Source organism: Janthinobacterium lividum (assembly GCF_011601275.1).
Classification (GTDB): Bacteria; Pseudomonadota; Gammaproteobacteria; order Burkholderiales; family Burkholderiaceae_D; genus Janthinobacterium; species Janthinobacterium lividum_E.
This window is the reverse complement of record NZ_JAAOLY010000022.1, coordinates 1-57,671: the sequence shown is the minus strand read 5'-3', so window position 1 is coordinate 57,671 and position 57,671 is coordinate 1. Positions and strand designations below refer to the sequence as shown.

Genomic DNA, 57,671 nt, shown 5'->3' with positions numbered 1-57,671 from the left:
TTGCCAGCAAGTGTTTCGCCGCCATGGTTTCGCGCCAATATTCTTGCGCGAAGCGCCCGACCACCATGTGCTGCTCGACGACGTGGCCGCCGGCAAGGGCATGGCCCTGCTGGCCGACTCGTTCCGCGCGCTGCGCCTGGCTGGCGTGGCCTACCGGCCATTGGCGGAGGGTGAAGAATTGGCGGCCGGCATCGGCCTGGCCTGGCAGCCTGATGCCGGCCATGCGGCCCTGCCCCTGCTACGCCAGCTGGCACAGCAACACCTGAAAAAGTGAGCGCCACACACGGATGACCTGAACACGCTACCATGTCGCCTTCCCCATTTTCAAGCGCCACCACGACCATGACGTTTACCATCAGCGACGCCGCCTACGGCACCGATACCCCCGCCGCCAAGCAAGCCATGTATGCGGACTTGCGCTCGCAGCTGCAAGGTCTGCTGTCGGGAGAGAGCGATTTCATCGCCAATACGGCCAACTTCAGTTCGCTGGTCTTCAACACCATGCCGGGCCTCAACTGGGCCGGCTTTTATTTCCTCAAGGGCGAGGAACTGGTGCTGGGACCGTTCCAGGGCAAGCCGGCCTGCATCCGCATCAAAAAGGGCCGCGGCGTGTGCGGCACCACGGTGGTCGAAGGCAAGTCCATCGTCGTGCACGATGTGCATGCGTTTCCCGGCCACATCGCCTGCGACGTCAATTCCCGTTCCGAGCTGGTGGTGCCCGTGTTTGCCAACGGCCAGATCATCGGCGTGTTCGACCTCGACAGCCCGTTGATCGGCCGTTTCGACGACGTCGACGCGCAAGGCGTGGAATCCTTGGTGCGCGTGCTGGAAGCGGCTATCGTTGCCGAATAATCAGTTGCCGGCCTTGACGGCGATGAATTCGCCTTTGCCGACAGTGGCCAGGCACGTCGTGTAGCGGCTGTCGGCGCGCACGGCCTCGATGAAGTCGGCCATGTCAGCGTAATGCGAACTGGCGTTGTCGACCACCAGCACGCCGCCGGCCGCCAGCGCGCGGTCCAGCTGTGGCCACCACTGCGCGTATTGCTGGCGGGCGGAATCGAGGAAGATGAAATCGTAGGCGCCGTCCGCCGCATCGCGCAGCACGTCGCCCGCGTCCGCCAGCAATTGCCCGATCACGCCCTGCAATTGCGCGCGCACGAAGTTGTCGTGCGCCATGTCGAACTTGTCCTGCGCCTTTTCCACCGTCACGACCTTGCCGCCCAGCGCCTGCACGGCGCGCGCCAGCCACAGAGTGGAATAACCATTCGAGGTGCCGATTTCCAGTACCCGCCGCGCGCCGCGCGCGTGCACCATCACGGCCAGCAATTCACCCGTGTCGCGCGTGATATTGAGCATGCGGCTGGCGCGCGCCGTGTGCGCCGCATCGTTGCTGTTACCAAATGCTTCCAGTTCACTCAACAGTGTATCGATGCTGGGCATGGCGCCTCCTTGTTCAAAACACCAGCATAGCAAAAAAACTAGATGCTGGCGCGGCGCAGCGGACGTTTCAGGTACTGCACCATCGCCACGCCCAGCAGCGTCACGCCGCCGCCGATCACATCGTAGCTGTGCAAGGTTTCACCGAGGAACAGCATGGCGATGATCACCGTGAACACAGGCAGCAAGTTCATCAAGGTCGTCGCGCGGCTGGGGCCCAGCTTGGCCAGGCCATGCATCCATAAAAACGGCGCGATGATGGAGGCGGGGATGCCGGCAAACAGCACCAGCGGCAGGCCGGCGCTGGTGACGGGCGGCGCGGACTGGCTCAGGTAATACACGAACAGCACGGGCACGGCGCACCACACCTGGATCAGCAGCGAATGCCAGTTATTCAGGGGAATCTTCCAGCGCTTGAGCAGCACGCCATAGCCCGCATACGACAGACACGCCAGCAGCATCAGGGCGTCGCCGACGGCCGCGCCATGGGCGATCAGGGCGGCGGGATCGCCATGGCTAAGCAAGTAAGCAAGTCCCAGCAGCGACACGACACCGCCAAACACGCCGCCCACGGTGGGCGTCTCGCCGAGCAGCAGCACGGACAGGCCCACGGCCAGCAGCGGCATCAGCGAGGCGAGGATGCCCATATTGGTCGCCGTCGTCGTTTGCGCGGCGATGTAGGCGAGGCACTGGTACATGACCATGCCCAGCATGCCCAGCACAAACAGCTTGCCCAGATACGGCCGCACCACGGCCCGCTGCTTCCACACGGCGCGGCCGAACACGAGCGCCAGCAGCACGCCAGCCAGCAGCCAGCGATAGAACGAGATGGCGGCCGGGTCAATCACGCCGACAGCCATCTTGCTGACGATGGTGTTGATGGCCCAGATCAGCACGGCGATCACGGGTAACAGATAGTGCTTGGCTTGCATGCGGCGGACTCCAGTATTCAAGACCGCCATTTTCGCATAGTCCGATTCCATGGATATAATGCATACCAGACAAACGATGCAAAGAACAGGACAAAAACACCATGGCCAGCAACCAGCATTTCCCCGCTGTCTCCGACGCCCTGCCCTATCCCGTGTATTTCCGCCTCGACGATTACCACGCGCACCAGCAATTCGATTACCAGAGCCATCCGTGGGGACAGCTCACGTATTGCTCCACGGGCGTGATGGAAATCATGGTGGCGGGCCAGCGCTACCTGTCGCCGCCCCAGTACGCCGTATGGATACCGCCCGAGACCTTGCACGACGGCTATATCCGCCAGGATGTCGTGTTTCACTCCGCCTACATCGATGCCAGCCTGTGCGCGCAACTGCCGGCGCAGCCGTGCGCGCTGGTATTGAGTCCCCTGCTCAAGGCCATACTCGGCGACTTTGCCGGGCGCAACGTCACCACGCCCGCCACGGAAGCCGACCAGCGCCTGGCGCAAGTGCTGGTCGACCAGCTGCAGCTGGCGCCGTGCAGCCGCAACTACCTGCCAGGCAGCGACGAGCCCGTCATCGCGGCACTGCTGGCCGCCTTGCAGGCGGAGCCGGGCAGTAACCGCTCACTGGCCGAGTGGGCCGCGCAACTGCACGTGACCGAGCGTACCCTGGCGCGCCGCTGCCAGCGCGAACTGGGCATGCCGTTCGGCGAATGGCGCCAGCGCCAGCGCTTCCTGGCCGCCCTGCCCCTGCTGGAACAGGGAGAAACCGTGCAGGCGATCGCGCTGGAACTGGGCTACAGCACGGCTTCCGCATTCATCGCCATGTTTCGCCGCCAGAGCGGCGGCACGCCCGACCAGTTCCGCCGCGGCCTGCGCTGAAAAAGCGGGTCCGCTTTGTCATGCTTTGTCATATTGGGATGCTAAAATTCAAACATCTTTCCAGAGAGAAAAAGGACGCGCATGAACCCCAGCACCGACACGGCCACCGATATCCAGGGCAGCGAGGACATGCCCCAGGCATCAGCAACGGCCGTGACGGCGCCAGCGCCCATCCAGCTCGACAAGGAAGAGATACCCACGGTGCTGGGCAAGCTGCGTACCCTGGTGCAGGACAAGACGCGTTTCGAACCGCAGGACATCACGCCGCTGGGCGAGGAAGACGTGCTGCAGGAGTTTTCGCTGCAGGCGAACTATGCGCTTGAGGCGCGCTTCGAGCAGCGCGTCATCAATGGCTATTTCACGCCAGCGGGCAATGACTGCCGCTGCGGCTCCCATGAAGTGGGAGCGCTCGCTCACGCGCAGGAGAAGGAAAGGCTGCGCCGCGCGGCGGGCAAGCTCGACAATGCCTTGCGCCAGGCAGGCCAGGCCTACAACGGCGTCGAGGCGGGCGTCTACCTGCCGCACGCCGTCAAGTACTGGCACCTGGACACCTGCGGCAACTGCCATGGAAAAGGCCGTATCGGCTGCCACACCTGCCACGGCCTGACGACGGAAACGTGCTGGAACTGCCACGGCGGGCGCACCGTCAGCTGCGACGCCTATGGCTGCTATGGCAGCGGCAAGGTGTCGTGCTCGTATTGCAGCGGCAGCGGCACCGTGTCCGAACAAGTCACCGACTACATCACGGTGCAAGTGCCCACTACCACCTACAGCAACGGCAGCTCGCACACCAGCTACCACAGCGAAACGCGGCCCCAGTACCGCACCGAATACCGCTCTTGCTACCATTGCAGCTACGGCAAGGTCAGCTGCAACACCTGCCACGGTTCCGGCAACATCAATTGCGGCACCTGCCGCGCCAGCGGCAGTGTCACTTGCCGCACCTGCAGCGGCGTGGGCGACTTGCGCTGCAACCCGTGCGACGGTTCCGGCAAGGTGGGCACGGCGGCCTGGATCGACGTGCACGTGGCGCCCGGCTACAGCGTCAGCCTGCCCAAGCAGGCGCCCGACGACGCGCGCCGCATCCGCGACAAGGAGAGCGTGCACTCACTGGCCGCCATTGCCAGCAGCCTGGGTCTGGCGAAAGTGAGCATTTACAATGAAGACCAGCCGCAGGAAGTCGACGCCCTGTATGCGGGCAAGCTGCGCATCGTGCGCCTGGACGCATCCTGCAACGGGGAAAAGCACCACCTGGTGGCGTACGGCACGGACTTGCGCTGGCTGACCCTGGACGACATCGTGGAAAAGCTGCTGCGCGGCGACCTCAAGGCGCTCAGCGATGCACTGGCCGGCAGCTTGGATGACGGCCTGTTCTCGGCCCACGTGCAAGGCTTGCTCACGCCGCTGCGCGACGTGGCCGCCTCGGAACTGAATGCGGACGTGATCGAATCGGTGCTCAGCGGCGACGCGGACCACGCGCACATCGACGTCGTCTCGGCCGACTATGCCAACAACGTGCGCACCTGCGTGCTCGGCGCCTTGCGCCAGGTCTACACGCGGCTGGCCAAGCAGTTCTGGTGGAAAAGCGCGCTGGCCGCACTGGCCGCCGCCATCGCCACGTGGTACTTCGCAGGGCGCGGTGCGGCCGCCGTCGCCGGCTTGCTCGTCACGTGCGCCGGCTACTGGCTGTTCAACCGCAAGGTGAAAGCCGTGCTGAGCGAGGCGCTGGGCGGCGAGCGGCAAGCCGAACGGGCCATGGGCATCGCCGGCAAGGGCCGCCGCAACCAGCTGGCGCAGGTGCTGATCCTCGCGCCCGCCAGCCTGGCCGTGCTGGCCGCCAGCTATGGCTTGCCCGTGCGCGTGCGCCCGGCTGCTCCACCGCCGCAAACGGCCATGGCCTCGGCGCTCGTCGCGCCCCATGCGCCAGCCCCCGTGCCGCAAGATGCGAGCAGCGCCAAGGCCGTCAAGCTGTACGAAAATGGCGACAAGGCGCAGGCGCTGGCCATGCTGGAAAGCCTGGTTGGCAAGGGCGACGCCGGTGCGTATGGCCTGTATGGCTGGATGCTGCTGATGGGCGAAGGCAAGCCCGGCCCCGTCACCGCGCCGACGGCGCAGCAACGCGAAGCGCGCCAGGTGGCCGCCAAGCCCCTGATCGGCAAGGGACTCGTGAAGAACGACAGCTATGCGCTGACGGCGAAAGGCGTGATGCTGGCCGAAGGCTGGCAGGAACCGCGCAACATGGCGCGCGGCCTCGATTTGCTGAAACAGGCCGCGAACAAGGGCAATGCGCAAGCCATGCACTTATTGGGCCTGTACCACGTGCGCGGCTACCAGATTCCCGTCAACCACAAGGAAGCGCGCAAATGGTTCACCCTCGCCGCCGACAAGGGCAGCGCGGGCGACATATACAACCTGGGACTGATGGACTGGGAAGGCGCGGGCTTGAAACGCCCGGACCGCGCCAGCGCCATGCAGCGCTGGAAGATCGCCGCCGCCATGGGAGAAGAACGGGCCATCAAGGCGGTGGCGCAAGGCAAACCTTAAGCTGCCGCCGCCAGCGCCTGCAAGGCCATCGGATTCGGCGTCGGCTCGGCGATTTTCGTCAGCAGGTTGCGGTCAGTGTGATGGAACGGTTCGTCCTTGCCGCGGATCAGCATGACCGTGTCTTCATCGTAGCCCCACGTGCCATCGGCGTGGATATCGACCTTGATGCGGTATTCGACGGTGGTGAACGCGTGTTCGAGGAAGGGATTCGAGCAGATGCCGTACGCCGTCGAATCGCGCTTGGCTACCAGTTCGAAACTGGTGGCGTCCGCCGTCGTCGTGCCGGACGCCATGGCGATCTGGCCGCGCGGGATGGCCAGGGTCTGGATCACGGCGCCCGTGGCCGGCTCCCACAGCCAGTAGCCCACCTGCTCATGATACGTCTTGACTTGATCCGGCTTGGTGATGTGGATGTAGTAGCGCAAACCATAGAACAGTTGCGGACCGTTGGTGACGGGGTCGATCGGCTGCAGTTCAATGCGCTCGACGAAGGCCTGCTTGCGCGGGCCGTCCGCCTTCGGCTTGACGTCCAGGCCCCGCGTGCCCGTCCAGATGCCGGCCATGCCCGTCAAGGGGCCCAGGTTGTTCAGGGTGTGCACGTCGGCGGACGGCTCGGTGTAGATATCTTCGGGAAAATCGCTCATGCGTAAGTCTTCAAAATGGGGCAACAGTGCTTGCCGCCATTGTAAGACGTGCGCTGCTATCTGGGAAAGAGCGCGATGTGGCGTTCGATGAACAGCAGGGCCGCGGCGGCCAGCGCGGGGCGCTGCGTGTCAAACACGACTGCATCGCGCGCTTGCAGCAGATTGGCGGCCACCTCTGGCAGGTCCAGTACGCTAGCGATGAGCGCCGCCACCGCGCCGATATTGGCGTACAGGGCGCTGTCAAAACCTTCCCAATCCACATAGGCCAGCCACTCGGCCAGCATCACCACCTTGGACACGGGCGGCGCCAGGGCCGCGATACGTTCTGTGCGCAGCACGCTGTCGTCGCGAATGCCTTCCTGCTGCAGCACGGCCAGCGCCACGTGCTGCAGCGCGTCTTCGGCGTCGTGCCGGTGACGCTCCAGCAGGCGCTGCGTCAGGCTGGCGCTATCCATCGTCAGACCAGGGGATCGGTCAAACCGGTCAGGGTAAAGATTTCAAAACCCGTTTCCGTCACGGCCAGCGAATGCTCGAACTGCGCCGACAGCGAACGGTCTTTCGTCACCGTCGTCCATTTGTCGGGCAAGACCTTGACCTGGTAGCTGCCCACGTTGAGCATCGGTTCGATGGTAAAGATCATGCCCGGTTCCAGCACGATGCCCGTGCCGGCGCGGCCGTAATGCAGCACTTGCGGCGTGTCGTGGAAGACCTGGCCCACGCCATGGCCGCAGAAGTCGCGCACCGAGGAAAAGCCCTGCGCCTTGGCCACCGCTTCGATGGCGGCGCCCACGTCGCCCAAAGTAGCGCCAGGGCGCACGGTGTGGATGCCGGCCATCATGGCTTCATACGCCGTGTTGACGAGGCGGTTGGCCAGGATGGAGACGGCGCCCACCTTGAAGGTGCGGCTGGTGTCGCCGAACCAGCCGTTGAACTTGGGCGTCACGTCGATGTTGAGGATGTCGCCCACTTTGAGGATCTTGGTATCCGACGGGATGCCGTGCGTGACCACGTGATTGACGGAGATGCAGCTGGCGTGCTTGTAGCCGTGGTAGTCGATGGTGCCGGGGATGGCGCCGGCGGCGCGCATGAACTCTTCGCACAGGGCGTCGAGCTTGGCCGTCGACACGCCCGGTTTCACGAAAGGCGTGATGTAGTCAAGCGTGTCGGCGGCGATGCGGCCGGCCGCGCGCATGCCGATGAAACCTTCTTCGTCGTGCAGGGGGATTTTCTTGCCGTGTTCAAGCTGGGTGGAATAGCGCATGGGGATTCTTTTCTTTGTTAGTGTGATGTGGTGTGGGCGGCCCAGCCGCGCACGGCGTCGTGCGAAGCGCGCAGCATGGCGTCGACGCTGGCCGGTATCGGCCGCTCCTGGGTCAGGTAAGGCTTGACGACGGCCACGGGCGCGTCGATCAGCACGAATTTGAGCAGCATGTGATCGAGGTCCAGTTCCGTCGTGGCGGGCATGGCTTCGGCGCAGCGGACAAAGCAGGCGTCGAGCGCGGCCTGCTCCTCTTCCACGGCGGCCAGCAATTCCTCGCTGAGGCCGTTGCTGAAATCGGGGCTGTCCGCGCATTGCAGCAGGAAGCGCGCATACACGGGCTTGCGCCGGCACCAGTCCAGCAAGCCATGCACGCCGGCCCACGTATCGCCGCCAAGCCAGCGGCTGGCCACTTCCTCGCGAAAGTCGCTTTTCACGCGCAGCCAGGCGCGCGCCAGGATGGCGTTGCGCGAATCGAAGCGGTGATATACGGAGCCGATGGGCGCACCGGCCTTGACGGCAATGGCGGCCATCGAGACGGCGCCCACGCCGCACTGGGCGGCGACGGCGATCGCGCTGTCGATGAAGTTGTTTTCGTTGAATTTGGCAAGTCTGACCATTCAAATAGAATACAGATTCTATTTGAATCCGTCAAGCGGCCCGGCTCACTGAGAAACACGTCCAACGCGACCGGCCTTGCTGCCTTACAATGGCATGCACGAACCGCCACAAGGAGAATCCGCTTGCTTACGCCCCCCTTCATCGCCTCCTCCCGCTTCGACGATCCACGCCTGGCGCTGGAACAAGTGCAAGCCATTTACCGCAGCAGCATCGAACACTTGCGCGACGCGCTGCAGCGTTTTGTCGCCGGCGAAGACATGCACGAAAGAGTGCGCGCCTGCTACCCCTTCGTGCGCATCCAGACGGATACCGTGGCGCGCGCCGACTCGCCGCTGGCCTACGGTTTTGTCGCCGGCCCCGGCGTGTTTGAAACCACCTTGACCCGCCCCGACCTGTTTGGCGATTACTACCTGGACCAGTTCACCCTGCTGCTGAAAAACCATAACAGCGGCCAGAAGGTGCACCTGGAAGTGGGCGTCAGCGCCCAGCCCATCCCCGTGCATTTCTCGTTCGCCGAACATGACCATATTGAAGGCAATATGGACGCGGGCCGCCGCCTGGCCATGCGCGACCTGTTCGATCTGCCCGACCTGTCGGCCATGGACGACGGCATCGCCAACGGCACGCATGAACCGGCGCACGGCGAAGCGCAGCCGCTGTCGCTATTCACGGGCCCGCGCGTCGATTACTCGCTGCAGCGCCTGCGCCACTACAGCGGCACCTCACCGCAGCACTTCCAGAACTTCGTCCTGTTTACCAATTACCAGTTCTACATCGACGAATTCATCCGCCTGGGCCACGCCATGATGGACCGCGCACCCGATGCGGCCGCGCCATCGGACGACGACGGCTATGTCGCCTTTGTCGAACCGGGCAACGTCGTCACGCGCCGGGTCGGCCAGACGGTCGAGAGCGAGGATGCGCTGGGCGCCGCCCCGCCGCGCCTGCCGCAGATGCCCGCCTACCATTTGCTGCGCGCCGATGGCAGCGGCATCACCATGGTCAATATCGGCGTGGGACCGGCCAACGCGAAGACCATCACCGACCATATCGCCGTGCTGCGCCCGCACGCCTGGCTGATGCTGGGCCACTGCGCCGGCCTGCGCACCACGCAAAGCCTGGGCGACTACGTGCTGGCGCATGCGTACGTGCGCGAAGACCACGTGCTCGACGAAGATTTGCCGCTGTGGGTACCGATCCCGCCGCTGGCGGAAATCCAGCAGGCGCTGCAAACGGCCGTGGCGGAAATCACCCAGCTGACGGGCCATGACTTGAAACACATCATGCGCACGGGGACGGTGGCCAGCACGGACAACCGTAACTGGGAACTGCTGCCGCAGCGCACGCCGGAGCGCCGTTTCAGCCAGAGCCGCGCTATCGCGCTGGACATGGAAAGCGCGACCATCGCCGCCAACGGCTTCCGTTTTCGCGTGCCCTACGGCACTTTGCTGTGCGTCAGCGACAAGCCGCTGCACGGCGAAATCAAGCTGCCAGGCATGGCCAACCACTTCTACCGCGAAAGGGTCGACCAGCACCTGCGCATCGGCATCCGCGCCGTGGAACTGCTGCGCCGCCAAGGTGTGGACCGGCTGCACAGCCGCAAATTGCGCAGCTTTGCGGAAGTGGCGTTTCAGTAACAGCCGCCTTTGCCAATGCCAGCCGCCCTCTCCGGGCGGCTTTTTTTTGCCCGGCCCCCTACCTTACACGGCGTAAATGTCGTCACAAAAAAACAACAGCTGTCTAGACAGGCAAGGGGCAAACACCAAACTTTCAACGATCATTTTGCCTAATTACAAATTTAATTTATTTAACAATTGAATTTTGGTACTTTCCTGCCTGACACAAATAAAATTCATCCACCTTCATTCTCGTTTGTGCCATGCGCATGCGCAAATATCCGGCATTTCTTGACAGTCAAGATCAAAAAATGGTCTGATGAATTGCAAATTTAAAATACTAAATTTGTAAACATGGTCATTTTGAAAATAATTTCAAATAGCTAAATAAAACCCTAGGGAAACTTAAGTTTCCTAGTTGGAGGATAGACAATGATTGAAAAGAAATTAAGCAAATCCTTGCGCATGATGTTTGCCGGCACCTTGATGATGGGCGCAGGCTTCATGCACCAAGCCGTCCAGGCGCAGGAAGCCAAGGCTGACGAGAAATTGCAGCGCGTGGTCGTCACAGGTTCCGCCATCAAGCGCGTGGATGCGGAAACCGCCGCACCGGTGGAAATCTACAGCAAGAAAGATATCGAGCGCACGGGCGCCACCAGCGTCGCTGAGCTGGTGCGCAACCTGGCATCCATCGACATCAATGACCAGGGCGAACTGAGCGCCAGCTCCCCATCGGGTTCGGGCACCACCAACATCAAGATGCGCGGCTTGAGCGAACGCAACGTGCTGATCCTGCTGAACGGCCGCCGCCTGCCGACCAATGCGCTGGCTGACGGTTCCGGCGCAGGCGCCGCGGTCGACGTCAACGCCATTCCGCTCAGTGCACTGGAACGCATTGAAATCCTGAAGGATGGCGGTTCGGCCATTTATGGCGCCGATGCCGTTGCCGGCGTGATGAACTTCATCACCAAAAAGAATTACCAGGGCCTGGAAGCGAAAACCAGCTATGGCCAAAGCTCGCGCTCGGATGCCAAGGAAAAGACGGCCAACCTCGTCTACGGTTTTGGCGACTATGACACCCAGGGCTTCAACGTGCTGGCCACGGTCGACGTGTTCAAGCGCGACCCGATCTACCGCAAGGACCGCGACCTGACCAGTTCCGCCGACTTCCGCCGCTTTGGCGGTCCGGATGGCCGCAGTGGCTACCATCCTAGCGGCAATATCAGCGGTGGCGGCACCCTGGTGCCTTGCCCGGCAGGCGATATGAGCCCGGACGGCTGCCGTTTTGACGTCAACAAGACCTTGCTGACCTCGACCAATGGCGCCGACCGCGTCAGCGGCATGCTGATCGGCAGCCTGAAGATCAGTGACAGCATCCGCGCGTTCGCGGAATTTACCTATTCCGAAAGCAAGGACGACTTCTCGTCCCAGCCTGCGCCAGGCAACTTCAAGGTCGGCAACCAGACCGTTGCCGGCCGCTTCATGCAAATGGGCCCGCGCCAGACCAACCGCAAGGGCACGATGACCCAGTTCTCGACGGGCCTGGAAGGCACGACGCGCGGCATCGACTGGGACGTGGCCATCGGCAAGGGCGTGAGCAAGGCCACCAACCGCGATTCGAACTATGCACACTACGACCTGTTCAACGAAGCGATCGAGAATGGTTCGATCAACCCGACCCGCACCGACAATCCGCAGGCAGCCGTCGACAAGATCCGCCTGACGCCTACGCGCGCCGGAAAGTCGGAACTGACCTTCTTCAACGCCAAGGCGTCGGCGCCGATCATGGACCTCGCAGGCGGCGCGATGGCTTACGCCGTCGGCGTGTCGTACAACAAGGAAACGCTGAGCGACCAACCGGACCAGAACCAGATCGATGGCGTGGTCTTCGGCAGCATCCAGCAGGCTGCCGTGAAGGCGGACCGCAATTCCAAGGGCATCTTCGGCGAACTGTCGATTCCTTTCCTGAAAAACGTCGAAGCGCAAGTGGCGCTGCGCTATGACGACATCTCGAATGTCGGCAGCAAGACCAGCCCGAAACTGGCCTTGCGCTACCAGCCGCTGAACAACCTGATGTTCCGCGGTTCGTATGCGGGCAGCTATTTGGCGCCATCGCTGAAACAGATGTACGGCGGCGTCGATGCGGGTGCCTACACGACCAGCGATGCGGATATCTGCAAAGCCTTCCCATCGATTGCCGGCAATTGCAAAAACTTCGCCTACTACCAGGTCTCCGGCTCCAACAAGGACTTGAAACCTGAAACGGGCAAGACCTATAACCTGGGTGTGGTGTTCTCGCCAGTGAACTCGCTGACAGCCAGCATCGACTTCTTCAAGATTAACAAAAAGAACGAGATCGGTACCCTGACGGAAACCAAGGCGATCGAACTGGGTAATGTGGAAATCAAGAATGGCGACGCGCGCATCCTGCTGAACAACCAGAACCTGGCCACGACAGAAGTGCGCGGTTTCGATACGGACCTGCGTTATACCTCGCCGCAAACGATGTTCGGCAAGTTTACGCTGCGCAATGCGTCCACCATCTACACCCGCATGGACACCCAGGACACGGCGACGGATCCAGAACAAAGCACGATGAAGACGTTCATGAATCCGAAGTACCGCAACACCTTCACGGCCAGTCTGGAAAAGGACAATATGTCGGGTACCCTGGTCATCCGCACGACGGGCGACATGATCGACTCGGACTTGCGCCGCGACGAAATCAAGCCGGGCACCCGCACGATTCCTTCGCACACGGAAGTGGATCTGACGGGCCAGTACGTGGCGATGCAAAACCTGACCTTCACGGCCGGCATCAAGAACCTGTTCGACAAGATGCCACCGTTTAGCGCGATGGGCGCCGGCAACCAGTACGGCACCCTGGGCTTTGCCCAGCTGTACAACGTACGCGGCCGTTACTTCTACATCGGCGCAGGCTACAAGTTCATGTAATGCAGCGCCATCCCCGGCGGCCTGAAACGGGCTGCCGGTACTGCCTTCGAAAGCCGCACTCTTGTGCGGCTTTTTTCATGCCCGCAGACGAAAAAAAACCGCTGCAGGCAGCGGTTTTCAAGACAGGGTCACGCTTACAGGAAGCGGTCGAGTATCTTGCGCGTCGTCTTGTCGATGTTGAACATGTCGCGTATCAGAAAGTGGATGCCGTGGTTATCGGCGATCAGGAGCGACGCGGCGCCGATGCGGCGGATGTCTTCCTCGCCTTTCAGCACGAACTGCGTCTCGCCGCGGTCCGTGTCGACATGCCAGGTGCATGGCGTGGCGAAGCTGGAGACGCTTTTCACGCGCGCGATTTCGGGCATGAATTCGCGCCCTTCCAGTTCTTCCTTCACCAGCGTGCGGGCCGGTTCCGGCAAGGTGTCGACATGGTCGATCCACGCCACTTCCTTGCCATTGCCCAGCACCAGCGAAATGCCTTCGTCGGGCGACTGGATGGGGAAGGCGCGCACGGGCGCCACGCCCTCAAAGACCTGGCCGTCCGCATCCGTCATCACCAGCTTGCCAAAGGTGTCGCGGCTTAATGTAAAAGTTGTACTGGCCATGCTTATTCCTTGTCATCCAGGGCGAGTTCGTTGTTGCGCGCCTGTGCTTCGTAGAGGCGGAAATAGGCGCCCTCTTTCGCCATCAATTCATCGTGGCTGCCCACTTCGACGACCTGGCCGCGGTCCAGCACCACCAGGCGGTCGGCACGGTGCAGGGTCGACAGCCTGTGCGCGATGGCGATCGTCGTGCGGCCCTGCACCAGGTTGTCCAGCGCCTTCTGGATTTCTTTTTCCGTTTCCGAGTCGACCGACGATGTCGCTTCATCCATGATCAGGATGCGCGGGTCGATCAGCAGGGCGCGGGCGATCGAGATGCGCTGGCGTTCGCCGCCCGACAAGCCCTGGCCGCGCTCGCCCACCATCGAATCGTAGCCTTGCGGCAGGCGCAGGATGAATTCATGCGCATGCGCGGCGCGCGCGGCGGCGATGATTTCCTGGCGCGTCGCGTGCGGCTTGCCGTAGGCGATATTTTCCGCGATGGTGCCGAAGAACAGGAACGGCTCCTGCAGCACCAGGCCGATGTTGCGGCGGTAGTCGGACACGGCGAACGAGCGGATGTCTACGCCGTCGAGCAAGATCGCGCCTTCCGACACGTCGTAGAAACGGCAGATCAGGTTGACCAGGGTGCTCTTGCCCGAACCGCTGTGGCCCACCAGGCCGATCATCTCGCCCGCCTTGATGTTCAAGGTGATGCCGCGGTTGACGGCCCGGTTGCCGTAGCGGAAACCGACTTCGCGCAGGTCGATGCGGCCTTCAATCTTGTCCAGTTTCACGGGTTGCGCAGGTTCCGGCACGCTCGACACGTGATCGAGGATGTCGAAGATGCGCTTGGCGGCGGACGCCGATTTCTGCGTCACGGAGACGATGCGGCTCATCGAGTCGAGGCGGCCATAGAAGCGCGTGCTGTAGGCGATGAAGGCGGTCAGCACGCCGACGGTGATTTCGCCGCGCGACAGCTGCCAGATGCCGAAGCACCAGATGACCAGCAAACCCATCTCCGTCAGGAACGACACGGTGGGCGAGAACAGCGACCAGACTTTATTGAGCTTGTCGTTGACGGCCAGGTTGTGCGCGTTGGCGTCGCGGAAGCGGGCCGCTTCGCGTTTTTCCTGCGCAAACGCCTTCACCACGCGGATGCCGGGAATCGTATCGGCCAGCACGTTGGTCACTTCGCTCCACACGCGGTCGATCTTTTCAAAGCCCGTGCGCAAGCGGTCGCGCACCAGGTGGATCATCCAGGCGATGAAGGGCAATGGCGCCAGGGTCATGATGGCCAGCCACGGGTTCATCGACCACAAAATGACGCCCGTCATGATGATCATCAGCACGTCGGAAGCGAAATCGAGCAAATGCAGCGAGAGGAAGACGCAGATGCGGTCGCTGCCGCTGCCGATACGCGCCATCAGGTCGCCCGTGCGCTTGCCGCCGAAAAATTCCAGCGACAGCTTCATCAGGTGTTCATACGTGGCCGAGCGCAAGTCGGCGCCCATGCGTTCGGACACCAGGGCCAGCACATAGGTCTTGCCCCAGCCCAGCAGCCAGGCCAGCAGGGCCGAACCAAGCAAGCCGCTCATGTAGTACACCACCAGCCACGGGTCGATGTGCTTGCCGTTCTGATACGGAATCAGCACATTGTCCATCAGCGGCGCCGTCAGGTACGGTGGAATCATGTGCGCGGCGGTGCTCAGCAGCATCAGCATGAAGCCCAGGGCCAGCTGGCCACGGTAGGGGTGAGCGAAGCGCCACAGGCGGAACAGGGTCCAGGTCGATGGCGGCGTGTGCAGCACCTTGGCGCAGATCGGGCATTCTTCCTGCTCCGGCTCCAAAGGCGCCTTGCAGCTGGGGCAGACTTCCTGCTCCGCTTCCAGCACGGGCTGGCCCGTCAGGTGGCTGTCGAGGCGCTCGACGAACTGTTCCAGCACGCGTATCGCATGCAGGTTCTGGCCCAGGGTAAAACGCCACGACGCCAGGCGGCCGTGGTCATCGAACAGTTCCAGGTGGCCGACGCCGGCGTGGTCATGGTGCGTCAGGCGCAATCCGTGGCGGAAAGACCAACTTTTCCAGGTGGTATCGCCCGGCGAACGGGCCAGCAAACGCTTCTCGGTGACAACTATTATGCCTTTTGTGAAACGTAATCGCGCATCGAGGTCAACCTCAACGCTACTTAAAACGTTCTCCCCTGGAGAAAGGTTGCTCTCCACTTCCGCCAGCCAGTGTTCCGGCAGCGAGGTGAGGGGAATAGTTGTTGCAGGAACACTCAGTTCAGTTGTCATCGTAAAGCATACTCCGGCTCGAGGCCAAGCCCTTCAGGGCGGGATTTGGGGGATGGGGCAGACGCCCGATCAATGTTTGTGTACTGCGCGATGGCGAGGTAGATGCACCAGTGGCAATTTCCTGTATTGTATCGAATGGATGCCTGCCGGTAAGGAATGATGGCAAAACGGCGCAAAAAAACCAGCGTCCGTCGTACAGGAGCAAGTATACAACAGCCCGCTGTTGCGCAAATGCTCCAGCTTTAAGCAGAGTCGGTATCTTTATAACAAGTATGGCAACAATTAGTAACAATTAGAATGACAACACCAGCAGAATAAGGGCAGCAAACGCGACAAGAGGCCGCTAAAAGTGGCACACTGCGCATACCCGGGATAAAGAACCAAGCACGAGCCTGAAAAGACTCTGTAGAGCCAACATAAAGTATCTGGCGCCCAGACGCCTGGCTTGTTATCAAGAAACCACTTACATGATCAAGAAGAAGAACATCGAATTTGCCCGCGTCACCCACTTGCGCGGCCCCAACATCTGGACTTACCGCCCGGTGATTGAAGCCTGGGTCGACATCGGCGAACTGGAAGACTATCCATCCAATACCCTGCCTGGCCTGTACGAACGCCTGGTGGCGTGGCTGCCCGGCATGATCGAGCACCGCTGCGGCGTGGGCGAACGGGGCGGCTTTTTCGAGCGCCTGCGCGAAGGTACGTGGTCGGCCCACATCCTCGAGCACGTGGTGCTGGAGCTGCAAAACCTGGCAGGCATGCGCACGGGCTTCGGCCAGACGCGCTCGACCAGCCAGCGCGGCGTCTACAAGATGGCCTTCCGCACGCGCGAAGAGCACGTGGGCCGCGCCGCCCTGGCAGCCGCGCGCGACCTGCTAATGGCCGCCATCAACGATGAAGCCTACGACCTGGAAGCGGCCCTGGCGCCGCTGCGCGACATGGTCGACTCGCGCTGCCTGGGCCCGAGCACGGCCAGCATCGTCGATGCGGCCACCGAGCGCGGCATCCCATCGCTGCGCCTGAACGACGGCAACCTGGTGCAGCTGGGCCATGGCGCCGCCCAGCGCCGCATCTGGACGGCCGAAACGGACCGCACCAGCGCGATTGCCGAAGGCATCGCCAGCGACAAGGATCTCACCAAATTCCTGCTCAAATCGTGCGGCGTGCGCGTCCCTGAAGGCAGCCTGGTGCGCAGCGCCGAAGCGGCCTGGGAAGAAGCGCAAGACATCGGCGTGCCCGTCGTCGTCAAGCCGTATGACGGCAACCATGGCCGCGGCGTGTCGCTGAACCTGATGACCGAAAGCGACGTGAAGGCGGCCTATGCACTGGCGGCGCGCAAGGGCGACAGCTCGGCCGTGCTGGTGGAAAGCTTCATCACGGGCGACGAACACCGTTTGCTCGTGGTCGGCAACAAGCTGATCGCGGCCGCCAAGGGCGAATCGCTGTGGGTCGACGGCGACGGCGTCTCGACCGTGCTGGAACTGGTCAACACGCAGATCAATACCGACCCGCGCCGCGGCGAAGGCGAGGACTTCCCATTGGGTACCGTCAAGCCGCACGAATCGGGCGAAATCGTGCTGGAACTGCAGCGCCAGGGCATGACCGCCCTGTCCGTGCCGCAGGCCGGCCAGAAGGTGCTGATCCAGCCGAATGGCAACGTGGCCATCGACGTCACGGACGACGTGCATCCTTCCGTCGTGCATGCGGCCCTGCTGGCCGCCAGAGTCGTTGGCCTGGATATCGCCGGCATCGACCTGGTCACCACCGACATCACGCGTCCTTTGGCAGAGCAGCGCGGCGCCATCATCGAAGTCAATGCCAGCCCTGGCCTGCTGGCGCACATCAAGCCGGGCGTGGGCCAGCCCCGCCCTGTTGGCGCGGCCATCGTCGACCACCTGTTCGCAGCCGAGGAAACGGGCCGCATTCCGCTGATCGGCGTGACGGGCACGCGCGGCGCCAGCCTGATCGTGCGCATGCTGTGCAAGCTGCTCAACCTGTCGGGCCTGCACACGGGCGCCGTCTGCAGCGAAGGCATGTACCTGGACCAGCGCCGTGTCGTCAGCAGCGATTGCGTGAACTGGGACGCGGGCCAGCGTTTGCTGCTCAACCGCACCGTGCAGACGGCCCTGTTCGAGAGCAATCCGCGCATGATCCTGGCCGAAGGCCTGGCCTACGACAAGTGCCAGATCGGCGTCGTCACGGACATGGGCAGCCTCGATAGCGTCAAGGATTTCGACGTGCTGGACGAAGCGGGCCTGTACAAGGCCGTGCGCAGCCAGGTCGACGTGGTGGTGCCGACAGGCGTGGCCGTGCTCAACGCCGCCAACGCGCACGTGCTGGAACTGGCCGAACTGTGCGACGGCACCGTGACCCTGTATGCGCAGGATGGCGGCTTGCCAGCCATCGCGGCGCAACTGGCCGCCGGCCAGCGCGCCGTATTCGTGCGCGGCAACCACATCGTGCTGGCCGAAGGCGGCATCGAAACGGTGCTGCTGTGCCTGGATCTGCTGAAACCGGCCACGGCCGGCAATGTCGACAGCGTGCTGGCCGTCGCGGCCGCCGCCTGGGCCCTGAACCTGCCCGTCGATTTGATTTGCGCAGGACTGCGCACCTTTGACGCGGCTCCCGGCTGCATCGGCAACTAAGGCAAAGCAGCACTCAAGCCCGGCCAGGACGGCCGGGCCCACAAGAACACAACAGGATTACGGTTTAATTATGGAAGTATCTCGCGTACGGGCCTTGCGTGGCCCTAACCTCTGGAGCCACGACACCGCCGTGGAAGCCATTGTTTCCTGCACCACGCAGGAACTCGACATCGCCCAGCTGCCCGGCTTCGAAGCCCGCCTGCGCGCACTCTTTCCGCAACTGAGCCCGCTGCAACCGCTGGGTAATTACAACGCCGCGCCGATGGCGCAGGTGCTGGAACTGGCGGCGCTGGGCCTGCAGGCGCAAGCCGGCTGCCCCGTCACCTTCAGCCGCACCACGCCGACCCTGGAAACGGGCATCTTCCAGGTCGTCGTCGAATACTCGGAAGAAGCCGTCGGCCGCCTGGCCCTGGAACTGGCGCAGCAGCTGTGCCGCGCCGCGCTCGACGATGCGCCGTTCGACCTGGCCGGCGCCCTGCACCAGTTGCAGGAACTCGATGAAGACGTGCGCCTCGGTCCATCGACGGGCGCCATCGTCAACGCCGCCGTGGCGCGCAACATCCCGTTCCGCCGCCTGACCGAAGGCAGCCTCGTGACGTTCGGCTGGGGCAGCAAGCAGCGCAAGATCCAGGCCGCCGAAATGGACGGCACCAGCGCCATCGCCGAAGCCATCGCGCAAGACAAGGAACTGACCAAGAAGTTGCTGGACTCGGCCGGCGTGCCCGTGCCGCAAGGCCGCGTCGCCATCGATGCGGACGACGCCTGGGCCGCCGCCTGCGAGATCGGCCTGCCCGTCGTCGTGAAACCAAAAGACGGCAACCAGGGCAAGGGCGTCACCGTCAATGTCACCACGCGCGAACAGCTGACGGCCGGCTTCATCGCGGCGCAGGAATTCCGCGACGATATCCTCGTCGAACGCTATCTGCCGGGCCACGATTTCCGTTTGCTCGTCATCGGCAACAAGATGGTGGCGGCGGCCCGCCGCGACCCGCCGCAAGTGGTGGGCGACGGCCAGCATACGGTGCGCGAACTGGTCGACCAGGTCAACCTGGATCCGCGCCGCGGCAGCGGCCACGCTACCTCGCTGACGAAAATCCGCTTCGACGACATCGCCCTGGCCAGCCTGGCCAAGCAGGGTTATGTGGCCGACTCCGTGCCGCCCGTGGGCCAGCGCGTGATCCTGCGCAATAACGCCAACCTGTCGACGGGCGGCTCGGCCACCGACGTCACCGTCGACGTGCATCCGGAAGTGGCGGCGCGCGCCGTCGCGGCCGCGCACATGGTGGGTCTCGATATCTGCGGCGTGGACGTGGTCTCCGACAGCATCCTGAAACCGCTGGAAGAGCAGAACGCCGGCATCGTGGAAGTGAACGCCGCACCGGGCCTGCGCATGCACCTGGCACCGTCGTTCGGCAAACCGCGCCCAGTCGGCGAAGCCATCATCGCAGCCATGTTCGCCGAGGGCGACGATGGCCGCATTCCCGTCGTTGCCGTCACGGGCACCAACGGCAAGACCACCACCGTGCGCCTGATCGCCCACCTGCTCACCACCTCGGGCCTGCGCACGGGCATGACCAATACGGATGGCGTGTACATCGAAGGACGCCAGATCGACAGCGGCGACTGCAGCGGCCCGCGCAGCGCGCGCAACGTGCTGCTGCACCCGGACGTGGACGCGGCCGTGTTCGAAACGGCGCGCGGCGGCATGCTGCGCGAAGGCCTGGCCTTCGATCGCTGCCAGGTCGCCGTCGTCACCAACATCGGCGCGGGCGACCACCTGGGCCTGAACTACATCACCACCGTGGAAGACCTCGCGGTCCTCAAGCGCGTGATCGTGCAGAACGTAGCCGACAGCGGTGTGGCCGTCCTGAACGCCACCGACCCGGCCGTGGCCCGCATGGCCAAGAATTGCAGCGGCACGGTGACCTTCTTCGCCGCCGACAAGACGCATCCCGTGATGGCCACGCACCGTGCGCAAGGCAACCGCGTCGTGTACGTGGAAGACGGCAAACTGGTCGCGGCGCAAGGCAAGGAACGCCACGAGATCGCCCTGTCGCAAGTGCCGATCACGCGCAACGGCGCCATCGGCTTCCAGGTCGACAACGTCATGGCCTCCTTGGCCGCCGCCTGGGCCGTGGGCCTGGACTGGAAAACCATCGCGCTGGGCCTGAAAACCTTTGCCAATGAAGCCGACAATGCGCCGGGCCGCTTCAACGTGTTCGATTACAAGGGCGCCACCCTGATTGCCGACTATGGCCACAATCCGGACGCCATCCTGGCGCTGGTGCAGGCCGTGGAAAGCATGCCCGCCAAGCGCCGCTCTGTGGTCATCAGCGGCGCCGGCGACCGCCGCGACGAAGACATCCGCCAGCAGACGGAAATCCTCGGCGCCGCCTTCGACGACGTGCTGCTGTACCAGGACCAATGCCAGCGCGGCCGCGCCGACGGCGAAGTCGTGGCATTGCTGCGCCAGGGCCTGGACGGCGCCAAGCGCACCAGCCATATCGATGAAATCAACGGCGAATTTGTCGCCATCGACAAGGCCCTGGCGCGTTTGAGCGAAGGCGATCTGTGCCTGATCCTGATCGATCAGGTGGAAGAAGCGCTGGCGCACATCGCCAAGCGCGTCGCCGAAGCGTAAGCGCAGCCTGACGGCATGCGAGGGCGGCCTGCGGGCCGCCCTTTTTCATCCCTGCTTCAGTCGGCGCCGGCTTTCTCGATCGCCTGCGCGGCAAGCGCGCCGGCCCGCATCTCGCTGGCAAACAGCGTCGCCGCATGCGCAATGGAGCGGGTGGCACGCGCGAGGAAATGCGTCCAGTGCTGCTGCTCGAGCAGCAGCATCTCGATGCAGAACCATACCTGACCGCGCTGCACATGGCCTTTCACCAGCTTGATGCGGCGGTTGACTTCATCGAGCGCGGCACGCACGCGCAGCAACTCTTCCGGCGTATCGATAGTCCACACATTCGGCAACAGCAGTTTCCCAAATTGCGCGTCATCGGCATCAAAGCACAGGACATAGCCCATGCCTTCGAAACGGAAGACGATATCGCCATCGCTGTCGATCTGCGCCTGATATCCGTCCGCTTGCAAGTGCCGCAACAACGGTTCGGTGATAGTGGATGCCAACATGGTGCTTCCTTTCATTGAGTGGGATGGCGACGCCCCATCTGGTGCCGCTGCATCGCTACCTCAACGCCGCCACCGGCAAAAATACAAAACTATTTTCGCCACGTGTGGAGAGCGGGCAAGGCCGGCAGGTGCATGAATGCGACAGGGATACCGGAATTGATATGGACATCGCAAAAGAAGTCATTTGTGGCGCAAAGTCATTCCCCCCTACCATGCTTCCTGAGCCAGTTCCTGCTCTGGCGGCGACTGCCGCAGCGTTCTCAACATAACTAAAATACAGGTGGAGACAAGATGATGCAATTGATGGCAACGGGCACCCGCACGCCCCGAAAAAACACGCGCTTGACCTTGAAGGCGACGGTGGCCGCCCTGGCCGGCGCAGGCCTGCTGAGCAGCGCTTCCGTCTGGGCGCAACAGGCGCCCGCCGTGGACACACCAGTGGAAGAAACGGCAGCAGCACCTGCGCCGACCGACAATGCCGGCATGGCCGTCGTCGCCGTCACGGGCGTGCGCAGGGCAGCGCAAAGCGCGCAGACGATCAAGAAAAACAGCGACCAGGTGGTCGACTCCATCGTCGCCGATGAAATCGGAAAATTCCCCGACAAGAACGTGGCCGAAATCCTCGGCCGCGTGACGGGCGTGCAGATCCGCCGCGAGGGCGGCGAAGCGGGCACCGTCATCATCCGCGGCTTGCCTGGCGTCGTGACCTTGCTCAACGGCCGCGAAATGTTCACCTCCGTGGGGCGCAGCCTGTACCTGGCAGACATTCCAACGGCCATGCTGCAGCGCGTGGACGTGTACAAATCGCAGGGCGCGGACATGGTCGAAGGCGGCACGGCCGGCGTGGTCGACGTGCGCACCAACCGACCGTTCGACTTCAAAGGTTTTACGGCATCGGGCAACGTGCGCGCCGAACACCGCGACAAGTCCGGCTCGACGGACCCGAACGTCGGCGGCATGGTCTCGAACCGCTGGAAAACCCAATACGGCGAATTCGGCGCCCTGCTCGGCCTGTCCTACCAGCGCGGCAGATACTATGACGAGACGATCTGGAACGCCGAACCCGTCAAGCGCCCCGACGCGGGCAACATCACGGGCCCCGATTCCGTCGGCATGATCCCGACCGTGGGCGACCGCAAGCGCTACGCGGCGAACGCCGCCTTCCAGTGGCGCCCGAATTCGCAGGTGGAAGTGTATGCGGAAGGCATGTCGACCCTGATCAAGCACGCGTTCGACAGCCAGTTCTTCGTCGGTTCGCTGCCGTGGGGCCAGAACCCGGACATCACCCTGATCCCCGGCACCAATCAGGCGGCCACGGTGGGCAAGATCGACGGCCCATGGTCGCCGTTCACGCTGGGCTCGACCCAGGCGCGGCGCGACCGCTCGATCGGTTCGCAAGGCGCCATCGGCGCGCGCTGGGACATCACGCCGCAGCTGCGCGCCACGACGGAGCTGGCGCGCACGGTCAGCAACTTCGAGCGCGAATTTCCCATCCTCGACTTCCTCGCCCATCCGACCAGCGTCATCGGCAGCACGAACGTGAACGGCGGCGCGCAGATCAGCTACCCCGGCTACAACATGCTGGACCCGAAGAACTACACCCTGCTCGGCTTCTACGACAATCACAACCACGACGAAGGCAGCTCGACCGACTGGCGCGGCGACGTCACCTACGACATGGACAGCACGGGCTTCTTCCGCGAATTCTCGGGCGGCGTGCGCCTGGCCAAGCGCAAGGCCGAATCGATCCGCGAAAAAAACGGCCAGGGCGGGCTCGCGTCGATCATGACTGCGGACGCGATTCCCGGCTTGGCGTGCGCCTCGCACGACAACACGGGCAACTTCGGCCTGCAAAGCTGGCTCACGCCGTGCCGCGACTTCATGCTCAACAACACGGCCGTGCTGCGCCAGCTGTTTACGGGCAGCAGCGAACGCAGTCCCGACGATCCGATGACCCATTACAAGGATGTGGAAAAAACCAATGCCGTCTACGGCAAGGCGCGCATCGGCTTTGACCTGGCGCAGGTACCGGTCGACGGCACCCTGGGCGTGCGCGTGGTACAGACCAAGCAGGACTTGCAAGGCAATTCCTCGCAAAACGGCATCGTCACGCCCGTGCGCGTAAAAACCTCGGACACGGACGTGTTGCCCAGCATGACCCTGAAAGCCATGCTGCGCCAGGACCTGATCGCCCGCATGACGGCCGGCAAGGCCGTGCAGCGCCCGAACTTCGCCGATTTCAACCCCGGCGTGAGCCTGGGCCAGAGCCTGGAAATGGTGCGCCCGACGGGCAACGGCGGCAACCCCGACCTCAAACCCGTGGAAGGCAAGAACCTCGACGTGGCGCTGGAATGGTATTTCGCGCAGACGGGTTCTGTCACGGCCACCGTGTTCCGCCACAACTTCAAGAACTACATCCTGTCCGGATCGGCCAAGGAAACGTATGGCGGCATCGAGTACGACATCACGCGTCCGCGCAACACCTCGAAGGGCCATCTGCAAGGCCTGGAAATGGCCTACCAGCAGTTCTACGACAAGCTGCCCGGCTGGATGAGCGGCCTGGGCCTGCAGGCGAACGCCACCTACATGACGGGCGAGCTGGAGGAATTGAATGGCAGCGCCCACCCGTTCACGGGCATGTCGAAGTGGTCGGCCAATATCGTCGGCCTGTACGAACAGGGACCGTGGTCGGCGCGCCTGGCCTACAGCTGGCGCGACAAGTACGTCGACGACTACAACTACCGCGGCAAGGGCATCCACCTGACCGTGGCGCCCACCAAGACCCTGGACGCGTCGGTCTCGTACAAGCTCAATCCGAACACCACGGTGACCCTGGACGCGAACAACCTGCTCGACTCGACCTACCGCGACTACCACGACACGCCGGACTATGTGCGCGACGTGCGGCGCTATGACAAGGTCGTAGGTTTATCCGTACGCTGGAGCTTGTGATGGACACCTGACCAAACCGGCTGCGCGGCGCGCTTTGCGGCCGGCGATGCTCACGGCACTACAGTGCCGCTGCGCTTCTCGGCCACAAATCACTGCCGCTCGCGATGGTTTTGTCAGGCGTCGAAACGTCGTTGGAATACATGTCTTCTTCCTTGAGGAGTTTCAGCGCCAGCCGGCAACGGTTGGCGTTTTTTTGCTTTGTGGAATCTATCCGACACAGGAATTGATTTAACGCAAAGTGGCGGCGCCGGGGCGCTTTTATGCTGGCAGCTTGACCATCAAACCCGGCGGGGACAGCATGCGCGATGCACGGCACGTCGACATACAGTTATTTCAACCCGACATTCCGGTGCGGCTCGACATGCGCACGGCGGCATTGGTCGAACATGCGCTGGCCTTGCAGGAAATGGCCGGCACGGGCGCCGCCGCCCTGTTTTTGCATTGCCACGACGTGCCGCTGCCCACCGCCTTGCGCGTGCTGACGACGGGACCGCACCGCAAACCGGCCGGGCCGCACCTGTTTGCCCGCCTGCATCCGCGCACGGCCGCCCTGGCGCAAGGTGCGCCGCTACCGGCGCGCTGACGAATCCTGTACCATCGCCGCAACCTATCCAATGAGGCACGGCGATGCAGGCAGCGACACCCCACGATTCCTATGCGGCACTGATGGACCTGATCAAGGCCCGCCATGCGGAACTAAGCCCGCAATTCCAGGCCGGCGCCCGCTACCTGGCCGACCATCCGGATGAAGTGGCCGTCTCGTCGATGCGCAGCATCGCCGCGCGCGCGCAGGTGCAATCGGCCGCCCTCGTGCGCCTGGCGCAGCAACTGGGCTTTGCCGGCTGGCCGGAACTGAAAGCCATCTTCGTCGAACGCCTGCGTGCGGGGCCAAGCGGCTACGCGGCAAAAGCCGGCGCGCTGGCCGGCAAGGTCGGCGACCTCGTCACCGAAGTGTTCACGGTGCAGCAGCGCAACCTGGCCGCCACGGAAAGCGCCAACCACGCCGCCCTGGAGGCGGCCGCCGCTCTGCTCCAGGCGGCACCCCGCGTGCACGTGGCCGGTTTTCGCGCCGCCCACCCGATCGCCTACACCCTGCACTACCTGTACCGCTTGCTGCGCCCCAGCGTGCAGCTGCTGAGCGGCCAGGGCGGCACCCTGGAAATGGACTTGCGCGCCCTGCAGGCGGGAGAAGCCGTCGTCGTCGCCAGCTTCGCGCCGTATTCGAGCGAAGCGCTGCTGGTGGCGCAAGCGGCGCGCCAGGCCGGCTGCCAGGTGGTCGCCATCAGCGACAGCGCCATGTCGCCGCTGGCCCTGCAGGCTGACGCCAGCATCGTCATCGCCGTCGACAGCCCCTCGTTCTTCCCTTCCATCGTGGCCGGCGTCGCGGCCGTGGAAAGCCTGGTCGAACTGCTGGTGGCGCGCGCGGGGCCCGATGCCGTCATGGCCATCGGCGCGGCGGAAACCCAGCTGCGGGCGCTGGGTGCTTATACAAAAACATCAAATGATGTAAATTAAAAACAAATACATCGATCGTTGCAATGCGGCGCAACGCCTCCTATAATCGGCCATCCTCTTGCCGATAAGAAAGCGATGCCATGAGCCATGTCTTCCACCGCAGCTTGACCGCCAGCTATCCAGTCGCCACGGGCGGCGATGGCCCTTACCTGATCGATGCCGATGGCAAGCGCTACCTGGACGCCTGCGGCGGCGCGGCCGTCTCCTGCCTCGGCCATTCGGATGCGGCAGTGATCGCCGCCGTGCAGCAGCAGATTGCCACGCTGGCGTACGCGCATAGCTCCTTCTTTACCAGCGAGCCGATGGAGCAGCTGGCCGATTTCCTCGTCGCCCGGGCGCCAGCCGGCATCGACAGCGTGTATTTCGTCTCGGGCGGTTCGGAAGCGGTGGAAAGCGCGCTCAAGCTGGCGCGCCAGTATTTCGTGGAACGGGGCCAGCCGCAGCGCCGCCGCGTCATCGCACGCCGCCAAAGTTATCACGGCAACACTCTGGGCGCGCTGGCCACGGGCGGCAACGCCTGGCGCCGCCAGCAGTTCGAACCGCTGCTGATTGGCGTGACCCACGTTTCCCCGTGCTACGCCTGGCGCGACCAGCAGGCGCATGAAACGGATGGCGACTACGTGGCGCGCCTGGGCCAGGAGCTGGAAGACAATATCGCCGCACTGGGCGCGGACAACGTCATGGCCTTCATCGCCGAACCCGTCGTCGGCGCCACGGCCGGCGCCCTGCCCGCCGTCGCCGGCTATTTTGCGCGCATGCGCGAGATCTGCCAGCGTCACGGCATCCTGCTGATCCTCGACGAAGTCATGTGCGGCATGGGACGCACGGGCAGCCTGTTCGCCTGCGAGCAGGAAGGCATCAGCGCCGACCTGATCTGCATCGCCAAGGGCCTCGGTGCCGGCTACCAGCCCATCGGCGCCGTCATGGTATCGACGGATATCCGCGACACCATCCGCGCCGGCACGGGCTTCTTCCAGCACGGCCACACGTATATCGGCCACGCCACGGCCTGCGCCGCCGCCCTGGCCGTGCAGCGGCAGATCGAGGAACGCGATTTATTGGCCAACGTGCGCGCCATGGGCGGCTTGCTGCAAGAGCGCCTGCGCCAGCGTTTCGGTAGCCATGCGCACGTAGGCGACATCCGCGGCCGCGGCCTGCTCCTGGGATTGGAACTGGTGCAGGACCGCAATACCAAACAGCCGTTCGACCCGGCCCGCCGCCTGCACGCCCGCATCAAAACGCAAGCCATGCAAAACGGACTGATGTGCTACCCCATGGGCGGCACCATCGACGGCCTGCACGGCGACCACATTCTGCTGGCGCCGCCCTACATCATCGACGCCAGCCATGTCGATGAGATCATCGACAAGCTGGGCGCGGCCATCGATGCCTGTGTGGCGTAGCCGCGCATGCCTGCGGCAGAACCGCGCAAAGGCGACTGCCAGTAGTTTTTGTTCACTCCTTGCCAATATTAATTGACTTATTTTAAACAATCGTTTTAAATCAGGAAGTTACTCAAAATCAATCATCTTGGGCATTCAATCATCGCATTACCCCTTTTCGATGCTTGACGCTCACGTTGATGCACTCTGAAGCCAAGGTATATGGAACTGCTCGACTCCCTGCGTCAGCCCCCACTGCAAGACGACACGATCAGCGGGCACTATGAAGTGCGCCGCTTGCTGGGCGAAGGCGGTTTCGGTCACGTATTCGAAGCCTGGGATGCCAAGCTGTGCCGTAGCGTGGCGCTGAAGCGCCTGAAACCGCAAGCCGACGTGCTGCATCCGGAAAAACTCATCAATGAAGCGCGCCTGGCCGCCTCGCTCAGGCATGCGGCCTTCGTGCGCATTTTCGCCATCGAGGGCCAGGGCACGGGCCAGTCCATCGTCATGGAGCTGGTCGAAGGCCAGACCCTGGGCCAGTTCATGCACGGCGGCAAAGCGGACTTGCATGCCGCGCTCGACATCGCCTACCAGATCGCCGACGCCATGGACGAGGCGCACGCCATGGACCTCGTCCATGGCGACCTGAAACCGTCGAACCTGATGCTGGAAGCGGACGGTCAAGTGCGCATCCTCGATTTCGGCCTGGCGCGCCACATCGACCCGCAAGCCACGCAAACGACCACCCTGTGCGACCTGCAGGGCACCATCGCCTACATGGCGCCCGAGCGCCTGATGGGCCGCCTGCCCGACACGCGTGGCGACGTGTATGCCTTGGGCGCCATGCTGTACGAAATGCTGGCCGGCCAGCGCCACTTCGCCCACCTGAACGGCCTGGCCCTGGCCGCCGCCCACATGCAGGCGACGGAACCGTGGCCCGACCTGCCCGACTCCGTCCCGCCCGCCATCAACGCCCTCGTGCGCGCGATGACGGCGCACGACCCGGCCGAACGGCCACGCACCATGCGCGCTGTGCGCGAGGCGCTAGGCGCGCAGCACGGCGAAGCGCCCACCTTGACCACGCCCCTGGCTAACGAGATGCCCGCGAAGGAAAAACCGCCCGCCAGCGTCTCCATCCGCCTGCCCCTGCCCCGCAAGCGCACCCTGCAGTGGGGTGCGGGCGTGGCACTGGTGGCCGTATTGGCAGGATGGCAGTTGCCTAATATCATTCCTGCCGTCAAATCGTTCGTCACGGGGGAAAAAGCGCCCGCGCCCTATTCGGAAATGGCCAGCATGGCGGCGGGGATGGAAGCGTTGCGGGTGTTTGACCGCGATACGAGCCAAAACCAGGCGATCGAGCATTTCACAACGGTGCTCAAGCATAATCCAGACAATGCTGCGGCATCTGCAGGCCTGTCACTGGCTTACAGCCTGCGCTATGCTGGCAATGGTCGCGACGACACTTGGTTGCAGCTAGCAAATGCTGCGGCACAGCAAGCACTCGCATCGGATAATCAACTGGCACTTTCCCATGTGGCGCATGCCTGGGTACTCGAATTTCAAGGCAAGCGGGCGGAGGCGTTGAATGCAACAGCCAACGCATTGAATCTTGATCCGCAAAATTTGCTGGGACTGGTGGGCAAGGTACGCCTATTGATTCATATGAGCAAATTTGATCTGGCCAAACCCGTACTGGACAGCGCGATCGCACTGCATCCGAAGGAGCGCCTGCTTCCGATGTTCATGGGCATCATGCTGTATCGCCAAGGCGAATACGCCAGCGCGGAACAGGCGTTACGCAAAAGTATAGAACTCGATCAGCGTTCGACCAGCGCGTATGCGTATCTGAACGCAGTCCTTTTACGCCTCAACCGTAGCGATGAAGCCTTGCGCGTGCTCCAACAAGGCCTGCAGTTCCAGCCGCACTGGGAACTGTATAGCAATCTGGGAACATCGTTGTTTGCCAAGGAGGACTATCTGGGCGCTGTAAAGGCGTTTGAAAAGGCCGTATTGCCCAGCAATGGCAATCCAGGGTTTTATCAATTATGGGCAAATCTTGCTGATGCACAACGCTGGATACCTGCGCAGAAAGAGGCCTCGCAGCAGTCTTATCGGCGCGCCATTGAACTGCTTACGCCAGTCCTGGCGCGCATGCCGGACGACGCGACACTCAACTCGCGCATGGCGCTGTTTTCGGCCTATGTAGGCGCAACCAAGCAGGCGTTGACGAGTATGGAAAAAGCACTCGCCATCGCCCCTCAATTGCCAGATGTCCAATTCCGGGCGACTTTGACCCATGAACTTACAGGCAACCGCACTGCAGCTTTGGCAGCCCTGCAGGAGGCCACCAAGCTGGGCTACCCACTCAACCTGATCGAGTCAGCTCCCGATCTGTTGAACCTCAGGCGAGATTCTCGCTATCAGCAACTTATGACCAATATGAAAAGAGATCGTAGAACATGACGCCTGTCAGCCCTTGGATGAAATTATCCGTACATTTTGATGCAGACCAGATCACAAACCAACTCGACTATAGCTTTACTTCATGCGACGGGACAGCCGACCCGCGCCATGGTCCATATATGGGTGGGGTGCATTTCCAGAAAGGACAACATGTTTATCTTGATGTCACCTGTTGCGGCTCCAAGGATGGTGGCTTTACCGCCTTCCAGATCATAGATTGCACCATTGTCACCGTACCGCAACTACTGCAGATCGGCCCGAAAGTACCGACTGTTTATTCCCTTCCATCACCATTTCTTCAAGCAATAGGCGCCACCTACAGCCTGCCGCTGGACTTCGAATCTCATTTGCTGCCGCCAGACCCGGCCCAGCCCGGCCTGCGGCACATTCGCCAGGAATGGAAGCATAACCTGGATGTAGGTCATGCAAACGGTCGCTGGGAACTGTCTTTTGTCATGACGGTCCGTATCACCCGCAGTGAAGGCGACCAGACTGAGTTGCGTGTGTTTTCATTCGACCCAGAAAGCTCCGTCGGCGACGCCTGGGGCCAGGGTTAATTTCAGCAATCCACGGTTGTCTCACAGCCGGTGACGGCTTAAAAGCTTCCTGCCAGTTTTCGGGCCAAGACATCCTTGGTGTTTTGGCCCGCATGGCGATAGCGATGCAAACGTATTACAACCTGCCCCACCACGCAAGGACTGGCGCAAAACACGGCTATCTCGCCCATCCTTGCAGTCTGTCTGGGAACTGGGCCATTGAACGCACCTTGTCCAGTCAGATACGCTACTGGTGCATGCTACCTGGCAGCGCCACCGGCGCGGCTTTTTCACACCCGCACGCAATACGCCGCCCCGCCCGCCGAAAGCGGTAAAATGACGGCCTTGAACCCAAGCTCCGCCCCTCTGGCGCGGCCTTGAATGCACATAGCACCACCCACAGCCCGGCAGGCATGCCTTCCCTGCCGCCGGACCAACGACAAAGAACACATGACCACCGCCCCAAAAGAAATCAACGCCGCCGCGGCAAAGAAAAATTCGGCTGAAAAGCTTACGCCAATGATGCAGCAATATCTTGGCATCAAGGAAAACCACCCGACGATGTTGGTCTTCTACCGCATGGGCGATTTCTACGAGCTGTTTTTCGAGGATGCGGAAAAAGCGTCGCGCCTGCTGGGCATTACCCTGACGGCGCGCGGCGTGGCCAGTGGCAATCCTATCAAGATGTGCGGCGTGCCGTTTCATTCGCTCGATGGCTATCTGGCCAAGCTGGTCAAGCTGGGCGAGTCGGTGGCCATTTGCGAACAGATCGGCGACCCGGCCACCAGCAAGGGTCCTGTCGAGCGCAAGGTCATGCGCGTCGTCACGCCCGGCACCTTGACGGATGCGGACTTGCTGCCAGAGAAGGCCGAGCGCCCGCTGCTGGCCATGTGCAGCATCACGCAGCGCAAGACGGTGACGACGGGCCTGGCCTGGCTGTCGCTGGCCAGCGGCGCCTTGAAACTGATGGAATTTTCCGGCGACGCATCCACCGTGGCCGTGCGCCTGCAGCAGGAGCTGGAACGCATCGTGCCGGCGGAAATTCTCAGCGGCGACAATGGCAACCTGTTTGACGACTACGCGGGCACGCACATCAACCGCGTGCCGGACTGGCATTTCGACGTGGTCGGCGGCCACAAGGCCCTGCTGGATCAATTGGGCGTGGCGACCCTGACGGGCTTTGGCGCCGATGGCCTCGGCGCCGCGTTCGGCGCGGCCGGCGCGTTGCTGCGCTATGCGCAAGCTACGCAGGGACGCGGCCTGCAGCACGTGCGCTCCCTGACGACGGAAACGGAAAGCGAATTCATTGGCCTGGACGCGGCCACGCGGCGCAACCTGGAGCTGACGGAAACCATCCGCGGCCAGGAGTCGCCTACCTTGTTCTCCTTGCTGGATCATTGCCGCACGGCGATGGGTTCGCGCATGCTGCGCCACTGGCTGCACCATGCGCGGCGCGACCAGAAGGTAGCGCGCGCGCGTCATGAAGCCATCGCCGCGCTGGCGCAAAGCGAAGCGGCCGCTCCGCTCGCCGCCACCCTGGCGCAAGTACCCGATATCGAACGCATCACCACGCGCATCGCGCTGCTGTCGGCGCGTCCGCGCGACCTGGCCGCCCTGCGCGATGGCCTGCTGCAACTGCCGGCCCTGCGCGGCGACGTCGTCCGTTGTTATGGTCCCGGCCAGGGCGGCGAAACCGGCTTGCTGGCCGCCATCCACACGGCCCTGGCGACACCGACCGCCTGCCTGGACTTGCTGGTGCGCGCCGTGGCGCAGGAACCAGCCGCCATGGTGCGCGACGGCGGCGTGTTCGCCACCGGTTTCGATACGGAACTCGATGAATTGCGCGCACTGTCGGAAAACGCGGGCCAGTTCCTGCTCGACCTGGAAACGCGCGAACGGGCCCGCACGGGCATCGCCAACCTGCGCGTGGAATACAACAAGGTGCACGGCTTCTATATTGAAGTCACTCACGGCCAGACGGACAAGGTGCCGGACGACTACCGCCGCCGCCAGACCCTGAAAAACGCCGAGCGCTACATCACGCCGGAATTGAAAGTGTTCGAAGACAAGGCCCTGTCGGCGCAAGACAAGGCGCTCGTGCGCGAAAAGATGCTGTACGACCTGCTGCTGGCCGACCTGGCGCCGCACATCGGCACTTTGCAGACCATTTCGCAAGGCCTGGCCCAGCTCGACACCCTGAACGCGCTGACGGAACATGCGCAGCAGCACAACTGGGCTGCGCCACAACTGGTCGACGAGCCGTGCATCAACATCGTCGAAGGCCGCCACCCCGTGGTGGAAAAGCAGATTGAGCGCTTCATCGCCAACGATTGCCGCTTCGTCAACGAGCGCCGGCTGCTGTTGATCACCGGCCCGAACATGGGCGGTAAATCGACCTTCATGCGCCAAGTGGCATTGATCACCCTGCTGGCCTACGTGGGCAGCTACGTGCCGGCCGCTTCCGCCACCATCGGCCCCATCGACCGCATCTTCACGCGCATCGGCGCCACCGACGACTTGGCGGGCGGACGTTCGACCTTCATGGTGGAAATGACGGAATCGGCAGCTATTTTGAACGGCGCCACCGAACACTCGCTGGTGTTGATGGACGAAGTGGGCCGCGGCACCTCCACCTTCGACGGACTGGCCCTGGCGTGGGCCATCGCGCGCCACCTGATTGATACGAGCCGCAGCTTCACCCTGTTTGCCACGCATTACTTTGAGCTGACGCAACTGCCGGACAGCCACCCGAGCGCCGCCAACGTGCATCTGTCCGCCGTCGAGCACAAGGACAGCATCGTCTTCCTGCACGCCGTGCAGCCTGGCCCCGCCTCGCAAAGCTACGGCTTGCAGGTGGCGCAACTGGCCGGCGTGCCGCAGCCCGTGATCAAGGCCGCGCGCAAGCACCTGGCGCGCCTGGAAGCGCAGGCACTCGACGCCACGCCGCAGCGCGACCTGTTCGCCGCGCCGGCAGCCGATCCGTATGCGCAAGAGGAAGAAGAGGAAGCATCGGCGCCGCTGGCCGCATTGAACGCGGCGCAGCAAGCCTTGCTCGACGCCATCGCCGACCTCGATCCCGATGCGCTCACGCCGCGCGATGCGCTCGAGCAGCTGTATCAGTTGAAACGGCTGGCCGCCGCATGACCTGCCGGCGCAGCGCGATCCACCTGCTGGCCGCCGGATTGCTGGCTGCCAGCCTGCCATGGCAAGCGGCGCTGGCCGCCCAGAGCGACCAGGCCGGCTTCGAGTTTGCCGTGCTGGGCCATTCCTTCAACGCCGGGCCCGACGATGGCCCCCTGAAAAAAGCCATCGCCGATACCAGCGCCTTCAATGCATCGTTCGTCGTGGCGACCGGCATCAAGGCGGCCAGCGAATCGTGCAGCGACAAACTGTACAGCCAGCGCAAGGACTTGCTGGACGCCAGCGGCCCGCCGCTGATCGTCTCGTTGTCGGCCAGCGACTGGGCGAACTGCCGCAACTCGCGCGGCAGGGTCAACGCCATCGAACGCCTGAACCGCTTGCGCGACGTGTATTTCGCCGACGACCAGAGCCTGGGCCAGCGCAAGCTGACCCTGTCGCGGCTGTCATCGACGGCGAAGTTCCGCAGCTATGCGGAAAATGCCCACTGGGAATATGGCGGCGTGCTGTTTGCCACCATCAACCTGCCCGCGAATAACAACCATTTCCTGCCAGAAGCGGGACGCAACAGCGAGTTCGAAGACCGCCTGGTCGCCAACCGCTCCTGGCTGCAGCGCCTGTTCGCCATGGCGCAGCGCAAGCAGCTCGACGGCATCGTGCTGTTTTCCGATGGCGACATGGGCGTGCTCGACGAAGACGACAATTCGTTGCTGCCCAGCTTCAGCTCGAAACAGGACGGCTTTGCCGGCCCGCGCAAGCAGGTTCGTACCCTGGCGAAGAAGTTCAGCGGCAAGGTGCTGCTGGTCGATACGCAGCGCGATGGCGAGGCGGACGGCAAGGAAGGAAAGAGTAAAAAGGCCGCGGCCAAGGCAGGCGGGCCGAAAATCAGCTGGAAAGGCAACCTGGGCCACGTCAGCATCGACAACGACTGGTCCGCCATCGCCGTACGGCCAGGCAAGACCCCATTCTTTGAGGTGCGTCAACGCGCCGTCAGGCCATCGGCGCAAGCGCGCGCCAAGGCGTCGACTGCGCGCAGATAAACATGCGCCACAATAGATAAAGGCCGACGCAAAGCCAGCCTTTATCTATCCAACCCACCAGCGTCACGGCGCCTGACAAAACCGTAGCGAGCAGCTGCGCGGCGTGGCCGAGAAGCGCAACCGTACTCTAGTACGGTGAGCATCGCCGGCCGCGCCCCGCTGCGCGCAGTAGGTTGGTCAGGCGCCTCCAGATTAGTGAATTGGATGGGTGCGGAAGTGATCGCCTTCGTCACCCTCTTCTTCATCATCACCATGGTCGTGGCCGTGTGCGCCATGCACGTGGCCATGGGCGATTTCTTCGTCGGTGGCGGCGCGCACGTCAGCGACGGTCAGCGAGAAGCGCAACGCGATGCCGGCCAGTGGATGGTTACCATCCAGCACGACTTTGTCATCGGCGATGTCGGTGACCGTGAAGATCATCGCTTCTTCGTCCGGCGAATCGCTTTCCGGCATGCCTTCGAACTGCATGCCCACTTCCAGCGGCTCAGGCAGGCGATTGCGCGGCTCGACTTTGACCAGGGCTGGATCGTATTCACCGAAAGCATCATCCGGTTCGATCTGAATCGTGTTGGAATAGCCAACTTCCTTGCCGTCGAGCTCCTCTTCGATCTTCGGCAGGGTGTTTTCATAATCACCGTGCAGGTAGACCATCGGCTGGCGGCCGTCTTCGATCAGATTGTCTTGCGCGTCTGACAGTTTGTAGTTGACAGTCACGACCGTATTTTTGGCAATCTTCATTATGCTTCCTTTCATTGTATAAGCTGGCAAATTATACCTTCACGCCGCCAACGGCAGGCGCATTCCTGCATTTCCGGTTGTTATAATGGGCGCATGAAAACATTAACTCTCCTCGGCGATATCACGCCGGCGCAATTCCTGCGCGACTACTGGCATAAAAAGCCCTTGCTGATCCGTCAAGCCGTACCCGGCTTCAAGGCGCTGTTCGATTTCAAGGCCCTGGCCGAGCTGGCTACCCTCGACCACGTCGAATCGCGCCTGGTCAGCCATGCGGATGGCCACTGGAACATGCAGCAAGGTCCGCTGACCAGCCTGCCTTCGCTGAAACAGAAGGAATGGACCCTGCTGGTGCAGGGCGCCAACCTGCACAGCGCCAAGGCCGACGCCCTGCTGCGCCAGTTCCGCTTCCTGCCGGACGCGCGCCTGGACGACCTGATGGTCAGCTTTGCCACCGATGGCGGCGGCGTGGGCCCGCATTTCGACTCCTATGACGTGTTCCTGCTACAAGGCCAGGGCAAGCGCCACTGGCGCATCGGCGCGCAGAAGGACCTGAGCCTGATCGACGGCTTGCCGCTGAAAATCCTCAGCAACTTCACGCCCGACGAAGAATTCACCCTGGAACCGGGCGACATGCTGTACTTGCCGCCCCACTACGCGCACGACGGCGTGGCCATCGGCGACTGCCAGACGTATTCGATCGGCTTCCGCTCGCCATCGTTCCAGGAACTGGGCGAAGCCTTCCTGCAATTCATGGCCGATTCGATCGACTTGCCGGGTATCTACAGCGATCCCGACCTGAAAGCGTCGGGCAAGCCGGCGGAAATCCCCCGCGACATGCTCGCCACCATCACGGAAGAAATGAACAAGGTGCGCTTCACGGAAGAAGACGTCACCATCTTCCTCGGCGAACACCTGTCGGAACCGAAGCACAATGTGTTTTTCACGCCGCTGTCCAAGCCGCTGACGGTAGGCCGTTTCGCGGATGCCGCGCAGAAAAAAGGTGTCGTGTTGTCACGCAAGACCCTGATGCTGTATCGTGGCAAGAATGTCTTCATCAATGGCGAATCGTTTGCCATTGGCAAGGCCGACAAAACGGCCCTGGAAACCCTGGCCAACGAACGCGCCCTCGACGGCGCCGCCGTGGCCCAGGCTTCCGATGACGTGATGGATGCCTTGTATACCTGGTATCAGGATGGCTGGATCGAACTGGCTTGAATGATCGTGTCGTAGCAAAGTGGTATTACAGTAGGTAAAAGAACAGCTTCTGCGCCAGCGCAAAGAAAGATATTATTTTTATATCGTTTTGTCGCGCTTTCGCAAATCGCTTACACTTGCTTGCAATTTGCTTCGGCAAATATTGCGATATCACAAAATAGTTGCGAATTTGCCTCTTGCTCCTATTGCGACGCACCAAAAATCGCTATAATATTCGGTTAGGAAGTTTCCGTTGTCTGGCAGGCACCACCTGGTACGAAAAGCCTTCGAAGACGACCTAACGAGCGATAATTACCGGTAATTATTCATCGCAACAATATTGATTTATTTTTTGAAATAATTAAGGAAAACAAATGAAAAAATCCCTGCTGATCGCCTCCCTGATGGTTGTTGCTCTGGCTGCTTGCAGCAAAAAAGAAGAAGCTCCTGCACCAGCACCAGTAGTTGAAACCCCAGCACCAGCACCAGCAGTTGAAGCTGCTCCTGCTGCTGCTGCTGACGCTGCTGCTTCGGCCGCTACCGACGCTGCTGCTGCTGCTTCGAGCGCTGCTTCGGCCGCTTCGGACGCTGCTGCTGCCGCTTCGGCTGCTGCATCGGCTGCTAAGTAATTTAGCACCCCGCACTAGAGAAAGCCGGCCTTAGGGCCGGCTTTTTTGTTGGGCGTCGCAAGCATCTATTGCGTACCCAAAATAAAAAGGCTGTCCCGGTTTGCACCGGGCCAGCCTTTTTTATGATGCGTGGCAGCTTTTGATAGCCACCACTCGGCGAATCTTACTTCAACTGGTCGTTCAGCAGGCCCAGGATCTTCTCTGCCACTGGCGAGACATCAGGCTGGCCTTCGTTGCTGAGGATGCTGACCAGGCTGGTCGAGCCCGTACCGGCCTTGACGAGGACGCGGTAGCGCTGCGCTTCCTTATCCTTGTCGGAAGACGAGCCCCAGCTGAACAGTTTCGAGAAGAAACCATCTTTCTTGACCGCGTCCGGATCGACGTAACGCACGAAATACGTACCTTGCGTGCGGTCGCGGTCTTCCACGGTAAAGCCGACACGGTCCAGCGCCAGGCCAACACGGCGCCAGGCGCGGTCGAAACCTTCATCGACTTCAATGCCGCGCGACGGCGTGGCGGCGTCGCCGACCAGCTTGGCGTGCTGCGGCTGCACGATGGCGGCATCGACAGCCGTCTTCGCTTGCGCATCGTCGCTGGCCGCGCCCAGACGCGTCATCAGCTTGGCCAGGAATTGCGCCTCCAGGCCCGGATCGTTCGGGCGGGCGGTCCAGGTGGTGGTTTCCTTGTCGCGGCCCGTGACCACCTCTTCCACGCCGCGGTGGCTGATGTAGATCTCGGTCGAGCCATCGGCCAGGCGCTCCACGCGGGTGCGGAACTTGTCTTTTTCACCGGTCGAATACAGCGAGTCGAAAGCCTTGCCGATGGTGTTGCGAATAAAGTCTTGCGGCACCTTGGCACGGTTTTCGTTCCACTCGGTTTCCATGATGCCAGCCGTCGGCTGGTCGATGGCGACCGTAAAGCCCGAATCTTCCCAGAACTGCTTGAGTTGCGGCCACAGCACTTCAGGGGACTGCTTGACGACCAGCCAGCGCTGGTTGCCCGCGCGCTCGACCTTCACGCCGCCTGCCGTGACCGGCACGACACCGACCACGCCGTCGGCGCCAACGACGACAGGCGCACCGGCCGTGGCGTTGCGCTGCGCGTTGTAGCCGGAAGCCGTGGCCACGCCGTTTTTCGCATCCGGCAAGGAGTAGCGGTTGTCCTGCTGCAATTGCGTCAGGTCAGGCGGCACGTCCAGGGTGCCGGCTTTCTTGACCGACTTGTAGTCGACCTTGTCGCCGCCGACTACCGAACTGATCATGCCGCAACCCGCGAGGCTGGCTGCGATGGCGCCGATGACGATGCCGCGGACGGCGATGGTGGCAGGCGCCGATTGGTTTTTCTTGCAATTAGTCATGTCGTAACTGGATAAGAAGCTAAGTAGCAGCTGGAATCAGGGAAGGTCCGGACTGGTCGAGTCCGGGCTTGAAGTTCGGCCTTAAGACAGGATACCGGCGTCGCGCAAGGCATCGCGCACGGTGGCATGGCAATTTTCAGCCAGCGGCACCAGTGGCAAGCGTATGCCGGCAGGCATCAGGCCCATTTCGGCCATCGCCCATTTGACGGGCACCGGGTTGGGCTCGACAAACAACTTCTGGTGCAGAGGAAAAACTTTGTTATTGATGGCAATTGCCGTGGCGCGCTCGCCCGCCATGGCCGCGACGCACAGTTCATGCATGGCGCGCGGCGCGACGTTGGCCGTCACGGAAATATTGCCGTGGCCGCCGCAGAACATCAGCGCCATGGCCGTCGGATCGTCGCCCGAGTACACGGCGAAGTCTGCTGGGACCAAACGCAGCAGGTCGATGCCACGGCCGATATTGCCGGTCGCATCTTTCACGCCGACGATATTCGGGATGGCAGACAGGCGCACGATGGTCTCGTTGCTCATGTCGGCAACCGTACGGCCAGGCACGTTGTACAGGATGACAGGGATGTCGACGGCTTCGGCGATGGCCTTGAAGTGCTGGTACATGCCCTCCTGGGTAGGACGGTTGTAGTACGGCACCACTTGCAATACAGCATCGGCGCCCGCTTCTTTCGCATAGCGCGTCAGTTTGATCGCCTCGGCCGTGGAGTTGCCTCCGGCGCCAGCGATGATAGGAATGCGTCCCTTGGCATGTTCGACGGTCAACTGGATCAGTTCGCAGTGTTCTTCCACGCTGACTGTTGCCGATTCGCCCGTTGTGCCAACGATGACGATGCCGTCCGTACCCTCGGCGATATGCCAGTCGATCAGCTTGCGCAGACCTGGAAAGTCCAGACTGCCGTCTGCGTGCATCGGGGTGACGATTGCTACAATGCTGCCCTTGATCATAGTAAGTTTATAGCGCCGATAAATAAAACAACGATTGTAGCGGATAGCCCGCGCCTGTGGTGCATTCTGACATAGTATGGCCGCTCAAAACGTCGGCAGCAGGGCTGCCAACCGTGGAAAATCCGGCCGGACGGCACAAATTCGTTGCACCAGAGCAGCTTTTGGCTGCTCCACGCGCCCATCCTCATACGCTACCACACGCAAGCCCTGCTGCACCGCCCACGTCAGCATTTCGCCTTCCTTCAGCAGGAATTTCGGATTCGACGGCTTGCCGAACTGCTCATTGCCTTCGGCAAACGTCTCGTAAAGCAGCACGCCATCGGGCGCCAGGCTGGCAATCATGGCGTCCAGCAGCGGCCGGTGCAGATAATTCGTGACGACGATGCCGGCAAAACGGCCAGGCGCGAAGGGCCATACGGCGCCCGGCGCTTCCAGGTCCACCAGCGACGTCGTGATGCCCGTGCCGGCCGCCTTTTCCAGCATTTCCGGATCATGGTCGAGCGCGATCACGGGGTGGCCCAGGCTCACCAGGTGGCGCGCATGGCGGCCTGCGCCGCAGGCCAGGTCCAGCACTTCGCCGCCCGGGATCAGGGGCGCCCAGCGGCGCAGCCAGCCGGAAATCGCTTCGGTTTGTAGTATTGGTTCAGTTACTTGCATCGGTACTTCCATCAATTATTTGCGACCATCCGGTTGCTTGTATCAGGTCAACAGGGCCGTCAGGGGCGTGACCACGGTGACAAAAATGCCTATGACAAATTCGATCGCCGCCAACAGGGCGCGGTTCAATACGCCCGTGTACATCAGCAGCACCAGGGCGCCGAACACATACAGGCTGTAGCGCTCGATGCTGGCGTAAGGGCGCGCCAACTGCATCGGCAGCAAGCCCGTCATGATGCGTCCGCCATCGAGGGGTGGCACGGGAATCAGGTTAAAGACGAACATGGCCGCATTCACGCTGACGCCTGCGCCCGCCATCTTGCGGAAAAACATGCCCATTTCCGTCGGCGGCATAACGCTGAGCACGACAAAGGCGATCATCCAGCCCAGGCCCATGACGAAATTGGCGCCAGGCCCGGCAAACGCCACCCAGGCCATCTGCTTCTTCGGATTGCGCAGGCGGCTGAAATCGACGGGCACCGGCTTGGCATAGCCGAACGGCACCTGGATCGTAAAATACAGCATCAAGGGTAGCAAGATCGTGCCGAAAGGATCGATATGCCGGATGGGATTAAGGCTCAGCCTGCCCTCGTTCGAGGCCGTGGGGTCGCCGAAATAGCGGGCCGCGTAGCCGTGCGCCGCCTCATGCAGGGAAATGGCAAACAGCACCGGCACCAGGTACACCGCAATGGTCTGGACTATCGTATTGAAATCGCTCATGACCGCGATTCTACCAGAGGCGTCCCGGCCACTTTCTTATGTTGTCATTAAGAACAGGTGAAGAGCGGCGCCAGGACGTGCGCGCCATCCTCCTCTACAAGCCCAGCACGGCCGGGTCGCCGCGCCCCACGCGCACCACTTCCGGCTCGGCTCCCGTCAGGTCGATCACGGTGCTGGGGCCATGCGCGCAGACGCCGCCATCGATGATCAGGTCGACCAGCTTTTCCAGGCGCTCTCGAATGGTGTCGGCGTCCGTCAGGCTCTCTTCGTCGCCGGGCAGGGTCAAGGTCGCTCCCAGCAGCGGCTGGCCCAGCTCTTCCAGCAGGCATTGCACGATGCGGTGCTGCGGCACGCGCAGGCCGATGGTCTTGCGCGAGGGATGGCTGAGGCGGCGCGGCACCTCCTTCGTCGCTTCGAGGATGAAGGTGTAGGCGCCAGGCGTGGCCGCCTTGAGCAGGCGGAACTGGCGATTGTCCACGCGGGCATACACGCCCAGCTCGCTCAAGTCGCGGCACAGCAAGGTTAAATGGTGCTTTTCATCCACGCCACGGATGCGGCGCAGGCGCTCGACGGCGCCTTTGTCGTCGAGCTGGCATACGAGCGCATAGCAGGAATCCGTGGGCAAGGCCACGACGCCGCCGGACTGGATGATTTGCGCAGCCTGCTTGATCAGGCGCAATTGCGGATTGTCGGGGTGAATCTGGAAAAATTGACTCATGTGTAAGCGTTCTGGCGAACCAGCTTGTTAAGTTAGCATTATTGTACGCCGCGCAGCGCAGCGATGCGTTGTTCGATCGGCGGATGGGTGGCGAACAGCGCGCCCCAGCCGCCATTGCCGCCACTGATGCCCAGCGCCTGCATCGATTGCGGCAGCTCGCCCGGGTGCACGCCGCCCAAGCGGGCAAGCGCGTGCATCATCGGCGTGGGACTGCCCAGCAGCTTGGCCGAACCGGCATCGGCGCGGAATTCGCGCTGGCGCGAGAACCAGGCCACAATGATGGAAGCGAGCAAGCCGAAGATCACTTCGCACACCATCACGGTAACAAAGTAGCCGATGCCCCGTCCGCCACCTTCGCGGTTGTTATTTTTCAGCAGCACATTGTCGACAAAGAAACCCACCACACGCGCCATGAAGACGACGAAGGTATTCACCACGCCCTGGATCAGGGTCAAGGTGACCATGTCGCCATTCGCGACGTGGGCGATTTCATGGCCCAGCACGGCTTCGACTTCATCGCGGTTCATGCTTTGCAGCAAGCCAGTCGAGACAGCCACCAGCGCCGAATTTTTAAAAGCGCCCGTGGCGAACGCATTCGCGTCGCCCTCGTACACGGCCACTTCCGGCATGCCGATGCCGGCCCGCTCGGACAACGCGCGCACGGTATTGACCAGCCACAATTCCGTCGACGACGTCGGATTGTCGATGACGCGCGCGCCCGTGCTCCACTTGGCCATCGGTTTGCTGATCAACAGGGAAAAGATCGATCCCGTAAAGCCGACCACCAGCGAAAACACCAGCAGGCTGCCCAGGTTCAGGGTGCTGCCGCGCGCCGGATTGCCCACGCCCAGCAAACTGAGCACGAGCGACAGCACCAGCATCACAGCCAGGTTGGTTGCGATAAACAAGACGATACGTTTCATGGGCGTTGGCTCCGGAAAAACAAGAATGGCTAAAAGATAAGTGTGCAGCCGCGACTTTTCAAGCCCGCGCGGCAGGCGCAGGCAAGCCGCGCCCTAGAACCAGTCGTGCCAGATCGGGGTCACGTTTAATGGCAGCGGCGGCAACATGGCAAAATCCACGCGCGACTCGCCCGGCGCATGGAAATCCGTGCCGCGCGAAGCGAGGAAGCCGTAGGCGTTGGCCAGTTGCGCATATTCGGGATACTGGTCCGGGCTATGGCTGCCCGTGACGACTTCGATGGCCACGCCGCCCAATTGCTTGAATTCATCGAACAGCACGCCTTGCGCCATGTCGCTGAAACGGTAGCGGCCCGGATGGGCGATGACGGCCACGCCGCCCGCGCCGCGTATCCAGCCCACCGCCTCGGCCAGGGTCGCCCAGCGGTGCTCGACGTAACCCGGCTTGCCTTCCGACAGGTATTTCTTGAACACGTCGGGGATGTTCGCGCATTTTCCCATTTCCACGATGTAGCGGGCGAAGTGCGTGCGCGACATCAGGTCCGGGTTGCCGACGAATTTCAAGGCCCCTTCATAGGCGTCAGGAATGCCGGCCAGGTCCAGCTGGCGGGCAATCTCGCGGCCGCGCGCGTCGCGCCCGGAACGCGTCTGGTGCAAGCCTTGTACCAGGCCCGGATTGTTTTCATCGACTTGCAAGCCCACGATGTGCACGGTTTCACCGGCCCACGTAATGGAAATTTCCACGCCGGCCACGAAGCGCATGCCCAAGTCCAGGGCGGCCGCGCGCGCGGCGGCCACGCCCGACACCTCGTCGTGGTCCGTCAGCGCCCACACGTCGACGCCGGCCTTGCGTGCGTGCGCAGCCACGGCGGCGGGTGACAGCACGCCGTCGGAGATATTCGAATGACAATGCAGGTCGACTTTAAGCATGTGAAAACAATACCCTGCACGGGTTCAGCATGGAAGAAGTTTTCATTGTACGCTGCTTGTCAAATCGCGCTGCGGCGTTCCCGACACACATCAGGCCAAAAAGGCTTCCACGAGACGCGCCAGTGCCGCCGGCTGGTCATGATGCAGCATGTGGCCCGCATCGTGCATCATCTCGCAGCGCACATCCTTGATGCAGGCCAAACGCCGGTCGATCTCGATGCGCGCCTGCTCCTTGGGCCCCATCCATTGCCACATATTCGTATCAATAGCCTCCACCCACAGCACGGGCGCCGTGATGCGGCGCCAGCACGCCATCACTTCTTCCACCTGATACAGGATGGGATTGACCCGCTTGTGCTGCGGGTCGCCCATGATGTCCCACTCGCCGGCCTCGTTCTGCGCCGACCAGTGTTCGGCGAGGAAGGCCGCGCGCTCGTCCGGCAGGCGCGGATTGGTCTTTTGCAGGCGTTCGGCCACGGCCTTTTGCGTGGGATAGCTGCGCATGGCGGGCGGCTCGCGCAATTCATCGAGCCACTTGGCATAGCGGCCCGGCGCCTGCTCCGGCTTGCTTGCCATCATGCCGAAGCCTTCCAGGTTGATGAAGCGGCCGATGCGCTCGGGCCGCACGCCCGCGTACAGGCCGGCCACGTTGGCGCCCATGCTGTGGCCCAGCAGGTTGACGGGAGCGTCCGGCGAATAGTGCAGCAGCATGGCGTCGAGATCGGCCAGGTAGTCGGGGAACCAGTAGGTGTCCGATTGCGTGTAGTCGCTGAGGCCAAAGCCGCGCCAATCGGGCGCGATCACGTGCCAGTCGCCAGCCAGCTCGTCGACGACGAACTGGAACGAGGCGGCCACGTCCATCCAACCGTGCACCATGAACAGGATGGGCGCCCCTTCGCGGCCCCAGTGGCGCACGTGCGTGCGGGCGCCGCGGATGTTGATGAATTCGGAACGGGAAAGTTTCATGGGTTTCATCTCATTGCCTGCCTTGAAAGTAGCGCGGATGGCGCCACATGCTGTGTCTGTAGATATGACGGGCATAAAAGTACGACCGTTCGATAATTATACCGGATTGACGGTCGGCGCTCGGACTTGCCCTGCAACAGCGTAAAATAGCGCAAAACTTCCGCGTCCGGCCGCGCCCGGCGCTTCCACCACCGCCACAGGCTAACGATGACACTCTACCAATTGGGCGCCGATGCGCCGCAGATTGATGCTTCCGCTTTTGTTGCCGACACGGCCAACGTGATCGGCAAGGTGACCCTGGAAGCGAATACGTCCGTATGGTTCGGCGCCACGATTCGCGGCGACAACGAACGCATTACCGTGGGCGCCAACAGCAATGTGCAGGAAGGCGCCGTGCTGCATACGGACCCGGGTTACCCGCTGGACATCGGCCAGAACGTAACCATTGGCCACCAAGCAATGTTGCATGGCTGCACGATCGGCGATGGCGCCCTGATCGGCATCCAGGCCGTGATCCTGAACGGCGCGAAGATCGGCAAAAACTGCCTCGTCGGCGCGGGCGCGCTGGTCACGGAAGGCAAGGAATTTCCCGACAATATGCTGATCATCGGCTCACCGGCGAAAGCCGCGCGGGTCCTGACGGCAGACGATATCACCAGGCTACAAGGCAATGCCGTGAACTATGTGCAACGCGGCCAGCTATTTAATACGCAACTCAAGAAGATTGGATAAAAGAATGACGACTGAAACCACGGGCGCCGTCAGCGCAGCCGCTACCGGCCAGGATACCCTGCAAAAATTTATTTTCGACAACGCCGCCGTGCGCGGCCAGTTCATCGACGTGTCCCACACGTGGCAGGAAGTGGTGTCGCGCCACGCCTACCCGACGGCCGTGAAAAAGGTGCTGGGCGAAATGGTGGCTGCCGCCGCCCTGCTGTCGGCCAACCTGAAATTCAACGGCTCCATCATCATGCAAATCCACGGTGACGGTCCCGTGCGCCTGATGGTGGTCGAGTGCGACTCCGACCTGCGCCTGCGCGCCACGGCCAAGCTCGACCCGGACGCCGCCATCCCCGACGTGGCCACCGTGCCGCAACTGCTCAACGCCACGGGCAAGGGCCGTTTCATCATCACCCTTGACCCGGCCGACAAGGTGCCAGGCCAGCAACCGTACCAGGGCATCGTGCCGCTGGACGGCGACGACATGGCCACCGTGATCGAAAACTACATGTTGCGTTCGGAACAGCTCGACACGCGTCTGTGGCTGGCCACGGACGACACCGTTTCGCGCGGCCTGCTGCTGCAAAAACTGCCGCACCATGGCGGCAAGGCCGAGGCGACGCCCGTGTCGGAAGAAGATGCGCTCGACACGTGGAACCGCGCCGTGATGCTGGCCTCGACCCTGAAAGAGGCGGAAATCCTGTCGACGGACATCGACACCCTGATGCAGCGCTTGTTCTGGGAAGAAACGATCCGCGTCTTCGACCCGCTGCACCCGAGCTTCCATTGCAGCTGCACGCGCGAAAAAGTGGGCAATATGCTCAAGATGCTGGGCGAGGAAGAAGTCAACAGCACCCTGGAAGAAGTGGGACAGGTGGGCGTGAACTGCGATTTCTGTGGCCAGCACTACGAGTTCGACAAGGTCGATTGCGCGCAGCTGTTCATCACGGATGCGCCAGCCGAAGTGCTCATCCCGCCAGCTGCAAGCATCAACTGATTATTACAGTTTCGCCATAATCTCTCCGCGCCGCCTCTCGGGCGGCGCCTTTGTTTCTGCTGTCATCTTCCCGTCATCAGTTCGTCATCAGCCCGTCACGCGCCGCCGTTACGCTGCGCAGCTTGTATTACCCACACTACTTTCCACAGGCTGATGATGACCACCCACTTGACGCTGGCCCTGCGCCGCCATTCCTTCCATGTTTTGCTGGGCGCCTGCGCCGCAGGCTTGAGTTTGCCTGCCCTGGCGCAAACGGCCGTGGCCGCCGCCGTGGCCTCGGCCGCCACCGAAATGGCCGCGTCCGCCACTGCCGCCGATGACGGCGCACCGATGGCCACCGTAGAGATTTCCTCGCGCAAGACGCGCTCCTCGGTCGCCCTGAGCAAGAATGAAATCCAGAAAATCCTGCCCGGCACGAATCCCCTGAAAGCCCTGCAAACCTTGCCAGGCGTCAGCTTCCAGACGGCCGATCCATGGGGCAACAACGAGCAAAACCTGTCGCTGTTCGTGCATGGCTTTTCTGGCCAGCAACTGGGCTACACCATGGATGGCGTGCCGCTGGGCGACCAGCAGTACGGCAACTACAACGGCCTGTCGCCGCAGCGTGCCGTCATCAGCGAAAACGTGCGCAGCGTCGTGCTGTCGTCGGGCGCGGGCGATTTGGCCACGGCCTCGACCAGCAACCTGGGCGGCACCATCGAAACCTATTCCAGCGACCCGCTGGCCACGCAGGGCGCCAGCCTGCAGCAAACCGTGGGCAGCCACCGCACCTCGCGCACGTTCGCCCGCTACGACACGGGCGCCTTCGGCGACGGCAGCAGCGCCTATTTTTCCATCCTGCACCACGAAGCGCGCGCCTGGGACTTCGATGCGCGCCAGGGCGGCGACCAGTTCAACGCCAAGTACGTCAACCGCAGCGACGCGGGCAAGCTGACCCTGCTCTTCAATTACTCGGACAAGATCGAACCGAACGAAGACAGCACCGTGCACGTGGCCGGCGAAACGAGCGCGCCCTACACGCGCCCCTTCCTGTACCCGGACTTCAAGGCTGCCCTCAATTATTTGTCGCCAACGGGTGCGACGCCGGCCGCGGACGGCAACAATTACCGCAATTACTACAGCGATGCGCAGCGCACCGATTACCTGGCCTACGCCAAGTTCGACGCCAACTTGTCCGAAGGCATGACCTGGTCGAACCAGGTGTATTACCACAAGGATGACGGCGCGGGCGTGGTGGCCGGCCCCATCGGCGTGGCCGGCTTGCCGGGCCTGTTCAGCGTGTACTACCCGAAACAGAACCTGAAGGAAGTCTTCGGCAACTCGGGCTACGCCGTGCGCACGACGGAATACGACATCAAGCGGGGCGGCTTCATTTCCACCTTGCGCAAGGAAATCGGCGAGCATCAGCTGGAAGCGGGCCTGTGGCTGGAACAAAACCGCTCGTCCGCCTACCGCCGCTGGTATGCGCTCGATGTCAACAACCCGACGTCGCCGTATGACCGCCCCAGCAATCCTTTGATCACGCAATACGGCAGCGAGATCGACAACAAGGTGGTGCAGTTGCATTTGCAGGATGAATGGCGTATCCGCCCCGATATTGCCTTGCAGGCTGGCTTCAAGTCCAGCTTGCAGTTTGCCGATGGCCAATTCCCCGTGCAGCCGGCCAAGGGCGCCATCGCCGGCGGTTCGACGGCCTTGCCGGTCGGCACCATTAACACGAAAAAATGGTTCCTGCCGCAAGTGGGCGCGCGCTGGGACTTCACGCCGCAAGACCAGCTGTACTTCAATATCCAGAAAAACATGCGCCAGTTCGTCACCTATGGCGGTGGCGGAGCCTCGCCATGGAGCTTGTCAAGCCAGGCCGCTTTTGATTTGTTCAAGCGCGACGCCAAGCCGGAAACGGCCCTCACCTATGAAGTGGGCGTGCGCGGCAGCCATCCATTGAACCTGGGCGCCATCACGGCCATCGATGGGCAAGTCAACGTCTACCACGTCGACTTCAGCAACCGCTTGCTGCAGATCAGCCCGACCCCCGTGATTTCCTCGATCATCGGCGGCAACCCCGTGCTGGCCAACGTGGGCAGCGTGCGCACGGACGGCATCGATATTGCCGGCACCGTTCACTTCGGCAACAATTTCTCGTTCTACAATGCACTGTCGTACAACCGTTCGCAATACGCGGACAATTACAACAATGGCGCCGCGCTGGTGCTCACAGCCGGCAAGAACGTGCCCGGTTCGCCGGAGTGGCTGAACAAGTTTGTTGCCTCGGCAACGTTTGGCGATATCGAAGTACAGCTGACGGGAGATTACGTGGGCAAGCGCTACGCGACCTACACCAACGATTTGTCCGTGCCCAGCTATTTCCTGATGGGCCTGGGCGTATCGGGCAAGCTGCCGGCCATGGCCAGCTGGCTGAAAAACCCGCGCTGGCGCCTGAACGTCAGCAACCTGACCAACCGCGAAGGCTCGCTGAACGTGGTGGTGGGCGCGGCCGACAAGACGTACAACACCTTCCCGATCGCCCCGCGCCAGGGCTTCCTCACCTTGACGACGGACTTCTGATGCGTACTCCAATCTTGCCGCAACGGCATTTTTCGCGCCGCAGCTTCGTCCGGGCGGCCGCCGGCGGCCTGGCGCTGGCCGCCGCGCCCGGCTTTGCGGCCGGCCTGCTGGCTGCGCCACCCGCCCGCCCGCTCGTGTTCGCCCACCGGGGCGCCAGCGCCCTGCGTCCCGAGCATACCTTGGCGTCGTACGCCAAGGCCATCCTCGACGGCGCCGACTACGTGGAGCCGGACCTGGTCGCCACGCGCGACGGCATCCTTGTGGCCCGCCACGAAAGCAACCTGATCGACACTACCGACGTGGCGCGCCGTTCTGAATTTTCCAGCCGGCGCGGCAAGAAGATGGTCGACGGCGAATGGCACGAAGGCTGGTTCGTCGATGACTTTACGCTGGCGGAATTGAAAACCCTGCGCGCCATCGAACGGCTGCCGAAAGTACGTACCGGCAACACCTTGTACGATGGACAATTCCAGATTCCCACGTGGGAAGAAATCATCGATTTTGTTGCAGCGCAATCGGCCGCCAGCGGCCGCATCATCGGCCTCGTGCCCGAGCTGAAAAGCTCGACCTACTTCCGCGATGCGGGCCTGGCGCTGGAAGACCGTTTCCTGTCGACCATGCTGGCGCACGAATACACGCGCCGCGCGCCGATCGAAATCCAGTCCTTCGAAGTGGCGAATTTAAAATACTTGCGCGAGAAGCTGGGACGGCGCGCCAACGTGCGCCTGATGCAGCTGGTGGTGGGCGGCGATATCCGCCCGATGGACGTGGCCAAGGCCGGCGGCAAGCTGACGTTCGGACAGATGACGACGCCGGCAGGCCTGCGCGACATCGCCGCCTACGCGGACGTGGTGGCGCCGCCAACGCGCGGCGTTATCCCGCTGGGCGCCGACCAGCGCCTGGCCAAGCCCACTGCCATCGTCGACGATGCGCACCAGGCGGGCTTGCTGCTGCACACGTGGACCTTCCGTCCGGAAAACCGTTTCCTGGCGGCCGACTTCCGCAATGGCAATGGTGAAAACGCGCGCAACGAAGCGGGATCCGTCGCGGAAATGCGGCGCTATATCGAGACGGGACTGGACGGTTTTTTCAGCGACGATCCGGGTCTGGGGCGTATCGCCGCCGGATAAACATTTCGTAACAAATTCTTTTTCAGGGCGTGGCCGGCGGCTACGCCCTTATTATTCGTTTCTTGAATTTCTGAAATTGGAATTTGGAATTAGACATATATCGCCAACTCCACTATTGTGCAATGCAACAACAGACCACTCATGGAGGGCATATGTCCACTTTTACCAACACCTACAGCAACGACAACTATTTCAGCAACCTGGGCCGCGCCACGCGCGCCTTCCTGGGCGCCCTGCTCGCTTCCAAGCCGTACAGCGAACTGGCCCAGAAGGAAGTCATCGCCACCGCGACGACCAGCACCGACGACGAGCGCTATGTGCGCCCAAGCAAGCGCGATTTCGCCCTGCTGAACTCGGAAGCGAACCGCTACGAAAAACTGATGCCTAACCTCGCAGCCGAGTTGCGCTTTCTGGCCTCGCGCGGCTAAAAAGTCACGACTAATTTAAAAGGAAATTTTATGATGTTTCTCGAAACCGCACTGATCGCCGTAGCCATCGTCGTTACCGGCATCCATTTCTACCTGATCTCGACCGGCAAGGCCCGTTTCTGATCAGCAAGCAGCAAGGCAGTCGTGTATAGCAGTAGAAAGTAATAAGTAACAGGTAGTAATCAAGCAGTGATATGTCAGCCTGGCAATCGGTCCAGGCTGGCAAGCGGGAAGTAACAGGCAGTCAGCGTACTCAGTGCGGCGCAGCGGCGTCCACCGGCGTTTCCAGCAGTGGCGGGGTTTGTCCCTTGCGCACGATCTGCACGAAAATCTCATTCTGTTTGACCATGCCCAGCTCATAGCGGGCACGCTCCTCGACGGCGCCCGTACCATCTTTCAGGTCGCGCACTTCGGATTCGAGCTTGGCGTTTCGCGCCTTCAATTCCACATTCTTTTTATTGGCCACCGCCACTTGGGCTTCCATGTCGGCAACGCGCAGCCAGCCGCCTTTACCCAGCCAGAGGGGAAATTGGATCAGCAGCAGCAAGGCTGTCAGGGCGAGCGTAATCAGGCGCATGGGGTAGTCGGTTAACAAACCGGCCGGATATCTCCGGCCGGCCAGTGGGTTTTACATCAGCTTACTTCAGATTATAGAACGCATCGCGGCCAGGGTAGCTGGCGATGTCGCCCAGGTCTTCCTCGATACGCAGCAGCTGATTGTATTTGGCCATGCGGTCCGAGCGCGACATCGAGCCGGTCTTGATCTGCAGGGCGTTCGTGGCAACGGCGATATCGGCGATGGTCGAATCTTCCGTTTCGCCCGAGCGGTGCGAAATGACGGCCGTGTAACCGGCGCGCTTGGCCATTTCGATGGCGGCGAACGTTTCCGTCAGGGTACCGATCTGGTTGATCTTGATCAGGATCGAGTTGGCGATGCCTTTCGAGATGCCTTCTTTCAGGATCTTGGTGTTGGTGACATACAGGTCGTCGCCGACCAGTTGCACTTTCTTGCCCAGTTCCGCCGTCAGGATCGCCCAGCCGTCCCAGTCGCCTTCATGCATCGCGTCTTCGATCGAGATGATCGGGTACTTGTCGCACCAGGTCGCCAGCAGGTTGGTGAACTCGGTGGCGGTCAGGCTCAGGCCTTCGCCTTCCATTTCGTACTTGCCGTTCTTGTAGAACTCGGACGCGGCGCAATCGAGGCCGATGGCGATCTGCGTGCCTGGCTCGTAGCCGGCTTCTTCGATGGCCTGGATGATCAGCTTGATGGCTTCTTCATGGTTGGCCAGGGATGGCGCGAAACCGCCTTCGTCGCCCACGTTGGTGTTCAGGCCCTTCTTGTGCAGGATCTTCTTCAGCGTGTGGAATACTTCCGCGCCGTAGCGGACGGCTTCCTTGAACGACGGAGCGCCCACGGGAATGATCATGAATTCCTGGATGTCCAGGTTGTTGTCGGCGTGCGCACCGCCGTTGATGACGTTCATCATCGGCACTGGCATCTGCATGGCGCCCGAACCGCCGAAATAGCGGTACAGCGGCAAGCCCGCTTCTTCAGCGGCAGCCTTGGCGACAGCCATCGAGACGGCCAGGATGGCGTTGGCGCCCAGGCGCGATTTGTTTTCCGTGCCGTCCAGGTCGATCAGGGTACGGTCCAGGAAAGCCTGTTCATTGGCGTCCAGGCCCATGATGGCTTCGGAGATTTCGGTATTGATGTTTTCGCATGCTTGCAGCACGCCCTTGCCGAAGTAGCGCTTGGCGTCGCCATCGCGCAATTCCACGGCTTCGCGCGAACCGGTCGAGGCACCCGACGGTACGGCCGCACGGCCCATCACGCCCGATTCCAGCAACACATCGCATTCGACGGTCGGGTTACCGCGCGAGTCCAGGATTTCGCGACCGATAATATCAACAATAGCACTCATGTCATTCTCCAAAGTTAAGCGTAACAGGGGCTGCACACTGCGTTCTGATGCGCAATTGCACAAAGGGGGCAAAGAAACTCCCGGCGGTAACCATCTGGCCGGGAGCTGTCTTACGGGTAATACTGTCGCGATCGACCTGCGTTATTGCGCAGCGGCGTTGGCTTCTTTGTGCGCCAGCGCTGCCTTGATGAACGAGGTAAACAACGGATGGCCGGTGCGTGGCGTCGACTTGAACTCAGGATGGTATTGCACGCCCATATACCATGGGTGGGCATTCTCACCCGTGCGTGGCAATTCCATGATTTCGCACAAATCTTCGCTCGGCGTACGGGCCGAAACGGTCAGGCCAGCCGCTTCGACACGGGCCAGGTAGTGATTATTGGCTTCGTAGCGATGACGGTGACGCTCGGTCACCACGCTGCCGTAGATCTCGGCGGCGAGGGTGCCCGGATTGACGGCGCAGGTCTGCGCGCCCAGGCGCATGGTACCGCCCAGGTCCGAGTTTTCATCGCGCAACTCGACTTTACCATCGTGGTTTTGCCACTCATTGATCAGTGCAACGACAGGTTGATCCGTATCAAGGTCGAACTCGGTCGAATTCGCGTTCGGCATGCCTGCCATGTTGCGCGCGTATTCGATCAGGGCCACTTGCATGCCCAGGCAGATGCCCAGGTAAGGGATCTTGTTTTCACGGGCGAACTGGGCCGCCTTGATCTTGCCTTCCACGCCGCGCTTGCCGAAGCCGCCCGGTACCAGGATGGCGTCGTACTTGGCCAGGTTGTCGCAACCGGTCGTTTCGATTTCTTCCGAATCGATGTACTCGATGTTGACGCGGCTTTCCGTGTGGATGCCGGCGTGGCGCAGCGCTTCGATCAGCGACTTGTACGACTCGGTCAGCTCGACATACTTGCCGACCATGCCGACAGTCACTTCCGCCTTCGGGTGTTCCATCGTGTAGATCAGCTTGCTCCAGATCGACAGGTCGGCCGGTGCGGGATCGAGATCCAGCGCGTCGCAGATGATCTTGTCGAGGCCCTGGTCGTGCAGCATTTGCGGCACTTTGTAGATGGTGTCGACGTCCCACACGGAAATGACGGCGTCTTCCTCGATGTTCGAGAACAGCGAGATTTTCGCGCGTTCGTCTTCCGGGATGGCGCGGTCGGCGCGGCACAGCAAGGCGTTTGGCAAGATGCCGATTTCGCGCAGCTTTTGCACCGAGTGCTGGGTCGGCTTGGTCTTCAGTTCACCGGCCGAGGCGATGTAAGGCACCAGGGTCAGGTGGACGAAGGCCGTGTTCTTGCGGCCGGCGCGCAGGCTCAGTTGACGTGCCGCTTCCAGGAATGGCAAGGATTCGATATCGCCGACAGTGCCGCCGATTTCGCACAGGGCCACGTCGTAGCCTTCGGCGCCACGGCGGATGTAATCCTGGATTTCATTGGTGATATGCGGAATCACCTGCACGGTCTTGCCCAGATATTCGCCCCGGCGTTCCTTGCGGATCACCGATTCATAGATCTGGCCGGTGGTGAAGTTATTCACCTTTTTCATGCGGGTGGAGATGAAGCGCTCGTAGTGACCGAGGTCGAGGTCGGTTTCGGCCCCGTCATCGGTGACGAATACTTCACCGTGCTGCATAGGGCTCATCGTGCCAGGATCGACGTTGATATACGGGTCGAGCTTGAGCATGGTGACTTTAAGGCCGCGCGATTCGAGGATCGCGGCGAGGGAGGCGGCGGCAATCCCTTTTCCAAGGGAAGACACAACGCCACCAGTGACGAAGACAAATTTGGTCATTGCAGATGGTGCCGAACGGCACGTGCGGGAAATTGAAATTATACACTAAAGCCCGCCTGCGTCGCCCCCCGCGCGCGGAAATTTGCGGCAAATACCGACTATCCGTCGCCCTCCTGCTGCCTACGCACAACAAAATTGCAAGCTGGCAATAATTGAAATATTTCCAATTCCATACTTTGTGTGGGCGAGCGAACAGACCCTGCCGCACCCTGGCGGCAGACTGGCATTTTCAACAGGAGGTCCATCATGAGCTACGAAGAACGCGACGCCTACGGCATGTATGTCAACCGCGGCCACAAAGGCCCCGGCCCGGAACTGATGGGTGCCGACACCCTGATCGGCGACCATGTGCACAACGCCAAGGATGAACATCTGGGCGAAATCAAGGAAATCATGATCGACATGCGCAGCGGCAAAATCGCCTACGCCGTCATGTCGCACGGCGGTGTGTTTACCATCGGCGAAAAGCTGTTCGCCGTGCCGTGGGAAGCACTGCTGCTCGACACCGTCAACAAGCGCTTCACCCTCAACGTCGACAAGGAGCGCATCGAAAACGCGCCCGGCTTCGACACGGATAACTGGCCGAACATGGCGGACCAAGCCTGGGCGACGTCGATCCACAGCTATTATGGAACGACGCCACGCGAGTACTAATTAAGCCATAGCGCAGGGCTGGGGTCTACCTTAAAACCGGTACTCCAGCCCTGCCACATACGTCCTCCCCCGCGCCGTACTCATCGGCGTATTGTCGTTCGACTGCGACGGCATCGAGTTCAGCCGGTTCAGCGCTTCCGAGTAATTCTTGTCCATGGCGTTTTGCACGGACAGGCGCAGGAACAGGTTTTTCGTCACCTGCCAGCTCGCGTACAAATCGATCACGGCCGGGATCTTCGGATTGTCTGCCTTGAGTACTTCGCCCGTCGCCTCATCGGCTTCATTGTCCGGCGACAGGCGGCGGTTCGATCCCGTGTGCTTGATGATGGCGCCGACTTCCATTTTATTGTCCAGCAGGCGTGTGCCCACGTCGAGGTTGTAGTAGGTGCTGGGCAACTCGCTGATGTCCGAGGCGCCAAACCACGCGCTGGCGATCGAGGTGGGCTGACTGGTCTTTTCACGCGTGTACGACAGCCGCGCAAAGGCCGGGCCCAGCTGATACTGGGCTTCCAGTTCCCAGCCGCGCGTGCGCACGGGCGTGGCCGAGTTGATGTAGATATACATGTTCGTCACATATTCATCGACCGTCTCCCAGTCCGTGGCGATCACTTCCGACATATTGCACTTGCGCCCGTTATCGCAGACGAGGAAGGATTGGCTGGTGATATAGCCGTCGATCTTGCTCTTGAAATACAGGGCCTTGAAGTTCAGCGCATCGTTGGCGCTCAGCAAACCGTGCAGGCTGGAATTGAAGCCCAGCTGATAGGTCGTCGCTTTCTCGCCCTTCAAAAACGGATTCATCGACGCCCCGCCATCGTTCGAGAAAAACACTTCCTGCGGATTCGGCCCGCGCATGGTGCGCTCGGCGCTGGCAAACGGCTGGAACCATGGCGTCACCTGTGCGGAAACGAGCAGCGAAGGATTGATGCCGTGTTCCTTCAGCGCGATATTTGCCTCCCCTTGCGGAAAACATTTCACGCGTTCGTCGCAGGCCGGCTTGTAGCCCGTCAGTTCGAAACGCGTGGCGTTCAGGCCCGCGTTGATCTGATAGATACCGCGGTTGTATTGCAGGCCCGCATACAGGCTGTCGATCTTTTGCTTGCCGGCCGGACCAAAGGTATTGTTTTCAATCGATTGCCGGTTCGCGTCCGGATTGTCGGGATCGTCGACGAGGCTTTCCACGTGCTTGCTGTATTGATTGCGCATCAGCTTGCCGCCCAAGGTCAGCAGCGCATCGCCGCCCGCCAGCCTGAAGCTGCTGGTGTTGTTGATGTCAACCGCGTCGGCGCGGTTGACCGTGCTCGTGTTGACGAAATTGATCAATGCTTCCGGCATGTATTTCTGCTTGCCGCGGCTGCTGCTGGCAACCACGTTGAGGTCGATCAATTCCGAAAACGGCGTGTAGTGATATTTCACATAGTAATCATCGCTCCGGATATCGCGGCGCGTAAACGTATTGCGGTAATCGCGCGCCGACAGTTCCAGCGCATGAAAGTCGCTCAGTGCGAGGTCCAGCTTGAGCAGTTGCGACTTGGGCTTTTGTTGATAAAAACGGTTGTAGCCGAAGCCGAATTGCTCGCTGTCCGTGCCCTTGCCGTTCTTGTAATTGTTGCCGATCACGCTGGCGCTCGTGGCGGCCATGAAACCGACGCTGCCGCCATCGAAGGCGGGGTTTTTCATGCCCACGGCCAGCATGGCGCTGCGCCCCACGCCGTTATTGCCGGCGGACATTTTCGTGCGCGCACCCACCTTGTCGCCCGTCAACACCACGTCATCGACTCCGATGGTGCGGAAGTTGGCGCTGCCGCCCAGCGCATTGACGCCGTCGCCGCCAACGACATTACCGCGCGACACGTCCACGCCGATGATGAAATTCGGGTCGATCAGGGCGCCGAACTGGCTGCTGGGCACGCTACCATGCGCCACTTCCGACGGTGCGCTACCATAGTAATTTTGCGTCACGCCATCGACCATGGTGTTGACCCGGCCAAAGCCGGACAGGCCGCGGATATTCACGCTGACAGCCCCCTGCGCTGGATCGATCTGGGTAAACGTGCCCGGCATGCCGCGCAGTATCTGGTCCACGGATTGCAAGCGCGTATCGGCGCCGCGCGCACTGACGGCGCCCGGTTTTTCCAGCGCCTGCTGTTCTACGGGTACCGTTTCACCCGAGACATTCAGCGGCGAAAACACGACCTTGCCACTTTCTTGTGCCTGTTGCGCCCATGCCTGCTGCGCGAGCAAGGCCATGCAGATGCCCACGGCCTGCGTCATTGTCTTGATATGCATACACCCTCGATTTCTTATGTGATTGAAAAAATTCAGCTGGCGCCGTGGCCGCTCCCGGCGTCGAGCTTGAACGACACGGGCAAGGTCACCGTCACCGTGCCCTGGCGCAGGACGTTGTCGGGCGGCGCCGGCAGCGGTTGCGCGCGCTCAAGCACTTGCAGCGCTTCGCGGTCGAGCAGCACCGTGCCCGATGAAGTGACCAGCTCGCTGGCCAGCAGCTTGCCGTCGCGGTCCACCTGGAAGCGCACCCAGGCGGCGCCAGCCCGCTTGCGCTGGCGCGCATCGCCCGGATAGCGCTTGAAGTGCGCCAGGTGACCCAGCACGCGGCTTTGCCAACTGGCCGGCGCGGCATTGTTCGACGGCGTATCGCTATCGAATGGCGCCGCCTGTGAACCGCGCACGGCGGCGGGAGCCGGCGTGGCGCTGCTGCTCGCTTGCGCGGGCATGGATTCTTCCTTGGCGGCATCCTTGCCAGGATCTGTTGACGGGCTGGGCGTTGTCTTTTCCTTTTTTTCCGCAACGACAATCCCCGGCGCAGCGGCACGCGCCAGCACGGGCGTCGCTTCTTCCCGGACTGCACTCTTTGGCGGCCGGGCGGCACTGGACGCTGCCGACTGGCGCGCCCCTGCCGTTGCCGCTTGCCGTGTTTCCGGCGACATCGCTTGCGCGGCAAATACCACCATCACGCCGGCGGGCGGCTGCGTGGGAGCGACGGTGACTGACCGCCAGCCGACCCACAGCAGCAGCGCCAGCGCCGTGGCCGCCACCAGCGACGTGGCAATGCCCCAGTTCAATATCGGACGCGGATTCACCC

48 protein-coding genes (1 of these 48 running past the window's edge) are annotated in these 57,671 nt (G+C 62.1%); 25 read left to right on the top strand and 23 right to left on the bottom strand.

The annotated features are described in order from the left end of the window. Positions 1-274, top strand: the 3' end of a protein-coding gene (locus GYK42_RS25385; RefSeq protein ID WP_240943814.1) for a LysR family transcriptional regulator. Its footprint begins 617 nt before the window's first position; the window shows 274 of its 891 coding nt (coding positions 618-891); its start codon lies beyond the left edge, outside the window; the stop codon is at positions 272-274. 68 nt (positions 275-342) lie between these two features. Beyond that, positions 343-852 carry a GAF domain-containing protein gene (locus GYK42_RS25380; protein ID WP_166449768.1) on the top strand — a complete coding sequence of 170 codons (510 nt, stop codon included), beginning with the start codon at positions 343-345 and terminating at the stop codon, positions 850-852. Here the strand turns inward: GYK42_RS25380 and GYK42_RS25375 are convergent, their stop codons facing one another. After that, positions 853-1,440 (bottom strand): O-methyltransferase, encoded by a 588-nt coding sequence (locus tag GYK42_RS25375; RefSeq protein WP_166449748.1) that lies wholly within the window; start codon positions 1,438-1,440, stop codon positions 853-855. It abuts the gene before it with no gap. A gap of 38 nt (positions 1,441-1,478) precedes the next feature. Beyond that, complete coding sequence (locus tag GYK42_RS25370; RefSeq protein ID WP_166449747.1) at positions 1,479-2,369, bottom strand: DMT family transporter; 891 nt, start codon at positions 2,367-2,369, stop codon at positions 1,479-1,481. Positions 2,370-2,470: 101 nt separating this feature from the next. On the opposite strand from GYK42_RS25370, the gene GYK42_RS25365 reads away from it, so the two are divergent. Both GYK42_RS25365 and GYK42_RS25360 read left to right on the top strand, forming a co-directional pair. Continuing rightward, entirely contained in the window at positions 2,471-3,250 is a 780-nt protein-coding gene (locus GYK42_RS25365; RefSeq protein WP_166449746.1) for an AraC family transcriptional regulator, read from the top strand. Between the two features lie 81 nt (positions 3,251-3,331). Next, positions 3,332-5,794, top strand: coding sequence for a tetratricopeptide repeat protein (locus tag GYK42_RS25360; protein WP_166449745.1), 2,463 nt, complete (start codon positions 3,332-3,334; stop codon positions 5,792-5,794). Here the strand turns inward: GYK42_RS25360 and GYK42_RS25355 are convergent. From GYK42_RS25355 to GYK42_RS25340, 4 genes are read right to left on the bottom strand one after another with little or no spacing between them, the layout of a single operon-like run. Further along, the gene (locus GYK42_RS25355; protein ID WP_034750633.1) at positions 5,791-6,438 is read right to left on the bottom strand and encodes an FABP family protein; all 648 of its coding nucleotides are present in this window, start codon (positions 6,436-6,438) and stop codon (positions 5,791-5,793) included. The genes GYK42_RS25360 and GYK42_RS25355 overlap by 4 nt on opposite strands. A gap of 56 nt (positions 6,439-6,494) precedes the next feature. Then, positions 6,495-6,893, bottom strand: coding sequence for a hypothetical protein (locus GYK42_RS25350; protein ID WP_166449744.1), 399 nt, complete (start codon positions 6,891-6,893; stop codon positions 6,495-6,497). Between the two features lie 2 nt (positions 6,894-6,895). Next, positions 6,896-7,699, bottom strand: coding sequence for a type I methionyl aminopeptidase (gene map, locus GYK42_RS25345; RefSeq protein WP_166449743.1), 804 nt, complete (start codon positions 7,697-7,699; stop codon positions 6,896-6,898). Between the two features lie 17 nt (positions 7,700-7,716). After that, on the bottom strand, positions 7,717-8,316 hold the full coding sequence (locus GYK42_RS25340; RefSeq protein WP_046685830.1) for a TetR/AcrR family transcriptional regulator: 600 nt from the start codon (positions 8,314-8,316) through the stop codon (positions 7,717-7,719). 123 nt (positions 8,317-8,439) lie between these two features. On the opposite strand from GYK42_RS25340, the gene GYK42_RS25335 reads away from it, so the two are divergent. Continuing rightward, positions 8,440-9,954 carry an AMP nucleosidase gene (locus GYK42_RS25335; RefSeq protein WP_070221052.1) on the top strand — a complete coding sequence of 505 codons (1,515 nt, stop codon included), beginning with the start codon at positions 8,440-8,442 and terminating at the stop codon, positions 9,952-9,954. A 411-nt stretch (positions 9,955-10,365) separates the two neighbouring features. Then, positions 10,366-12,888, top strand: a complete 2,523-nt coding sequence (locus GYK42_RS25330; RefSeq protein ID WP_166449742.1) for a TonB-dependent receptor — start codon at positions 10,366-10,368, stop codon at positions 12,886-12,888. A 134-nt stretch (positions 12,889-13,022) separates the two neighbouring features. Here GYK42_RS25330 and GYK42_RS25325 read toward each other — a convergent pair whose 3' ends face one another. After that, positions 13,023-13,493, bottom strand: coding sequence for a DUF1854 domain-containing protein (locus GYK42_RS25325; protein ID WP_166449741.1), 471 nt, complete (start codon positions 13,491-13,493; stop codon positions 13,023-13,025). 2 nt (positions 13,494-13,495) lie between these two features. Beyond that, on the bottom strand, positions 13,496-15,766 hold the full coding sequence (locus GYK42_RS25320; protein ID WP_166449740.1) for an ABC transporter ATP-binding protein: 2,271 nt from the start codon (positions 15,764-15,766) through the stop codon (positions 13,496-13,498). Between the two features lie 467 nt (positions 15,767-16,233). Here GYK42_RS25320 and cphA (GYK42_RS25315) point away from each other — a divergent pair, with 467 nt between their 5' ends. Beyond that, entirely contained in the window at positions 16,234-18,411 is a 2,178-nt protein-coding gene (gene cphA / locus GYK42_RS25315) for a cyanophycin synthetase (RefSeq protein ID WP_166449739.1), read from the top strand. Between the two features lie 70 nt (positions 18,412-18,481). Then, positions 18,482-21,052, top strand: coding sequence for a cyanophycin synthetase (gene cphA, locus GYK42_RS25310; RefSeq protein WP_166449738.1), 2,571 nt, complete (start codon positions 18,482-18,484; stop codon positions 21,050-21,052). 56 nt (positions 21,053-21,108) lie between these two features. Here cphA (GYK42_RS25310) and GYK42_RS25305 read toward each other — a convergent pair whose 3' ends face one another. Then, entirely contained in the window at positions 21,109-21,543 is a 435-nt protein-coding gene (locus tag GYK42_RS25305) for a hypothetical protein (RefSeq protein WP_166449737.1), read from the bottom strand. A 23-nt stretch (positions 21,544-21,566) separates the two neighbouring features. On the opposite strand from GYK42_RS25305, the gene GYK42_RS25300 reads away from it, so the two are divergent. The 9 genes from GYK42_RS25300 to GYK42_RS25260 all read left to right on the top strand — a co-directional run bounded on the left by GYK42_RS25300 (position 21,567) and on the right by GYK42_RS25260 (position 34,569). Further along, positions 21,567-21,812 carry a hypothetical protein gene (locus tag GYK42_RS25300; protein WP_166449736.1) on the top strand — a complete coding sequence of 82 codons (246 nt, stop codon included), beginning with the start codon at positions 21,567-21,569 and terminating at the stop codon, positions 21,810-21,812. Positions 21,813-21,834: 22 nt separating this feature from the next. Beyond that, positions 21,835-24,495, top strand: a complete 2,661-nt coding sequence (locus GYK42_RS25295) for a TonB-dependent receptor (RefSeq protein WP_240943812.1) — start codon at positions 21,835-21,837, stop codon at positions 24,493-24,495. Positions 24,496-24,766: 271 nt separating this feature from the next. Next, complete coding sequence (locus GYK42_RS25290; protein ID WP_166449716.1) at positions 24,767-25,078, top strand: hypothetical protein; 312 nt, start codon at positions 24,767-24,769, stop codon at positions 25,076-25,078. Between the two features lie 44 nt (positions 25,079-25,122). Further along, positions 25,123-26,010 (top strand): MurR/RpiR family transcriptional regulator, encoded by an 888-nt coding sequence (locus GYK42_RS25285; protein ID WP_166449735.1) that lies wholly within the window; start codon positions 25,123-25,125, stop codon positions 26,008-26,010. 80 nt (positions 26,011-26,090) lie between these two features. Next, a complete protein-coding gene (locus GYK42_RS25280; protein WP_166449734.1) occupies positions 26,091-27,413 on the top strand; it encodes an aspartate aminotransferase family protein in 1,323 nt (440 codons plus the stop codon). A 201-nt stretch (positions 27,414-27,614) separates the two neighbouring features. Continuing rightward, positions 27,615-29,855, top strand: a complete 2,241-nt coding sequence (locus GYK42_RS25275) for a serine/threonine-protein kinase (protein ID WP_166449733.1) — start codon at positions 27,615-27,617, stop codon at positions 29,853-29,855. Further along, positions 29,852-30,412 (top strand): hypothetical protein, encoded by a 561-nt coding sequence (locus GYK42_RS25270; RefSeq protein ID WP_166449732.1) that lies wholly within the window; start codon positions 29,852-29,854, stop codon positions 30,410-30,412. Before GYK42_RS25275 ends, GYK42_RS25270 begins: the two co-directional genes overlap by 4 nt. A gap of 429 nt (positions 30,413-30,841) precedes the next feature. Further along, entirely contained in the window at positions 30,842-33,535 is a 2,694-nt protein-coding gene (mutS, locus tag GYK42_RS25265; RefSeq protein ID WP_166449731.1) for a DNA mismatch repair protein MutS, read from the top strand. Next, on the top strand, positions 33,532-34,569 hold the full coding sequence (locus GYK42_RS25260; RefSeq protein WP_166449730.1) for a hypothetical protein: 1,038 nt from the start codon (positions 33,532-33,534) through the stop codon (positions 34,567-34,569). The genes mutS and GYK42_RS25260 overlap by 4 nt, the downstream gene beginning before the upstream one ends. Before the next feature lie 192 nt (positions 34,570-34,761). On the opposite strand, the gene GYK42_RS25255 is transcribed toward GYK42_RS25260, so the two are convergent. Continuing rightward, positions 34,762-35,307 carry an FKBP-type peptidyl-prolyl cis-trans isomerase gene (locus tag GYK42_RS25255; protein WP_166449729.1) on the bottom strand — a complete coding sequence of 182 codons (546 nt, stop codon included), beginning with the start codon at positions 35,305-35,307 and terminating at the stop codon, positions 34,762-34,764. A 93-nt stretch (positions 35,308-35,400) separates the two neighbouring features. On the opposite strand from GYK42_RS25255, the gene GYK42_RS25250 reads away from it, so the two are divergent. Next, positions 35,401-36,522, top strand: coding sequence for a cupin domain-containing protein (locus GYK42_RS25250; protein ID WP_046685839.1), 1,122 nt, complete (start codon positions 35,401-35,403; stop codon positions 36,520-36,522). A 353-nt stretch (positions 36,523-36,875) separates the two neighbouring features. Next, positions 36,876-37,130: a hypothetical protein gene (locus tag GYK42_RS25245; protein WP_071650198.1), complete on the top strand. Its 255-nt coding sequence runs from the start codon at positions 36,876-36,878 to the stop codon at positions 37,128-37,130. 163 nt (positions 37,131-37,293) lie between these two features. On the opposite strand, the gene bamC is transcribed toward GYK42_RS25245, so the two are convergent. The 8 genes from bamC to GYK42_RS25205 all read right to left on the bottom strand — a co-directional run bounded on the left by bamC (position 37,294) and on the right by GYK42_RS25205 (position 44,358). Next, positions 37,294-38,487: an outer membrane protein assembly factor BamC gene (bamC, locus tag GYK42_RS25240; protein ID WP_166449728.1), complete on the bottom strand. Its 1,194-nt coding sequence runs from the start codon at positions 38,485-38,487 to the stop codon at positions 37,294-37,296. Positions 38,488-38,568: 81 nt separating this feature from the next. Further along, positions 38,569-39,447 (bottom strand): 4-hydroxy-tetrahydrodipicolinate synthase, encoded by an 879-nt coding sequence (dapA, locus tag GYK42_RS25235; protein ID WP_034750679.1) that lies wholly within the window; start codon positions 39,445-39,447, stop codon positions 38,569-38,571. An 84-nt stretch (positions 39,448-39,531) separates the two neighbouring features. Continuing rightward, positions 39,532-40,104 (bottom strand): class I SAM-dependent methyltransferase, encoded by a 573-nt coding sequence (locus tag GYK42_RS25230; RefSeq protein ID WP_046685842.1) that lies wholly within the window; start codon positions 40,102-40,104, stop codon positions 39,532-39,534. Between the two features lie 42 nt (positions 40,105-40,146). After that, positions 40,147-40,824 (bottom strand): site-2 protease family protein, encoded by a 678-nt coding sequence (locus tag GYK42_RS25225; protein ID WP_046685843.1) that lies wholly within the window; start codon positions 40,822-40,824, stop codon positions 40,147-40,149. Positions 40,825-40,918: 94 nt separating this feature from the next. Next, positions 40,919-41,542 (bottom strand): L-threonylcarbamoyladenylate synthase, encoded by a 624-nt coding sequence (locus tag GYK42_RS25220; RefSeq protein WP_166449727.1) that lies wholly within the window; start codon positions 41,540-41,542, stop codon positions 40,919-40,921. A gap of 38 nt (positions 41,543-41,580) precedes the next feature. Then, positions 41,581-42,465, bottom strand: coding sequence for a protease HtpX (gene htpX, locus GYK42_RS25215; RefSeq protein ID WP_034750690.1), 885 nt, complete (start codon positions 42,463-42,465; stop codon positions 41,581-41,583). Between the two features lie 93 nt (positions 42,466-42,558). Then, positions 42,559-43,392 carry a 3',5'-nucleoside bisphosphate phosphatase gene (locus tag GYK42_RS25210; RefSeq protein WP_166449726.1) on the bottom strand — a complete coding sequence of 278 codons (834 nt, stop codon included), beginning with the start codon at positions 43,390-43,392 and terminating at the stop codon, positions 42,559-42,561. A gap of 90 nt (positions 43,393-43,482) precedes the next feature. After that, positions 43,483-44,358 (bottom strand): alpha/beta fold hydrolase, encoded by an 876-nt coding sequence (locus GYK42_RS25205; protein WP_166449725.1) that lies wholly within the window; start codon positions 44,356-44,358, stop codon positions 43,483-43,485. A 207-nt stretch (positions 44,359-44,565) separates the two neighbouring features. Between GYK42_RS25205 and GYK42_RS25200 the strand changes: the two genes are divergently transcribed. The 5 genes from GYK42_RS25200 (at position 44,566) to GYK42_RS25180 (ending at position 50,198) form a co-directional block, all read left to right on the top strand. Then, positions 44,566-45,090: a gamma carbonic anhydrase family protein gene (locus GYK42_RS25200; RefSeq protein ID WP_166449724.1), complete on the top strand. Its 525-nt coding sequence runs from the start codon at positions 44,566-44,568 to the stop codon at positions 45,088-45,090. A gap of 4 nt (positions 45,091-45,094) precedes the next feature. Beyond that, a complete protein-coding gene (hslO, locus tag GYK42_RS25195; RefSeq protein WP_166449723.1) occupies positions 45,095-46,075 on the top strand; it encodes an Hsp33 family molecular chaperone HslO in 981 nt (326 codons plus the stop codon). 153 nt (positions 46,076-46,228) lie between these two features. After that, positions 46,229-48,640: a TonB-dependent receptor gene (locus GYK42_RS25190; protein ID WP_240943810.1), complete on the top strand. Its 2,412-nt coding sequence runs from the start codon at positions 46,229-46,231 to the stop codon at positions 48,638-48,640. Continuing rightward, positions 48,640-49,770 (top strand): glycerophosphodiester phosphodiesterase, encoded by a 1,131-nt coding sequence (locus tag GYK42_RS25185; RefSeq protein ID WP_166449722.1) that lies wholly within the window; start codon positions 48,640-48,642, stop codon positions 49,768-49,770. The genes GYK42_RS25190 and GYK42_RS25185 overlap by 1 nt, the downstream gene beginning before the upstream one ends. Positions 49,771-49,922: 152 nt before the next feature. Continuing rightward, the gene (locus GYK42_RS25180) at positions 49,923-50,198 is read left to right on the top strand and encodes a hypothetical protein (protein WP_166449721.1); all 276 of its coding nucleotides are present in this window, start codon (positions 49,923-49,925) and stop codon (positions 50,196-50,198) included. A 253-nt stretch (positions 50,199-50,451) separates the two neighbouring features. Here GYK42_RS25180 and ftsB read toward each other — a convergent pair whose 3' ends face one another. The 3 genes from ftsB to GYK42_RS25165 form a co-directional block, all read right to left on the bottom strand. Further along, entirely contained in the window at positions 50,452-50,775 is a 324-nt protein-coding gene (gene ftsB / locus GYK42_RS25175) for a cell division protein FtsB (protein ID WP_166449720.1), read from the bottom strand. A 61-nt stretch (positions 50,776-50,836) separates the two neighbouring features. Beyond that, positions 50,837-52,120, bottom strand: coding sequence for a phosphopyruvate hydratase (eno, locus tag GYK42_RS25170; protein ID WP_034750709.1), 1,284 nt, complete (start codon positions 52,118-52,120; stop codon positions 50,837-50,839). Positions 52,121-52,261: 141 nt separating this feature from the next. Beyond that, positions 52,262-53,914: a CTP synthase gene (locus GYK42_RS25165; RefSeq protein ID WP_166449719.1), complete on the bottom strand. Its 1,653-nt coding sequence runs from the start codon at positions 53,912-53,914 to the stop codon at positions 52,262-52,264. A gap of 246 nt (positions 53,915-54,160) precedes the next feature. Between GYK42_RS25165 and GYK42_RS25160 the strand changes: the two genes are divergently transcribed. Then, positions 54,161-54,568, top strand: a complete 408-nt coding sequence (locus tag GYK42_RS25160; protein WP_034750714.1) for a PRC-barrel domain-containing protein — start codon at positions 54,161-54,163, stop codon at positions 54,566-54,568. A 30-nt stretch (positions 54,569-54,598) separates the two neighbouring features. On the opposite strand, the gene GYK42_RS25155 is transcribed toward GYK42_RS25160, so the two are convergent. Continuing rightward, positions 54,599-56,857, bottom strand: coding sequence for a TonB-dependent receptor domain-containing protein (locus GYK42_RS25155; RefSeq protein WP_166449718.1), 2,259 nt, complete (start codon positions 56,855-56,857; stop codon positions 54,599-54,601). Positions 56,858-56,889: 32 nt separating this feature from the next. Then, positions 56,890-57,671: energy transducer TonB (locus GYK42_RS25150; protein ID WP_166449717.1), on the bottom strand; the 782-nt coding region annotated here is incomplete at its 5' end.

Excerpts from the sequence above, each read along its gene's own strand:
- GYK42_RS25380 (WP_166449768.1), top strand. The coding sequence starts at position 343 with ATGACGTTTACCATCAGCGACGCCGCCTACGGCACCGATACCCCCGCC.
- GYK42_RS25375 (WP_166449748.1), bottom strand. The coding sequence starts at position 1,440 with ATGCCCAGCATCGATACACTGTTGAGTGAACTGGAAGCATTTGGTAAC.
- GYK42_RS25370 (WP_166449747.1), bottom strand. The coding sequence starts at position 2,369 with ATGCAAGCCAAGCACTATCTGTTACCCGTGATCGCCGTGCTGATCTGG.
- GYK42_RS25365 (WP_166449746.1), top strand. The coding sequence starts at position 2,471 with ATGGCCAGCAACCAGCATTTCCCCGCTGTCTCCGACGCCCTGCCCTAT.
- GYK42_RS25360 (WP_166449745.1), top strand. The coding sequence starts at position 3,332 with ATGAACCCCAGCACCGACACGGCCACCGATATCCAGGGCAGCGAGGAC.
- GYK42_RS25355 (WP_034750633.1), bottom strand. The coding sequence starts at position 6,438 with ATGAGCGATTTTCCCGAAGATATCTACACCGAGCCGTCCGCCGACGTG.
- GYK42_RS25350 (WP_166449744.1), bottom strand. The coding sequence starts at position 6,893 with ATGGATAGCGCCAGCCTGACGCAGCGCCTGCTGGAGCGTCACCGGCAC.
- map (WP_166449743.1), bottom strand. The coding sequence starts at position 7,699 with ATGCGCTATTCCACCCAGCTTGAACACGGCAAGAAAATCCCCCTGCAC.
- GYK42_RS25340 (WP_046685830.1), bottom strand. The coding sequence starts at position 8,316 with ATGGTCAGACTTGCCAAATTCAACGAAAACAACTTCATCGACAGCGCG.
- GYK42_RS25330 (WP_166449742.1), top strand. The coding sequence starts at position 10,366 with ATGATTGAAAAGAAATTAAGCAAATCCTTGCGCATGATGTTTGCCGGC.
- GYK42_RS25325 (WP_166449741.1), bottom strand. The coding sequence starts at position 13,493 with ATGGCCAGTACAACTTTTACATTAAGCCGCGACACCTTTGGCAAGCTG.
- GYK42_RS25320 (WP_166449740.1), bottom strand. The coding sequence starts at position 15,766 with ATGACAACTGAACTGAGTGTTCCTGCAACAACTATTCCCCTCACCTCG.
- cphA (WP_166449739.1), top strand. The coding sequence starts at position 16,234 with ATGATCAAGAAGAAGAACATCGAATTTGCCCGCGTCACCCACTTGCGC.
- cphA (WP_166449738.1), top strand. The coding sequence starts at position 18,482 with ATGGAAGTATCTCGCGTACGGGCCTTGCGTGGCCCTAACCTCTGGAGC.
- GYK42_RS25305 (WP_166449737.1), bottom strand. The coding sequence starts at position 21,543 with ATGTTGGCATCCACTATCACCGAACCGTTGTTGCGGCACTTGCAAGCG.
- GYK42_RS25300 (WP_166449736.1), top strand. The coding sequence starts at position 21,567 with ATGGCGACGCCCCATCTGGTGCCGCTGCATCGCTACCTCAACGCCGCC.
- GYK42_RS25295 (WP_240943812.1), top strand. The coding sequence starts at position 21,835 with ATGATGCAATTGATGGCAACGGGCACCCGCACGCCCCGAAAAAACACG.
- GYK42_RS25285 (WP_166449735.1), top strand. The coding sequence starts at position 25,123 with ATGCAGGCAGCGACACCCCACGATTCCTATGCGGCACTGATGGACCTG.
- GYK42_RS25280 (WP_166449734.1), top strand. The coding sequence starts at position 26,091 with ATGAGCCATGTCTTCCACCGCAGCTTGACCGCCAGCTATCCAGTCGCC.
- GYK42_RS25275 (WP_166449733.1), top strand. The coding sequence starts at position 27,615 with ATGGAACTGCTCGACTCCCTGCGTCAGCCCCCACTGCAAGACGACACG.
- GYK42_RS25270 (WP_166449732.1), top strand. The coding sequence starts at position 29,852 with ATGACGCCTGTCAGCCCTTGGATGAAATTATCCGTACATTTTGATGCA.
- mutS (WP_166449731.1), top strand. The coding sequence starts at position 30,842 with ATGACCACCGCCCCAAAAGAAATCAACGCCGCCGCGGCAAAGAAAAAT.
- GYK42_RS25260 (WP_166449730.1), top strand. The coding sequence starts at position 33,532 with ATGACCTGCCGGCGCAGCGCGATCCACCTGCTGGCCGCCGGATTGCTG.
- GYK42_RS25255 (WP_166449729.1), bottom strand. The coding sequence starts at position 35,307 with ATGAAGATTGCCAAAAATACGGTCGTGACTGTCAACTACAAACTGTCA.
- GYK42_RS25250 (WP_046685839.1), top strand. The coding sequence starts at position 35,401 with ATGAAAACATTAACTCTCCTCGGCGATATCACGCCGGCGCAATTCCTG.
- GYK42_RS25245 (WP_071650198.1), top strand. The coding sequence starts at position 36,876 with ATGAAAAAATCCCTGCTGATCGCCTCCCTGATGGTTGTTGCTCTGGCT.
- bamC (WP_166449728.1), bottom strand. The coding sequence starts at position 38,487 with ATGACTAATTGCAAGAAAAACCAATCGGCGCCTGCCACCATCGCCGTC.
- dapA (WP_034750679.1), bottom strand. The coding sequence starts at position 39,447 with ATGATCAAGGGCAGCATTGTAGCAATCGTCACCCCGATGCACGCAGAC.
- GYK42_RS25230 (WP_046685842.1), bottom strand. The coding sequence starts at position 40,104 with ATGCAAGTAACTGAACCAATACTACAAACCGAAGCGATTTCCGGCTGG.
- GYK42_RS25225 (WP_046685843.1), bottom strand. The coding sequence starts at position 40,824 with ATGAGCGATTTCAATACGATAGTCCAGACCATTGCGGTGTACCTGGTG.
- GYK42_RS25220 (WP_166449727.1), bottom strand. The coding sequence starts at position 41,542 with ATGAGTCAATTTTTCCAGATTCACCCCGACAATCCGCAATTGCGCCTG.
- htpX (WP_034750690.1), bottom strand. The coding sequence starts at position 42,465 with ATGAAACGTATCGTCTTGTTTATCGCAACCAACCTGGCTGTGATGCTG.
- GYK42_RS25210 (WP_166449726.1), bottom strand. The coding sequence starts at position 43,392 with ATGCTTAAAGTCGACCTGCATTGTCATTCGAATATCTCCGACGGCGTG.
- GYK42_RS25205 (WP_166449725.1), bottom strand. The coding sequence starts at position 44,358 with ATGAAACTTTCCCGTTCCGAATTCATCAACATCCGCGGCGCCCGCACG.
- GYK42_RS25200 (WP_166449724.1), top strand. The coding sequence starts at position 44,566 with ATGACACTCTACCAATTGGGCGCCGATGCGCCGCAGATTGATGCTTCC.
- hslO (WP_166449723.1), top strand. The coding sequence starts at position 45,095 with ATGACGACTGAAACCACGGGCGCCGTCAGCGCAGCCGCTACCGGCCAG.
- GYK42_RS25190 (WP_240943810.1), top strand. The coding sequence starts at position 46,229 with ATGATGACCACCCACTTGACGCTGGCCCTGCGCCGCCATTCCTTCCAT.
- GYK42_RS25185 (WP_166449722.1), top strand. The coding sequence starts at position 48,640 with ATGCGTACTCCAATCTTGCCGCAACGGCATTTTTCGCGCCGCAGCTTC.
- GYK42_RS25180 (WP_166449721.1), top strand. The coding sequence starts at position 49,923 with ATGTCCACTTTTACCAACACCTACAGCAACGACAACTATTTCAGCAAC.
- ftsB (WP_166449720.1), bottom strand. The coding sequence starts at position 50,775 with ATGCGCCTGATTACGCTCGCCCTGACAGCCTTGCTGCTGCTGATCCAA.
- eno (WP_034750709.1), bottom strand. The coding sequence starts at position 52,120 with ATGAGTGCTATTGTTGATATTATCGGTCGCGAAATCCTGGACTCGCGC.
- GYK42_RS25165 (WP_166449719.1), bottom strand. The coding sequence starts at position 53,914 with ATGACCAAATTTGTCTTCGTCACTGGTGGCGTTGTGTCTTCCCTTGGA.
- GYK42_RS25160 (WP_034750714.1), top strand. The coding sequence starts at position 54,161 with ATGAGCTACGAAGAACGCGACGCCTACGGCATGTATGTCAACCGCGGC.
- GYK42_RS25155 (WP_166449718.1), bottom strand. The coding sequence starts at position 56,857 with ATGCATATCAAGACAATGACGCAGGCCGTGGGCATCTGCATGGCCTTG.